At 64.5% G+C, this 57,671-nt stretch carries 42 protein-coding genes (2 of these 42 cut by a window edge); 30 read left to right on the top strand and 12 right to left on the bottom strand.

Going from position 1 to position 57,671, the window contains the following annotated elements; translation table 11 throughout:
- The 3 genes from tal to KR767_RS08940 form a co-directional block, all read right to left on the bottom strand.
- Nucleotides 1-769, bottom strand: the 5' portion of a protein-coding gene (gene tal / locus KR767_RS08930) for a transaldolase (RefSeq protein WP_250878869.1). Its footprint begins 185 nt before the window's first position; only the first 769 of its 954 coding nucleotides appear in the window; its start codon is at nucleotides 767-769; its stop codon lies off the left edge, out of view.
- Nucleotides 770-855: 86 nt separating this feature from the next.
- Nucleotides 856-3,030, bottom strand: a complete 2,175-nt coding sequence (locus KR767_RS08935) for a primosomal protein N' (protein WP_250878870.1) — start codon at nucleotides 3,028-3,030, stop codon at nucleotides 856-858.
- A 371-nt stretch (nucleotides 3,031-3,401) separates the two neighbouring features.
- On the bottom strand, nucleotides 3,402-4,589 hold the full coding sequence (locus tag KR767_RS08940) for a DUF3667 domain-containing protein (protein WP_250878871.1): 1,188 nt from the start codon (nucleotides 4,587-4,589) through the stop codon (nucleotides 3,402-3,404).
- 90 nt (nucleotides 4,590-4,679) lie between these two features.
- On the opposite strand from KR767_RS08940, the gene KR767_RS08945 reads away from it, so the two are divergent.
- Both KR767_RS08945 and sppA read left to right on the top strand, forming a co-directional pair.
- On the top strand, nucleotides 4,680-6,065 hold the full coding sequence (locus tag KR767_RS08945) for an MATE family efflux transporter (protein WP_166950694.1): 1,386 nt from the start codon (nucleotides 4,680-4,682) through the stop codon (nucleotides 6,063-6,065).
- Nucleotides 6,066-6,121: 56 nt separating this feature from the next.
- Nucleotides 6,122-8,035 (top strand): signal peptide peptidase SppA, encoded by a 1,914-nt coding sequence (gene sppA, locus KR767_RS08950; protein ID WP_166950692.1) that lies wholly within the window; start codon nucleotides 6,122-6,124, stop codon nucleotides 8,033-8,035.
- A 98-nt stretch (nucleotides 8,036-8,133) separates the two neighbouring features.
- Here sppA and KR767_RS08955 read toward each other — a convergent pair whose 3' ends face one another.
- The gene (locus KR767_RS08955; RefSeq protein WP_250878872.1) at nucleotides 8,134-8,355 is read right to left on the bottom strand and encodes a hypothetical protein; all 222 of its coding nucleotides are present in this window, start codon (nucleotides 8,353-8,355) and stop codon (nucleotides 8,134-8,136) included.
- A 50-nt stretch (nucleotides 8,356-8,405) separates the two neighbouring features.
- Complete coding sequence (locus tag KR767_RS08960) at nucleotides 8,406-9,221, bottom strand: ABC transporter ATP-binding protein (RefSeq protein WP_250878873.1); 816 nt, start codon at nucleotides 9,219-9,221, stop codon at nucleotides 8,406-8,408.
- A gap of 59 nt (nucleotides 9,222-9,280) precedes the next feature.
- Between KR767_RS08960 and KR767_RS08965 the strand changes: the two genes are divergently transcribed.
- Complete coding sequence (locus tag KR767_RS08965) at nucleotides 9,281-10,063, top strand: SDR family oxidoreductase (RefSeq protein ID WP_250878874.1); 783 nt, start codon at nucleotides 9,281-9,283, stop codon at nucleotides 10,061-10,063.
- A gap of 6 nt (nucleotides 10,064-10,069) precedes the next feature.
- On the opposite strand, the gene KR767_RS08970 is transcribed toward KR767_RS08965, so the two are convergent.
- Entirely contained in the window at nucleotides 10,070-10,711 is a 642-nt protein-coding gene (locus KR767_RS08970; RefSeq protein ID WP_250878875.1) for a DUF4124 domain-containing protein, read from the bottom strand.
- Nucleotides 10,711-11,655 (bottom strand): DegV family protein, encoded by a 945-nt coding sequence (locus KR767_RS08975; protein WP_250878876.1) that lies wholly within the window; start codon nucleotides 11,653-11,655, stop codon nucleotides 10,711-10,713. The genes KR767_RS08970 and KR767_RS08975 overlap by 1 nt, the downstream gene beginning before the upstream one ends.
- Before the next feature lie 177 nt (nucleotides 11,656-11,832).
- Between KR767_RS08975 and KR767_RS08980 the strand changes: the two genes are divergently transcribed.
- Both KR767_RS08980 and KR767_RS08985 read left to right on the top strand, forming a co-directional pair.
- Nucleotides 11,833-12,642, top strand: a complete 810-nt coding sequence (locus tag KR767_RS08980; protein WP_250878877.1) for an AMP nucleosidase — start codon at nucleotides 11,833-11,835, stop codon at nucleotides 12,640-12,642.
- 110 nt (nucleotides 12,643-12,752) lie between these two features.
- Entirely contained in the window at nucleotides 12,753-13,361 is a 609-nt protein-coding gene (locus KR767_RS08985) for a hypothetical protein (protein ID WP_166950680.1), read from the top strand.
- A gap of 382 nt (nucleotides 13,362-13,743) precedes the next feature.
- Here KR767_RS08985 and KR767_RS08990 read toward each other — a convergent pair whose 3' ends face one another.
- Both KR767_RS08990 and KR767_RS08995 read right to left on the bottom strand, forming a co-directional pair.
- Nucleotides 13,744-14,148, bottom strand: coding sequence for a hypothetical protein (locus tag KR767_RS08990; RefSeq protein WP_250878878.1), 405 nt, complete (start codon nucleotides 14,146-14,148; stop codon nucleotides 13,744-13,746).
- Between the two features lie 796 nt (nucleotides 14,149-14,944).
- Nucleotides 14,945-18,055: a TonB-dependent receptor gene (locus KR767_RS08995; RefSeq protein ID WP_250878879.1), complete on the bottom strand. Its 3,111-nt coding sequence runs from the start codon at nucleotides 18,053-18,055 to the stop codon at nucleotides 14,945-14,947.
- A gap of 277 nt (nucleotides 18,056-18,332) precedes the next feature.
- Here KR767_RS08995 and KR767_RS09000 point away from each other — a divergent pair, with 277 nt between their 5' ends.
- Nucleotides 18,333-18,602 carry a hypothetical protein gene (locus KR767_RS09000; RefSeq protein ID WP_250878880.1) on the top strand — a complete coding sequence of 90 codons (270 nt, stop codon included), beginning with the start codon at nucleotides 18,333-18,335 and terminating at the stop codon, nucleotides 18,600-18,602.
- 22 nt (nucleotides 18,603-18,624) lie between these two features.
- Here the strand turns inward: KR767_RS09000 and KR767_RS09005 are convergent, their stop codons facing one another.
- Nucleotides 18,625-18,966: a hypothetical protein gene (locus KR767_RS09005; RefSeq protein ID WP_166950674.1), complete on the bottom strand. Its 342-nt coding sequence runs from the start codon at nucleotides 18,964-18,966 to the stop codon at nucleotides 18,625-18,627.
- 347 nt (nucleotides 18,967-19,313) lie between these two features.
- Nucleotides 19,314-22,367 carry a TonB-dependent receptor gene (locus KR767_RS09010; protein WP_250878881.1) on the bottom strand — a complete coding sequence of 1,018 codons (3,054 nt, stop codon included), beginning with the start codon at nucleotides 22,365-22,367 and terminating at the stop codon, nucleotides 19,314-19,316.
- A gap of 529 nt (nucleotides 22,368-22,896) precedes the next feature.
- On the opposite strand from KR767_RS09010, the gene KR767_RS09015 reads away from it, so the two are divergent.
- The gene (locus KR767_RS09015; protein WP_250878882.1) at nucleotides 22,897-24,552 is read left to right on the top strand and encodes a Na+/H+ antiporter; all 1,656 of its coding nucleotides are present in this window, start codon (nucleotides 22,897-22,899) and stop codon (nucleotides 24,550-24,552) included.
- A 16-nt stretch (nucleotides 24,553-24,568) separates the two neighbouring features.
- Here the strand turns inward: KR767_RS09015 and KR767_RS09020 are convergent, their stop codons facing one another.
- Nucleotides 24,569-25,354, bottom strand: coding sequence for a TatD family hydrolase (locus KR767_RS09020; RefSeq protein ID WP_250878883.1), 786 nt, complete (start codon nucleotides 25,352-25,354; stop codon nucleotides 24,569-24,571).
- A 337-nt stretch (nucleotides 25,355-25,691) separates the two neighbouring features.
- Here KR767_RS09020 and KR767_RS09025 point away from each other — a divergent pair, with 337 nt between their 5' ends.
- From KR767_RS09025 to KR767_RS09135, 23 genes are all read left to right on the top strand, one after another.
- On the top strand, nucleotides 25,692-27,656 hold the full coding sequence (locus tag KR767_RS09025; RefSeq protein WP_250878884.1) for a S8 family peptidase: 1,965 nt from the start codon (nucleotides 25,692-25,694) through the stop codon (nucleotides 27,654-27,656).
- Nucleotides 27,657-27,802: 146 nt separating this feature from the next.
- Nucleotides 27,803-28,246: a post-PEP-CTERM-1 domain-containing protein gene (locus KR767_RS09030; protein ID WP_166950664.1), complete on the top strand. Its 444-nt coding sequence runs from the start codon at nucleotides 27,803-27,805 to the stop codon at nucleotides 28,244-28,246.
- Entirely contained in the window at nucleotides 28,243-30,225 is a 1,983-nt protein-coding gene (locus KR767_RS09035; RefSeq protein WP_250878885.1) for a PA domain-containing protein, read from the top strand. Before KR767_RS09030 ends, KR767_RS09035 begins: the two co-directional genes overlap by 4 nt.
- Before the next feature lie 220 nt (nucleotides 30,226-30,445).
- On the top strand, nucleotides 30,446-36,649 hold the full coding sequence (locus KR767_RS09040) for an ESPR-type extended signal peptide-containing protein (protein ID WP_250878886.1): 6,204 nt from the start codon (nucleotides 30,446-30,448) through the stop codon (nucleotides 36,647-36,649).
- A 226-nt stretch (nucleotides 36,650-36,875) separates the two neighbouring features.
- The gene (gene gspE, locus KR767_RS09045) at nucleotides 36,876-38,573 is read left to right on the top strand and encodes a type II secretion system ATPase GspE (protein ID WP_425483506.1); all 1,698 of its coding nucleotides are present in this window, start codon (nucleotides 36,876-36,878) and stop codon (nucleotides 38,571-38,573) included.
- A 1-nt stretch (nucleotide 38,574) separates the two neighbouring features.
- Nucleotides 38,575-39,792 (top strand): type II secretion system inner membrane protein GspF, encoded by a 1,218-nt coding sequence (gspF, locus tag KR767_RS09050; RefSeq protein ID WP_166950643.1) that lies wholly within the window; start codon nucleotides 38,575-38,577, stop codon nucleotides 39,790-39,792.
- 84 nt (nucleotides 39,793-39,876) lie between these two features.
- Nucleotides 39,877-40,245 carry a type II secretion system major pseudopilin GspG gene (gene gspG / locus KR767_RS09055; RefSeq protein WP_250879140.1) on the top strand — a complete coding sequence of 123 codons (369 nt, stop codon included), beginning with the start codon at nucleotides 39,877-39,879 and terminating at the stop codon, nucleotides 40,243-40,245.
- 23 nt (nucleotides 40,246-40,268) lie between these two features.
- Nucleotides 40,269-40,709, top strand: coding sequence for a GspH/FimT family pseudopilin (locus KR767_RS09060; RefSeq protein ID WP_166950639.1), 441 nt, complete (start codon nucleotides 40,269-40,271; stop codon nucleotides 40,707-40,709).
- The gene (locus tag KR767_RS09065; protein WP_250878887.1) at nucleotides 40,706-41,149 is read left to right on the top strand and encodes a prepilin-type N-terminal cleavage/methylation domain-containing protein; all 444 of its coding nucleotides are present in this window, start codon (nucleotides 40,706-40,708) and stop codon (nucleotides 41,147-41,149) included. Before KR767_RS09060 ends, KR767_RS09065 begins: the two co-directional genes overlap by 4 nt.
- Nucleotides 41,146-41,826: a prepilin-type N-terminal cleavage/methylation domain-containing protein gene (locus tag KR767_RS09070; RefSeq protein ID WP_250878888.1), complete on the top strand. Its 681-nt coding sequence runs from the start codon at nucleotides 41,146-41,148 to the stop codon at nucleotides 41,824-41,826. The genes KR767_RS09065 and KR767_RS09070 overlap by 4 nt, the downstream gene beginning before the upstream one ends.
- Nucleotides 41,823-42,677, top strand: a complete 855-nt coding sequence (locus tag KR767_RS09075; protein WP_166950633.1) for a type II secretion system minor pseudopilin — start codon at nucleotides 41,823-41,825, stop codon at nucleotides 42,675-42,677. Before KR767_RS09070 ends, KR767_RS09075 begins: the two co-directional genes overlap by 4 nt.
- Nucleotides 42,674-44,137, top strand: coding sequence for a PilN domain-containing protein (locus KR767_RS09080; protein ID WP_250878889.1), 1,464 nt, complete (start codon nucleotides 42,674-42,676; stop codon nucleotides 44,135-44,137). Before KR767_RS09075 ends, KR767_RS09080 begins: the two co-directional genes overlap by 4 nt.
- Nucleotides 44,124-44,720 carry a type II secretion system protein GspM gene (gene gspM / locus KR767_RS09085; protein ID WP_208392648.1) on the top strand — a complete coding sequence of 199 codons (597 nt, stop codon included), beginning with the start codon at nucleotides 44,124-44,126 and terminating at the stop codon, nucleotides 44,718-44,720. The genes KR767_RS09080 and gspM overlap by 14 nt, the downstream gene beginning before the upstream one ends.
- Nucleotides 44,717-45,493 carry a general secretion pathway protein GspN gene (locus tag KR767_RS09090; protein WP_250878890.1) on the top strand — a complete coding sequence of 259 codons (777 nt, stop codon included), beginning with the start codon at nucleotides 44,717-44,719 and terminating at the stop codon, nucleotides 45,491-45,493. The genes gspM and KR767_RS09090 overlap by 4 nt, the downstream gene beginning before the upstream one ends.
- Before the next feature lie 40 nt (nucleotides 45,494-45,533).
- A complete protein-coding gene (gspD, locus tag KR767_RS09095) occupies nucleotides 45,534-47,717 on the top strand; it encodes a type II secretion system secretin GspD (RefSeq protein ID WP_250878891.1) in 2,184 nt (727 codons plus the stop codon).
- A gap of 295 nt (nucleotides 47,718-48,012) precedes the next feature.
- A complete protein-coding gene (locus KR767_RS09100) occupies nucleotides 48,013-49,071 on the top strand; it encodes a hypothetical protein (protein ID WP_250878892.1) in 1,059 nt (352 codons plus the stop codon).
- Nucleotides 49,068-49,922, top strand: coding sequence for a hypothetical protein (locus KR767_RS09105; protein ID WP_250878893.1), 855 nt, complete (start codon nucleotides 49,068-49,070; stop codon nucleotides 49,920-49,922). The genes KR767_RS09100 and KR767_RS09105 overlap by 4 nt, the downstream gene beginning before the upstream one ends.
- Before the next feature lie 65 nt (nucleotides 49,923-49,987).
- Entirely contained in the window at nucleotides 49,988-52,498 is a 2,511-nt protein-coding gene (hrpB, locus tag KR767_RS09110; RefSeq protein ID WP_425602735.1) for an ATP-dependent helicase HrpB, read from the top strand.
- Nucleotides 52,499-52,673: 175 nt separating this feature from the next.
- Nucleotides 52,674-53,882, top strand: a complete 1,209-nt coding sequence (locus KR767_RS09115; RefSeq protein WP_250878894.1) for a hypothetical protein — start codon at nucleotides 52,674-52,676, stop codon at nucleotides 53,880-53,882.
- On the top strand, nucleotides 53,879-54,688 hold the full coding sequence (locus KR767_RS09120) for a hypothetical protein (protein WP_250878895.1): 810 nt from the start codon (nucleotides 53,879-53,881) through the stop codon (nucleotides 54,686-54,688). The genes KR767_RS09115 and KR767_RS09120 overlap by 4 nt, the downstream gene beginning before the upstream one ends.
- Before the next feature lie 154 nt (nucleotides 54,689-54,842).
- On the top strand, nucleotides 54,843-55,667 hold the full coding sequence (locus KR767_RS09125; RefSeq protein WP_250878896.1) for a hypothetical protein: 825 nt from the start codon (nucleotides 54,843-54,845) through the stop codon (nucleotides 55,665-55,667).
- A gap of 161 nt (nucleotides 55,668-55,828) precedes the next feature.
- Nucleotides 55,829-56,914, top strand: a complete 1,086-nt coding sequence (locus KR767_RS09130; RefSeq protein WP_250878897.1) for a hypothetical protein — start codon at nucleotides 55,829-55,831, stop codon at nucleotides 56,912-56,914.
- Between the two features lie 43 nt (nucleotides 56,915-56,957).
- Nucleotides 56,958-57,671: the 5' portion of a hypothetical protein gene (locus KR767_RS09135; protein WP_250878898.1), read on the top strand. It continues 60 nt past the right edge of the window; 714 of the gene's 774 nt are visible here — the first part of the coding sequence; it begins with the start codon at nucleotides 56,958-56,960; its stop codon lies off the right edge, out of view.

Raw genomic sequence — 57,671 nt, forward strand, 5'->3', positions numbered from 1 at the left:
CGTTGGTTTCGTCCAGTTCCTTCAGCAGTTCCGGCGCGATGGTGAGGCGGTCGCAGCCGGCGAGGGCCTGGATCTGGCCGATGTTGCGGAAGCTGGCGCCCATCACGACGGTCTTGTAGTCGTGCAGCTTGTAGTAGTCGTAGATGCGACGCACCGACTGCACGCCCGGGTCTTCGGCCGGTTCGTAGGTCTTCTTGTCGGTGTTGGCCACATACCAGTCGAAGATGCGACCCACGAACGGCGAGATGAGGAACACGCCGGCTTCGGCGCAGGCCACGGCCTGTTCGAAGCTGAAGAGCAGGGTGAGGTTGCAGTCGATGCCTTCCTTCTGCAGCTTCTCGGCGGCACGGATGCCTTCCCAGGTGGAGGCCAGCTTGATCAGCACGCGCTTGCGGTCGATGCCGATCTCTTCGTACATGCCGATCAGGCGCTTGGCCTTCTCTATGGACGCCTTCTCGTCGAACGACAGGCGGGCGTCCACTTCGGTGGACACGCGGCCCGGCACGAGCTTCAGGATTTCGCGGCCCACGAGCACGGCGAGGCGGTCGCCGGCGTCGGTCAGCTGCTGATCACGGTTGCTGCTCTGGCCCTTGGCCCATTGCACGGCTTCGTCGATGTAGCCCGAGTAGGTGGGGATACCGGCGGCCTTCAGCAGCAGCGACGGGTTGGTGGTGGCGTCCTGCGGCTTGTACTTCTCGATGGCCGAGATGTCGCCCGTGTCGGCGACGACGGTGGTGATCTTGCGGAGTTGTTCGAGTTGGGTGGTCACGTCAGGGTTCCGTTACCGGGGAGATTTCGTATTGTCGCGCTGATGCGCGACGCGGCATAGGCGTCCGATGGTATCGGGTCGATTGTTCAATATAGGTCGATGGGGTCGACATCAAGTGACCAGCGCACCTTGCGGGCCGACGGCAGGGCCGTGAGGGCCTGCTGCCAGGGGCGCAGGAAGGCATGCAGGCGCGCGCGGGTGGAGGCTTCCACCAGCAGCTGGCCACGGTGGCGTCCGGCGCGCAGGGGCATCGGCGCGGGCATGGGGCCCGCGATGCGCAGGTCGCCCGGCTCGCCGATGGCGACATGGGCCTCGGCCAGGAAGGCATCGACCTCGGGGCGGCCGTGGGCGTCGGCGCGCAGCAGCACCTGGTGCGAGACGGGAGGAAGCTCCAGCAGGCGGCGCTCTTCGAGCAGGCCGGTGGCCACTGCGCCGTAACCGCCGCGCAGCAGGGCGTGGAGCATGGGATGGTCGGGATGATGGGTCTGCAACAGCACGCTGCCCGGCTTGCTGGCACGCCCGGCACGCCCCGCCACCTGCACGACGAGCTGGGCCAGCCGTTCGCTGGCGCGGAAATCGACGCTGTGCAGGCCTTCGTCCACGCCGACGATGGCGACGAGGGTGAGGTTGGGCAGGTCGTGGCCCTTGGCCAGCATCTGCGTGCCCACCAGGATCGCCGGCTTGTCGTTGCGCAGGCTTTCGAGGATCTCGCCGAAGGCCTCGCGCCGCCGCGTGGTCTCGCGGTCGATGCGCACGACCGGAATCTCGGGGAACCGTTCGGCCAGGGCTTCTTCCAGACGCTCGGTACCCTGGCCCTGTGGGCTGAGGTTGGCCGAGCCGCAGGATGGACAGGCGGGCGGCACCGACATCACGTTCTCGCAGTGATGGCAGACCAGCCGGCGCTTGCCGGCGTGCAGCGTCATGGGCCGGTCGCACCGCGGGCAGTCGGCGTGCCAGCCGCAGTCGTGGCATAGCAGCACCGGGGCGTAGCCGCGACGGTTGCGGAACACCAGGGCCTGTTCGCCACGACCGACGCAGGCGGCCACTGCATTGACCAGGGTCGGAGACAGGCCGTGGTCGAGGCGCTGGGCGCGCATGTCCACGATCTGCACGCGGGTGGGCTGGGTTGCACCGGGGCGGGCGCGCAGCAGCAGCGAGCGGTAGCGACCCGCCTCGACGTTGGCGAGGGTTTCCAGCGAAGGCGTGGCCGTACCGAGCACCACGGGCACGCCATGGGCCTTGGCGCGCACCAGTGCGAGATCGCGGGCGTGGTAGCGGAAGCCTTCCTGCTGTTTGTAGGACGAATCGTGTTCTTCGTCCACGATGATCAGGCCGGCGGCCGGCAGCGGGGTGAATACCGCCGAACGGGTGCCGATGATTACCCGTGCCGTACCGTTGCGGGCGCGCAGCCACGCGCGCGCTCGCTCGCCTTCGGCGAGGTTGGAATGCAGCACCTCGATCGTGACACCCAGGCGTTCGCGCAGGCGCCGCACCGTCTGCGGGGCGAGGCCGATCTCGGGCACCAGTAGAAGGGTTTGTCGTCCTTCGGCGAGCGCGCGCTCGATCAGCGCGAGATAGACCTCGGTCTTGCCGCTGCCGGTGACCCCGTCGAGCAGGTAGGGCTGGAACCGGCCGAAGCCTTCGCCCACGGCCGCGACGGCGGCGACCTGTTCATCGCTGAGCGTCGGGCCCGGCGCAGGCGAAGCCGCTAGCGTGTTGTCTTCCAGTTCGAGTTTTTCGACCAGCCCCGCGTCGAGCAGCCGTCGCGCGGCAGCGCGCCAGTCGGGAAGCGACAGCCCCAGTTCGTCGGCGGCGCGCGGGCCGTCGTACAGCGCATCAAGAAGCGCGGCCGAGCCGCCCTTGCGGCTGCGCGCATCGCGGGCGCTGCGGCCTTGCGTCGTGAGCGCCCAGGCCTCACGGCCCGTGGGCGGCAACGGCCTGGGCTCACGTAGCGCCAGGGGCAGGGCATTGGCCACGGCTTCGCCAGGCGCCCCGGCCCAGTAGTCGGCGGCCCAGGCCAGGGTCGTGAGCAGTTCGGCATCGAGCAGGGGAGCGTCGTCGAGCACCTCGTGGGCGCGCTTGAGTCGCTTTGCTCCGACAGCCGCCTCGGCCGTCGGATCGATCACCACGCCCACCATCTCGCCCTTGCCGAAGGGCACGCGCACGCGGGACCCAGCCTGGGCGATGCCTGCCTCGGGCGGCAGGTAATCGAACAGGGTCAGCAGGGGGACCGGCAGGGCGACGCGCAGGACGTGAGTCATTCGGGCCCTAGTTTAATGGGATATGCCGATTGTGCTGGTCAATGATTGACCACGATCCCATGGGCTTGGACCGACATCGGAGGCGTCCCGGTAAGAATGAAAGCTAAGTGCCCGCCCTCCGGAGGGTTTCAGGGTTATCCACAGGCTCTGTGGATAAGTCTGTGGATGAGCGTCGGATGGAGGGGGTCCAAGGCGCACGGCTGAGCCTTTCGGGTTAGCTTGGGTACATTTTAACCAAGCTGAAATATTTCAATATTTCAGGCACTTAAAATTTCGACGAGAAAATGGTTCACCCGGCGTGGCCAAAACCTTGACAAAGGCGAAGCCACTTTCCTGCCTGTGTACAACCGCCTGCCGGGTAGGAAGAAATCCTAATGCGTCAACCCGATCAGCATGGCGATCACGAGGGCGAACAACAACAGCCAGAAATAGACGCTGCCTATCAACCAGTACTTGAAGATAGTCATCGGCCATCCCTGCCGGTAGACCCGTTTCTGCATCAGCAGCAGGTACACAGGCATCCAGATCGCGATGGCCCACTGGACGGTCCCTATGGCTACCGCCGCCGCTCCCACATGGGGCGCGATGGCGGTACGGGCAAAGCCCAGCAGCATCAGCACCAGCAGGGCCAGGAACAGGAACGCATGGCTGTGCAGCGCCACGATCAGGTGCTCCATGTAGAGGCGCCGGCGGAACAGGTAGAACACCTTCAGCAGCAGGGCGAACACCGGCACCATCACGAACATGGTCAGCGGCAGCACGCCGAACAGGCCTTCGACGATGCGATGGATGGCTTCGTCACGCTGGGGCCCCGGGTGCCGCGCCTCGCGGATGTTGTTCCGCAACCGCACCAGTGACGCGGTAAGACGCTGGTTCACGGCATCGGGCAGCCAGCCGATGGAGACCTTCGTGCTGTCGTCGAGCAGGACGGATTCCGAGGTCCAGCCCAGTGTCATCTTCGGCTGGCCTGGCTTGGCCTGGACGGGTACGTCGTCCTGGTCCGGGGCCAGTGGCGGTGCGCCCAGTTCGTTCAGGCGGGTGTTCGCGGTGTCGCGGACCAGACCTCGCGCGGTGGCGAGCCCTGCCTTGGCCAGCCCGGGCACGGCCGGATCGGACTCGGTGTGGCGCAGGTCGCGGATCTGGGCGTCGTACAGGTCCTGCACTTCTTCCGCCGTGTTCGCCGCGGCGAAGGCGCCCAGCGTGTCCTTGGGTGCATCCTTTTCGTGTCCGCCGAAATGCACGCCGTTGACGGCCACGTGCACGAAGAAGAACGCCATGAGGCAGAACACGAACATGAGCCGGAAGGGCGCGATATAGCGCACGCGGCGACCGGAGAAGTATTCCAGGGTGAGGAAGCCGGGTCTGGTGAACAGCGGCGGCACCGTGTGGACGATGCGCTCGTCCATGTGGAAGAAGATGTCCCCTGCGTCTTCCAGCATGTGCGACATGGGCCGCAGCACGCTGTGGATGGACTGGCCGCAGTGATGACAGAACTCGCCCTGCAACGCAGCCGAACAATTGGCGCACATGAGCACCGGCGCCGGTTCCAGCTCCTTCATTCCCCTCTCCCCAGTGGGTTCCCCGTTTTGGGTGGGGATGATGGCACGCCAGCGGCTACAATAGGCGGCCCTACAAGGTAGTTTCCAGCCATGCCCATCGACCGCTCCCGTGCGCGTCGCGAGGTCGGCGCCACCTTCCGACTGGCGTTGCCCATGATCGCGGCGCAGCTTTCCGCCATCGGAACCAATGTCGTGGACGCCGTGCTCGCCGGGCACCAGGGCGCGCACACGCAGGCGTCCGTTGTCACGGGCGCCAATATCTGGGCGCTCGCCATCGTCACCGGCATCGGCACCATGATGGCCGTTCCGCCCACGGTCGCCCAGCTCGACGGTGCGGGTCGGCGCAGCGAGATCGGCGCCACCTTCCACCAGGCGCTCTATATCGCCTGGGGCCTGGGCATCCTGCTGGGCTTCGGTGTGTGGCACGCCTCGCCGCTGATGGCCGTGTTCGGCGTGGTGGAATCCATGCGCGCCGACGTGCAGGCATTCCTGCATGCCATCGCGTTCGCCGCGCCGGCACTCACCACGTATTTCGCCTTGCGAGGGCTATCCGAAGGCTTGTCGATGCCGCGGCCTTCCATGTATTTCAGCTTCGGCGGCCTGGTGATCCTGGCGCCCCTGGGCTACGTGCTGATGTACGGCAAGCTCGGTTTCCCGGTGATGGGCGCGCGCGGCAGCGGCATCGCCACGGCCATCGTGCTGTGGCTGGAGATGATTGGTTTCGGCATCTACGTGCTGAAGCATCGCAACTATCGCGATCTAAACCTGCGCCAGCGCATGGCCCGGCCGGATCGAAAGCAGATCACCCAGTTGTTGCACGTGGGCGTGCCCATGGCGGTGACCCTGCTCATGGAAGCCGGCCTCTTCGTCGCCGTGGCACTGCTGATCGGCCGCCTGGGCGAAACGGTCACGGCCAGCCATCACGTGGCGCTCAACGTGGCCTCGGTGGCCTTCATGATCCCGCTGGGCCTGTCGATGGCGATCACGGTGCGGGTCGGCAATGCGGTGGGCCGGCGCGATGCGCTGGCGGTGCGTTATGCCGGTCTCTCCGGTATTTCTCTGGTGCTGGTGACGCAATGCCTGTCGTCGGGCGCCATGCTGCTGTTCGCCGTGCCGATCGCGAGCCTGTATACGAACGATCCGGCGGTAATTGCCATGGCCTCGCAGCTGCTGATCCTGGCCGGGTTCTTCCAGTTCTCCGACGGCATCCAGGTGGCGTCCAACGGCGCCCTGCGTGGCCTGAAGGACACCCGTGTCCCCATGGTCATCACCCTGTTCGCCTACTGGTTCGTGGGCATGCCCATCGGCTGGTGGCTGGCCTTCCAGCACAACCTCGGCGCCCGTGGCATGTGGATGGGTCTCATCGCTGGCCTGAGCATGGCGGCCATCCTGCTGTTCGCGCGTTTCTGGCGTAGCAGCGGCCGCCCTCACTGGCCCGAAAACCCCGATCCGGCGCCCATGCCATTCCACACGTGATGCGTACGCCCTGACGGGTTACGCTCGCCCCAAAGTCTTCAAAGGAAACCATCCCGATGTCGGATCATCTCGACCACGTACCGCCGCCGCTTCCGCGCCAGGCCCAGCCCGCGCCGCGTCGCCGTGGCGGTTTCGGCAGGTTCCTGCGGGGGTTCGGGCACGGGCTGAACCTGATCCGGCTCATCGTCCTCAACGTATTCTTTTTCGGCCTGATCGCCGTCTTTGCCCTGGTGCTGTTCGTCGGCAGCCGCGGCAACGTGGTGCAGGAAAAGAGCGTGCTGGTGCTGGCGCCGGAAGGCGCACTGGTGGAGCAGTACAGCGCCGATGCCTTCTCGCGTGCGGTGGCGAAGCTCTCGGGCGACGGCGTGAAGCAGGTGCAGGTGCGCGACCTGGTACGCGCCATCGACACCGCCGCGAACGATGCGAGCGTGAGCCGCATCGTACTGCGCCCCGACAAGCTGGAAGCCGGTGGCTTCGCCGCGCTGCGCGAAGTGGGTGCGGCCCTCGACCGCTTCCGTGCGTCGGGCAAGCCGGTGCTGGTGTGGGCATCCAGCCTCGAACAGGGCCAGTACTACCTCGCCGCGCATGCGGACAAGATCTACCTCGATCCGGAAGGTGGCGTGATCGCCACGGGCCTGGCCAACTACCGGCTGTTCTACAAGGACATGCTCGACCGCCTGGGCGTGCAGGTGCACCTGTTCCGCGTGGGCCAGTTCAAGAGCGCGGCCGAACCCTTCATCCTCGACCATGCCTCCCCGGAGTCGAAGGAAGCCGATGCGTTCTGGCTGGGTGGCCTGTGGTCGACCTGGATCGACGAGATCGCCACGCTGCGCCATCTTGATCCGGCGGCACTGCGTGCCGATGTCGACGGGCTGGCCGAGCGCGTGCAGAACGCGAAGGGCAATCTCGCCGACCTGGCCGTGCAGGAGAAACTGGTCGATGGCCTCGCCACCGAGCAGGACTTCGTGAAGATGCTGCGCAAGGACGGCGTGCCGGCCGGCAAGAAGGACCAGGGCTTCCGCCAGGTCGACCTGGCCGGTTACCTCACGGCCAGGGGCCTCACCAATATCGATCTGTTGCAGACGGGCCCTGCCGTCACCGTGGTGGTGGCCGAAGGCGAGATCAGCGGCGGCAAGCAGGCGCAGGGCTCCATCGGTGGTGAATCCACGGCGGCGCTCATTCGTGCCGCACGCAACGACCAGCGCACTCATGCGCTGGTGCTGCGCGTGAATTCGCCCGGTGGCGAGGTCTATGCCGCCGAGCAGATCCGTCGCGAGGTACAGCTCACCCGCGAGGCGGGCATTCCGGTGATCGTGTCCATGGGCGACGTGGCTGCCAGCGGCGGCTACTGGATCTCGATGAATGCGAATCGCATCTACGCCGAGCCAAACACCATCACCGGCTCGATCGGCATCTTCGGCATGTTCTACACCGTGCCCGACACGCTGGCGAAGATCGGCGTGAAGAGCGACGGCGTGAGCACGGGTCCGCTGGCCGGTGCGTTCGACATCACCCGTCCGCTGGAGCCGAAAGTCGGCGTGCTGATCCAGAGCATCATCGACAAGGGCTACCGCGACTTCGTAGGCAACGTGGCCAAGGCGCGCGGCAAGGACTTCGCCGCCATCGACGCCATCGCCCAGGGGCGTGTCTGGACGGGTGCGCAGGCGAAGGATCGTGGCCTGGTCGACAAGCTGGGCAACCTCGACGACGCCATTCGCGACGCCGCGCAGGAAGCCAACCTCGGCAAGGACTTCAAGGTGCGTTACGCAGAGAAGCCCATGGGTACGCTGGAGCGCTTCATGGCGAGCGTGGGTGACAGCGGCGAAGCGCGCGTGGCGATGTCGATGGGCCTGCGCCTGCCGTCATGGGTAGCGATGCTGCCGAAGCTGGCGCCGGAGTTCGCGCTGTTCCGCACGGCGGAAGCGGGCAAGCCCAACGTCTACGCCTACTGCTTCTGCTCGCCCCGCTAAACCTGTAGGAGCGCGCCTCGCGCGCGACCGGTTATCGCGACATGAATCCTATTGACGGATATCGCGATAACCGGTCGCGCGCGAGGCGCGCTCCTACATTATTGTTCCTGGGCCTCGATGGCCTTGCGCTGGTCGTCGGCTTGCTTGTCCACGACCTTCTGCACGTCCTGCGCCTTCTTCTTCTGGTCTTCCATCGACTGCCAGGGCACCGACACGGCGGCCTGGGCCTGTGGCTTCGGCGGGTCCTGCTGGGGTGGCTGCGGCTTGGAGCATGCGGCACACGCCAGCACGAGGGCGGTAAACGCGATACGACGGATCATGGCGGTGGTCCTCGACTTCGGGCACACCCGAGTCTCGCGCTGCGACCGGCTCAGCGCAATCGCGCGCCGTAAAAGCCGTCGATCCGGTCCACTTCCATGCGCCAGTCGAACAACGACGACAGCTGCTCATCGGCAAGCAGGCGGTCTTTCGGGCCTTCCTCGAATAGCCGCCCATTGCGCAGCATCACCACGTGGCCGATCTCCGGCACGATTTCCTCCACGTGATGGGTGACCAGGACCAGCGTGGTGCCCTCCTGTGCCAGCTGGCGCAGCAGGTCGAGGAAACGCCGGCGGGTGCCCGGGTCCAGCCCTGCGCAGGGTTCGTCGAGCAGCAGCGCCCGAGGCTGGTGCACCAGCGCACGGGCGATGAGCACGCGTCGTGCCTCGCCCGTGGACAGCGTGGAGATGTCACGCCGCGCGAGGTGCGTGGCACCGACACGGGCCAGGGCATCCATGGCCCGCGCACGCATGCTGTCGTCTACGATGTGGTCCAGGCCCAGCGTCATCGAGGCAAAGAAGCCGGACAGCACGGCGTTCAGTGCCGCTTCGTGGGTGGCTTCGAACTCGCGGCGCAGGTCGGAGGACACCACGCCCAGAAGGGAACGCAGGTCGGCCACGCTCCAGCGGTCGCGTCCGAACACCTGCAGTACCGGCGAGCCGTCCTCGTGGACCAGCGGATACAGGCGCCGTTCGATCAGCTTCACCAGCGTGGACTTGCCGGAACCGTTCGGGCCGAGGATGGCCGTGTGCTGTCCCTGGGCGATCGTGAGTGACAGCCCGTCGAGCAGGCGGCGCTCTTCGCGGAGCACGGTGGCACGATCGATGGCGAGCAGGGGCGAAGTCGGGTCCAGGTCCGTCGGCGTCATGGGAAAGTCCCTCGGGTGGTCCCCTCCTTGTACCATGCCGTCATGATCAGGAGTCTCCCATGCACCCACGACTGACCCATTGGCGTCTGGACGGCCGTACGGCCCTTGTCACCGGCGCAAGCAAGGGCATCGGGCAAGCTTGCGCACGCGAACTGGCCGTGCTCGGCGCCAACGTGCTGCTTGTTGCGCGCGACGAAATCGCCCTGCAACAGATCAGCGACGAACTGGCCGACGAATGCCCGGAAAGCGAAATCCTGTGGATGGCGGCCGACATGACCGACCACGAGGATCGCCTTGCCGTGTTCGACTGGGTGGCCGACCTGGGCACGAGCCTGTCGGTGCTGGTGAACAACGTCGGCGGCAATGCCGTGAAGGCCGCGCTCGACTACGAGCCTGACGAATACCGCGACATCTTCGAACTGAACGTGTATTCCGCTTTCGAGATGTGCCGGCTCGCGCATCCGCATCTCGTGCAGCACGCGAATGCCGCCATCGTGAACATCGGCTCGGTATCGGGCATCACCCATGTGCGCACCGGTGCGCCCTATGGCATGACCAAGGCCGCCTTGCATCAACTCACGCGTAACCTCGCTTGCGAATGGGCGGAAGACGGCATCCGCGTCAACGGCGTGGCACCCTGGTATATCCGCACGCAGCGCAGCGAGCCGGCCCTGGCCGATGCGGACTACCTGGAAGAAGTGCTCGACCGCACGCCGATGGGGCGTATCGGTGAGCCGGAAGAAGTGGCCGGCGCCGTGGCCTTCCTGTGCCTGCCTGCATCCAGTTACGTCACCGGCGAAATCGTCGCCGTCGACGGTGGTTTCCTGCGCTACGGCTTCTGATGCGCGTCAGCGGCACGAGGCCAGTTGCCTACGCAGCTCGGCCTCGCGTGCTTCGAACGGAGCCCGCTGGCTGCTGAAGGCGTTGCGCAGTGCCTTGTCGTTGGCGTCGGCGTCATCGCGCAATACCTGGCAGGTTTCGGCCGGGCTGAGTTCGCGGCAGCTGTCCTGCACCCAGACGTAGTTGCTGTTTACGAGCGCACCGACATTCCCCTTGCCGCGATTGAGTTCCGGTGCGGAGGCGACCGCGGCGTTGGGACTGCCATAGGCATCCGCCAACCCCGAACTTACCGCGCCCAGCACGCCGAACGGTGCCATGTAGGGTTGCGTCTGCCCGGTGGGGCTCGTATAGGGCTTGCCGTCGGTGGCACGGATGCAGCCATACATACGCGGCGGGGGACGGGGCGCAGGAGGCGGCAGCGGAGGCGGCGCGGCATCGGCCACGCGCGGTGGTGGCGCAGGCACGGGCGCCGGCGCTGTCGTCGGCCCGGGAACCTCGAGCCGGATCGTTTCCTGTTTCTGGTTCGTGGCGCAGGGTGATTGCTGGTAACTCGTCTCGCCGTGGGCCACGCACTTGTAGACCGTCTGTGCTTGCAGCGCACAAGGCAGCGCAAGGAGCACGATGCTGGCGATGTAGCGACATGCCGGCATCAGAACGTCGCGACGTGATCTTCGGATGCCAGTCCCAGCGTGATCGCGCCTTCGCCGACGTTGACCATGCCAGTGATACCCATGGGGGTTTCGAGCACCTGCACGCCCGTCTCGTTGCAGATGCGCACGAGTGCGTCATAGCCAGGGAGGTTGCGCAGGTCGTCCAGGTCGCCGCCGTAGCTGAGCGAGAGCGAAGGCACCAGCAGGCCGGCCTGCACGCGTTTCGCTGCATAGTCGAACAACAGCTGAGCCCCGTGCTCGAAACCACGGACCTTGCCGACAGGGCCGGTTTCGCCGCGATGCGCACGCAGGATCGGCTTGATGTCCAGCGCCGTACCAAGCATGGAGCTGAGGAAGCTCACGCTGCGATCGCCCTTGCTGCGTGCACGGGAGCGCAGGTAGTTGAGATCGCGCGGCAGCATGTATCCGTAGCTGTGGTCCGCGACATGCGCGGCACGTTCGCGGACTTCCGCCGGGGAGTGTCCTGCCGCGATCATCCGCACCGTCTCCGCGACGGCCGGCCCGGAGCCGGCGAAGATGTTTCGGGTATCCACCACGCGCATGAGGAACGGACCACCTAGGCCAGCCGCTTCACGCACCGGGCGGTAATTCTTCAGGATGGCGAAGCTGGCCTTGATCACGTTGTCGTGGATCGGGCTGCGCGTGGCCATGATGGTGAGGCAGACCACGCAGTCGTACTCCCGCACCATCCTGTCCAGGAACAGGTTCTGCACCTCGGTGACCGAGCTGGGCTCGGTTTCGGCGGCATGGCTTCGGCTGCCCAGCCGCTGCTGGCGGAAACGCAGGATCTCCGCCGGAGCCCGGTCGTCGTGGAAGCGCTGGTCGTCGACCCGCACGGTGATGGGCATCACCGCGATGCCATGGGCATCCAGGAACGCCTGCGGAACATCGCAGGCCGCATCGATCGCCATTCCGATCCGCATCGGTCATCCCCCGGCGACGTCCGGATCACCCGTCGCGCTCCGCCACGCGCCGCTTGCGGCGGATGCTACACTTGCACGAATCAATTGGCACCTCGCCGGCGTGGCGTCGCCGGTAACCGCGCCGTCGGCCCTGTCTGGCCCCGCCTGCCGCCGGCGCAAGCGCGAACCGGATTCCCCATGAAAACCAAGAACGAGATCGTTTCCAACTGGCTGCCCCGCTACACGGGCATCCCCCTGGAGGCTTTCGGCCAGCACATCCTGCTGACCAACTTCGGCCATTACGTCGAGCGCTTTGCGCTGGAGCACGGCGTCGAGGTACGTGGCCGCGACCGGCCCATGCCCAATGCCACGGCCGACGGCATCACCCTGATCAACTTCGGCATGGGCAGCCCGAACGCGGCCACCGTGATGGACCTGCTCAGCGTCATCGAGCCCAAGGCGGTGCTATTCCTCGGCAAGTGCGGTGGTCTCAAGAAGAAGAACGCCATCGGTGACCTGATCCTGCCGATTGCGGCCATCCGCGGCGAGGGCACCTCCAACGACTACCTGCTGCCCGAAGTACCGGCGCTGCCGGCTTTCCAGCTCCAGCGCGCCGTCTCCACGATGATCCGCGACCTGGGCCACGACTACTGGACGGGCACGGTGTACACCACCAACCGCCGGGTCTGGGAACATGACGACGGCTTCAAGGAATACCTGCGCCGCACCCGCTCCATGGCCATCGACATGGAAACGGCCACGATCTTCGCGGCAGGCTTCGCCAACCACATCCCCTGCGGCGCGCTGCTGCTGGTCTCCGACCAGCCGATGATCCCCGAGGGCGTGAAGACCGAATCCAGCGACGCGGCGGTCACGGCCAACTTCGTCGAGCGGCACATCAAGGTGGGCGTCGAGGCTCTGAAGCTAGTCCGCCGCCACGGCCGCAGCGTGAAGCACCTGCGCTTCGCGGATGATGGCGACGGTGACGACGACGGTTCGATTCTGTGATCGCGGGCCGCAATCTCCACTGATCCGACCCATTTTTCAGAATCCTTCCATATATCCCTGCGAACCGGACCGATAGCTTCCCGCGGACCGGTTCGCATGGGAGTTGGATCATGTCTGAAAGTTTCGAGCTGTCGCGCCACGTGCGCGAATACCACTACGACTACGCCACGGTGGTGGAAGACCTCATTGACGAGGAACAGTGCGGCATCCTCCGCCGCCGCATCGACTGGCTGATTGCGGAAGGCCAGGTAAGGCTGGTAGACCGCCGCTCGCCCGGCGGGGAAGGGTGCTACCACCACCTCTTCGACGGCGACGACGTCCGCCTGCACCTGCCGGAACTCGCGGCCTTGTACCAGGCCAGCCTGCCGCTGGTCACCGCCATCACCTCACAGGACGTCGTGCTCTCGCCGAGCCGCCGAGCCGCCATCAACATCCGCGCCTACCCGGCAGGCGGCGGCGCACAGGGCGTCCACTACGACGACAACGGCATCACGGCACTGCTCTTCCTCACCACGAACAGCGAAGCCGCATTGCGCATGGAAATCCCGCGCACGCAGGCATGCACGGAGCAACGCCATTACCTCCCCCGCGCCGGCGCCCTGGTAGTCATGAAAGGACGCGAAGTACTGCACGACTCGATGCCCACGCTACACCAGCGAAAGATCTCAGTAGTCTTCCGCTACGGCATAAGAGGAGAACCCTGGCTACCCCCCCTGTAGGAGCGCGCCTCGCGCGCGACCGGCTGAAACGGTGCGCTCCGTAGTAAAGCAGCCCCTGTGGTGCGTCGCTCCGTAGGAAGGGCTCGCCTGTCGGCCTCGCGCTCGGCGCGTGAGCGTGGCGGCGCACGAGGCGACGGGTGCGGCCCTTGGCGCTCCGGCCTGCGGTGTCCCTCGGGAAAGGAGGAGCCGCTGCGCGGCTCAGTGTCTTATGGCTTACGCCCCTTCGGGCCCGGGGAGCGTGCGGGGTTTCCTGACTCGGCCTCCGTGCCTCGGCAGGAAAGGCCGGCCATCCTGGCCGGCCCCGCTTCGCGGCCTTTTCCGCCCGCTCCCCTCACCTCCATCAAGTCGCGCCAAGGGCCGCCCCCGCCGCCTCTGTCGAACGTCATCGCAGCTTGTTGTAGGAGCGCGCCTGCGCGCGACCGGTTGTCGCGAAAATTTTCATCGATTGCGATACCCCGGTCGCGCGCAAGGCGCGCTCGTACACGGGAGGCGGTGCGGGCCAGGCCTCTCCTGGCGCCAACCAGCCCAACCACATCGCCGCTCCGAACAACAATGCCCCAGCGATATCCAGCGTCCACTCCGACCCGATCACCGTGCATGACTCCGACGCCAACACCGGCGCAGCCAGCGCCGCGACCATAAACAAGGCAGCTCCCAGATCCACATTCCACCGCACACCCTTCGCCAACGGATCGCCATGCTCCCGCTTCCCCAATAACGTCGCGATATGGATCCCGAGCAGAATCAACCCGCCGACGACTTTTGCCACTTCGACTCGCTGCGTCATTATTTCGACCCTCCAGCGCACACACCTCATCCCACATGCGGCGCACGGTCGCCTGCTTCGTGCATTGCAGGCCCATGCGATACACGTCGTTCCTGCGCATGCAGGAACCCAGCGCCCCGATTCGCCAGCAAACACGATCATGCTGCATCGGCTTTGGCGCCGATCGGCTCGATACCCATCCAGCGATACGCAATCCCTGTAGGAGCGCGCCTTGCGCGCGACCGGTGATATCGAAACGATGAAAATTTTCGCGACAACCGGTCGCGCGCAGGCGCGCTCCTACAACAAGCTGCGATGACGTTCGACAGAGGCGGCGGGGGCGGCCCTTGGCGCGACTTGATGGAGGTGAGGGGAGTGGGCGGATAAGGCCGCGTAGCGGGGCCGGCCAGGAAGGCCGGCCTTTTTCGCCGAGGCACGGAGGCCGAGTCGAAAAACCCCGCCCGCTCCCCGTGCCCGAAGGGGCGAAGCCATAAGACACTGAGCCGCGTAGCGGCTCCTCCTTTCCCGAGGGACACCGCAGGCCGGCGCGCCAAGGGCCGCCCCCGTCGCCTCTGCTCCGCCACGTATGAGCGCCGATGCGAGGCTGATAGGCGAGCCCTTCCTACGGAGCGACGCACCACATGGGCTGCTTTACTACGGAGCGCACCGTTTCAACTGGTCGCGCGCGAGGCGCGCTCCTACAGGGAAGGGCGAAAAAAAGCCGCCCGTGGGAGCGGGCGGCGATCTGGGGAGCGTTGCAAGATGGCGCGTTCCTTGCCGGAACGCGCACCCTGTCTCGTTGTAATGGCGGAAAGGGTTAGAGCGAGAAGTCGTATTCCGCCGAGAGCTGTACGTAGCGTGGCGTCTGGAAGCCCGTGGGGATCTTGTACGTGGTGCCGGCCAGCGATCCGCCGTTGGCGTCTTCACCCACTTCGTTGATCGTCGTGACGTGCTGCTTGTTGAACACGTTGAAGACGTTCGCGGAAAGAGTGACGCCGCGTGCCCACGTCGGCTTGTACGACGCGTTCAGGTCGATGTTCCAGGTGCTCGGCGTACGGCCGACCGAACCGCGCTGCACGATCATGCCGTCGCAGTACAGGTACGAACCGGAGCCGTATCCGCCGTTGACCTGGCCGTCGATCGGGTTCAGGCCGTAGCAGTTTTCCGGACGACCGGTCTGGAACACGCCATTGGCGCCCACCATCCACTCGTTGTTGATCTGCCATGCACCGTAGATCTTGACCGTGTGCTTGCGGTCGTTCGGCAGGTAGCCGTTGGTGCCTGCCATGATTTCCGGATAGTCGAACAGCTCGGTCGTGCCGGTGTCGGCCTGGCCGTTGCTGGAATCGACGCCGCCTTCGGAGTTACCGCGCAGGTGCGACCACACGTACGACGCCTTCAGGTACCAGGTGTTGTCGAAGTTGCGTTCCGCGGTGAGCTGGAGGGCTTCATACGCACGCTTGTACTTCGGCTCGCCGATGTCGGCACCCGACAGGTGGATCTGGTACAGCTTGCCCGTGGCGTCGACCGGCGTATTCAGCGTGACCTGGCTGCCCGGGTTGAAGATGTAGCAGCCCGGCACGTTGGTTGCGTCCGGCGTGAGGCTGGTGGTGTCGAGGTTCAGGCCGTAGGTAGCGTTGGCGTACTTGGCGATCGGGCGGAAGTCGCACGAGTCGTCGATGCCGGTGAGGATCTTCCGGTAGATGGCCTTCACGCCGAGCGTCCAGTCCGCCACCTGCTGCTGCGCACCGAGGATGAACTCACGCTGCTTGAACGGCTTGAGATCCTTGGTGGCGACGGCGCCCGGGTTCGGCACCACGCCGGCTTCGCCGTTCTGGTACGACGGTTCACCGCGTGCCGGGAACTGCGCGAGGTAGGCGGCGGGAAGCGCGCCCAGGCCCGTCGGTGCGCCGGTGAGTTGGTTGATGCCCGTGTAGCTGAAGTACTGCGAGGTATACAGCGAGGCGGACGCACCACGCAGGGCCACATTGCCGTCGAGCGGCAGCGAGTAATCGCCGGCACTACCGTAGACCTTCAGCGTGGAGTCGCCGTTGACGTCCCACGAGAAGCCCAGGCGTGGCTGCCAGCTGTGCACCTGCTTCACATAGGTCTGGCCGAGGCTGTTGGTGTTTTCGAAACCGTCATTGCGCACGCCGATGCGGGCTATGAAGTTGTCGGTGACGTGCCACTCGTCCTGCAGGTAGTACGACTTCTGCGTGATGCCCACCTTGGCGCCGGTGGCGAAGATCGTCTGCTGGACCACGCTGTCGGCCGGATCCAGGCCCGGGGCGTGACCGAGGATGGACTGCGGGATCGAGCTGTAAGTGTAGAGCGCACCGCCTTCATAGGCGGAACCGGTGTCCGTGGTGAAGTGATCGCGTGCCCAGCCGGCCTTCAGGTCGTGGTCGCCCAGGTGGTACTCGAAGTCGATGCGACCAGAGCCGCGCTTGTCTTCGCCGTCCGGTGTGTTGAGCGTTCCTGCAAACGAGCAGTGCGGATATGCAGCGGCGCCGGCCAGCACCGGGCGGCGATTGTCGGTGATGCCCGGGCAACCGGGAGAGTTGGCTGCGTCGAAGATGTTGCCGTCGTACTCTTCCACTACGCCATTGGCCGCTACTGCGCGGTTGTCGCGGAGGTTCTTGCTTTTGCCGTACTGCGCGGTGAGGGTGAAGTCATCCGTGATGTAGCTGGTGTACTTCAGGATGTTGGTCATGCCACCGAACTTGTCGTACACCTGGCCGCGATAGGCACCCTGGTGCGGCTGGCCGTTTGCATCGGTCGAGTAGGCGTAGATGTTCTGGGTTTCGGTACTGGTGTCGTTGAAACCGGTGTACTCGAGGATGTTGCTGTCGTTGATGTTCCAGTCGAGCTTGACCAGGTAACGCGGGTCCTTGATCGTCGTGTGGTTGTAGCTGCCCGAGCCGCTGGCGGTGCCATAGTGCTCATCCGATGTGCGCGTGCCGCCCACCAGGGCAAACATGAACAGCTTGTCCTTGATGAGCGGGCCGCCAAGCCATGCATTCCAGCGCTGGCCGAAGTCGGTTGCATTACCCGTGTTGTTGTTGCCCACCAGGTAGTTTTCGTTGTGGCGGGTATTGCGATACAGCACGCCGTTCTGCAGGTAGATGTTTGGCTGGTTGGACTGCAGCTGGTAAGGATTCCAGGTGTAGTCGATGCCGCCCTTCCACTCGTTGGTGCCGCGCTTGGTGTTGACCGAGATCACGCCGCCGGTGGAGTTGCCGTAGCGCGCGTCGTAGCCGCCGTCCTGGATGTCTTCCGAATCGATCGCTTCGAACGGCACCTGCGAATAGGTAAGGCTCTGGAAGAAGTTGGTGACGTTGAAGCCGTTGACGTAGTAGCTGTTCTCGGCGACCGACGCACCGCCGAACGATGCCAGGTTGCCGAAGGCGCTGTCGCCGCGGGTTGCGCCGGGCGCCAGCAGGGCCACGGCGGTCTGGTTGCGTGCCAGCGGCAGGGCCTTGATCTGCTCGGAGGTCATCACCGTGCTGGTCTGTGCCGAGGTCACGTCGATGGGCGGCAGGGCATTGGCCGTGACGGACACGGCGCCGAGGTCTTCGGCATTCGCCGACGTGCTGGCTGCTGCGGCGGCAACGCTGAGGTTGAAGTTCTGGCCGGCGACGACCTGTACTTCACGGGTTTCTTCGTGCCCCTTGCTGGTGAGCGTGATCTTGTAGTTGCCCGGCGACAGCGAGGTGATGTTGAAGCGGCCGTCGCTACCGGCCGTGGCCGAACGGCCAGCGCCGTTGCCCGTATTGGTTGCCGTGACGGTGGCACCGGCATCGGCAACGCCGTAGACGCTGCCGACGGTGCTCTGCGCGAAGCCCTGGGTGGAAACGATGCCCAGGCCTACCGCAATGGCAAGTGCAAGCGAGCGCCTGCCGGCGCTGTAAGTACGACGCGAATTCATGATGGTCTCCCCGGCCATTGGCCAAATGTCGCAAACCGCTCCACGTCCCGCTCCCGCGAGAACGCACGGCGGAGTGATGTCTATCGATCTGGCCGTCCGAGGCCCCCTTTGATGCATCGGTATCCCCTACCGACGCCCCCCGTATCGCTGTTAACGAAACTGCAACACGTGAGTGGACGCTACAGGTTCTGGATGAATTCACTCAATGGGATTTTCATGAACGGAAGAACTTGCCCCTATTGCTAAGTAATGATTCGCAAGGGTGATGCCATGCGTAATGCAATGGCTTGCCGCAGCCTTGGCTGTTTCACGCCTCATTCGCGCAGAAACTGGCGATGACGGCTGGTTTTTGCATAAAGAAAAATTTATCGTCGAAAAATATGATGGTCGATGTATTACGACCGTTCCGGCATGTTCGGGGGCCGGTATCGGGGGAAGTGGCTGCCTGGGAAGCCCTGGTCAGGGCGCACCCCAGGCTCCTGTCTTTTTTCCGGCAAAAAGCCGCTCATCGCTGAGCGGCTCCTGGACGGGTAAAAGCTGTTTATGACTTCACGGCATATTCGTTGCCGTCATCGTCCCCAGACGAATATCGGTGCAATCGATCCGGGTGGATTGCCGCACGGGTCTCCATACGTGGCGAGGATGTGACACAGCTGATCCTGCGTGAATCCCGGCGGCGGATTGGAATAGACCTCGTTTGGCTCGAGACCGGATTCACCGTTGGCCGGCGGACCGAGATAGCAGCCAAAGCTCTGCGTCAGACTGTACTGGGTGACTTCGCCGCCTTCGAAATGCTTGTTTTCGCAGGGGTATAGTGATTGCCCCACGAAATTTCCCTGGGCATCGAAGTACGAGGTTGAAATCGAGTTGCTTCTTGCCGCCATCGCAGGTGCTGCGATGCCTGCGGCCATAACCACTGATACCACGCATGCCACTATCTTAAGAGAGCGCATTACATAGCCTCCTGCCCATGTGGGCAGCCTTGTAGTTGGATGGATGATCCCTTTGCTGGCGTTCCCCAGCGATCGAACGATAGGCATGGCGCACTTAAGAATTCGCTATCGAAGCAGGTGGCGATGTCGAGGAAAATTGCGTTCCTGTAGGGATGTTCCTACGACCTTTGGTTAGGTCGGATGCGGACACGGCGCTGTGGCGCGTCGGGAGCTTCGCATGATGTTTCGATGCCAGGACGAAAAAAAGGCCGCTCCTTCTGGAGCGGCCAATATCCGGGGAAACGTGCAGCTGTTGTTGTTATGCGTCAGAGCGTGAAGTCGTACCGTGCGCCGAGGCGCACATAGCGTGGATCCTGGAAGGAGCGGGCACGCTTGTACTGCGGGTTGGGCAGGCCGGACGGGGTTTCGCCGGTTTCATACAGCTGGGTTGCCTGCTGCTTGCCGAGGAGATTGAAGATGTCCGCGGAGAAGGTCAGCTTGTGGTCGGCGAACGCCGGCTTCCAGGCGGCGCTGACGTCGAGGGTGTAGGTCCATGGAGTGCGCCCGAACGTACCGCGCTTGGCCGGATCGCCGTTGCACCAGAAGTAGTTGTTCTTGTAGTTGAACGGATCGCCGCCCACCGAGGAAGGACGCAGGCCGAGGCAGCTGACCGGCGTGCCCGAGGCGATGCGCGTCACCGTCGAGAACTGCCATTCGTCGGTCGGTGTATACGTTCCGAAGATGCGCAGCTGGTGACGCTGGTCGTTCGGCAGGTTGCCGTTGGTGTTTTCCATGATCTCCGGGAAATCCCAGCTTTCGGTCGTGGACACGTCGGCCTGCACGATGTCCGAGTCAAGCTGGCCTTCGGAGTTGCCGTAGCTGTGTGACAGCGTGTAGTCGATCTTGCCATACCACTTGTCGCTGAACTGGTGCTCCAGGTACAGGTCGAGCATCCAGTACGCACGCTTGGCCTTTGGCTCGCCGATCTGTGCCGCTGTGAGCGGGATGCTCAGGTACTGGCCAGGGGCCGGGGAAAGGGTGAAGGTGTTCGCGCGGCCCGGGTTGAACAGGTAGCAGCCGGTGCTGCGGCCGATACCGGCGTTGACCTCGTCGAGCAGGCCGTTGGCGGCACCCCAGGCCTGGAACGGACGGGGGTCGCAGGTGTCGTCGATCAGGCTGCGCAGCTTTCGGTACATGGTTTTCGCACCGAAGGTCCAGGTATCCGCCAGCTGCTTGTCGAAGCCGAGGATGTACTCGTCCTGGTAGTAGGAATGCAGGTGCTGCGCCGCGACGGTCTTCGCATCAGGCGGTACGCCGTTGGCACCGTTGTTGAAGAACAGGCCCGAGTAATTGCCCTGGACCAGTCCGGTGGGCACGCCGGTGACCGGGTCGATACCCGTGAAGCCGAAGTACTGCGACGGATAAGTGGACGGGCCGGCGCCACGCACGGCGACGGAGGTGGGCAGGCCCAGATGATAGCGGCCTGCGTTGGCGTAGACCTTCAGCGAGCTGTCGCCATAGACGTCCCACGATACGCCCAGTCGTGGATCGAGCTGGTGGCGTGAGCTGGCATATGCCTGGCCGGCACCGTTGTAGTTGGTGAACTGTTCGTTGCGCAGGCCGATATAAGCGTGCCAGCGATCGGTTACCTGCCAGTTATCCTCGACGAACTGGGAGCGCTGGTTGGTGCGTGCGGACGTGCCGGTGCCAAGCGCCGCGGATTCCACGTAGTAGCCGCCCGGGAAGTCCGCCGGGTTGTACGAGCCCGGATCGAGGCCGAGGCTGGTCAGGCGATCCCTGATGGCCTGACCGTCGCCAAGGTCGTTGTACGTATACGACGTGCCGCCGGCGGGAACGGCACCCCAGGTGGCGCGGAGCACATAGTTGTCCATGCCGGCACGCAAATCGTGATCGCCGATGCGGTATTCGATATTGAAGCTCCAGCCCTTGGTGCTGTCTTTCGAGCCCGGCAGCAGGAAGGTCGGCGCGATGTTGCAACCGGTCTGCGGGTGGCCTGCGAATGCCACGCGATCGTCGGTAATGGCCGGACACGGAAGGCCGGTGGCCGAGTTGATGGTCTGCTCGTGGCTGGACTTTGCCCGGCCATACATGGCATTGATGGTCAGGTCGTCGGTGATGTAACCCGTGTAGTGACCGATGTACGTCTGGCCGCCCGGCGTCGCATTGGTCTGTGTGCCGTTGTAGTTCTTGGTGTACTGCTTGCCGAGATAGGATCCCCGGCCGGTCTGGTAGCTGTAGTTATAGATCTGGTTGTCGGTCGTCTCGGTATCGCCGATGCCGGTGAACTCCACGATATGGTTATCGGTGATGTTCCAGTCGATCTTGCCCAGCCAGCGCTTGGTCTTGGCGGTGTCCTTCTCGTCGTCACTGACCGTGCTCGGGCCGGTGTAGTTGCCGGTCTGCTTGATCCAGTCGGCGGCAGCGAAGATGAACAGCTTGTCCTTGATCAGTGCACCACCCAGCGAACCGGAGTACTGCAGGTTGTCCTGGTCACGCAACGTGTAGGGACTGCCGCGCTGGAACCGGGTGCCGTCACGCAGATTGATGTTGCGAGGCGTCTGCTGGAGCGCACTCGGAGACCACAACACCTGGACATCGCCCTTCCACTCGTTGGAACCGCGCTTGGACACCACGTTGATCACACCGCCTGTGGTGCGGCCGTACTCGGCGCCGGAGCCGCCGATCAGTACCTGTTCCTGGTCGATGGCGTCGTAGGGTAGCTGGCGCGAGCCCACGCCCGTGAGCGGGTTCGTGATCTGGAAACCGTTGACGTAGTAAGAGTTCTCGGAGGCTGACGAGCCACCGAAGGAAAGCGCATTGCCGTAGCCGCGTGCCGCCGGCGTGGTGCCCGGGGCAAGCAGGGCAATCGAGCTGATCGACGTACGTGCGATCGGCAGCTTGGAGAGCTGGTCGGCGCTCAGTACGGTGCGCGAGTCCACCGAGCTGACGTCGATGCTCGGCATGGCATTGGCGCTCACCTGCACGGCATTCAGGTCGGTGGCCTGCTTCGATGAAGCGGCTACGTTGAAGGAGACATTGGTACCCAGCGAGATCTGGGTCGCCACATCCTTGCGCGTATCGACCGTGGTGCCGTTGCGGATCAGGCTGACGTTGTAGTTGCCGATCGGCAGCGAATTGACGCGGTACTTGCCATCCTTGTCGGCGGTGATATCGCGGGTCAGGCCTGTGCCGGTGTTCTCGATGTGCAGGACATCACCCGGCGCCGCCGTGCCGTAGATGTAACCACTGCTGTTGTTCTGTGCGAGAGCGCTACCCGCTCCGCCGATCGCCATGGCGATGGCGGCGGCCAGCGCGAGCTTTCGGCGCGGATGTGCGATGGAACGTGTTGCGTACTGCATGAGACCTACCCTCCTGAGGAATTGCATGACGAACATCGGGGTGAGGTGACCCGCATCCGCGCGGCACGCGGACGTTCCGCCCGGGAAGGGGCGGTGGGATCACCGGAACGGGAGTGCACTGCGGTGGGCGGTGGGCCTCTTGGCGGGCCTGCCGCTACCGCATCGTCAAGGCGAGCCTGGAAGCTTGCCTGTAGCAGGGGGTATGGGCGGTTGCATGTGTGCCATGTGGATTCTCCCCAAGTGAAACAAACACCGGTTCCGTGGTGATAAACCGTGGCCGCTCGTATAAATCCCCTGGAGCGGTTTCCGGCAGCGCCATATATGGCGCGTGAAAATAACGTAAGCCCGTGATAGTCCTAGGAACAATAGGAATTAGTCCTAAGCAGGAAATTACGAATAATTAATGACATATTACGATTATCAGGAATGCCGGATTCCGGCAGATGAATCGGCATGCCGCTGGTTTTGCGGCACGGCTCACAGTCCGGGATGCTTGCCTGTCGCGGACCGCCTTGGGTAGCGTGGGCCGATGAGCCTAGTCATCACCATCCTTGTTCTGTTGCTTGTGGTTGCCATTTCCGGTGCGGTTACCCGGGTGCTGCCGGTAAAACTGCCGACGCCGCTGGTCCAGATCGGACTGGGCGCCCTGCTGGCACGACCCTTCGGCATGCATGTGGACTTCGATCCGGACCTGTTCCTCATGCTGTTCATCCCGCCCTTGCTGTTCGCGGACGGATGGCGCATTCCAAAGCGCGAGCTGTTTCTTCTGCGGGGCCCCATCCTGGCGCTTGCCGTCGGCCTGGTGTTCTTCACGATCGTCGGCATCGGTTACTTCGTTCACTGGATGATTCCGACCGTGCCCCTGGCCGTGGGCTTTGCACTGGCCGCGGTGCTTTCGCCCACTGATGCGGTGGCGGTGTCGTCCATCACCGGGGGCTCGAAGATGCCATCCCGGTTGATGCACATCCTGTCCGGTGAAGCGTTGTTCAACGATGCATCCGGGCTGGTCGCCCTGCAGTTTGCCGTCGTGGCAGAACTCACCGGTCGCTTCTCGCTGAAGAGCGCCACGCTCGATTTCCTGCTCATGGCCGGAGGCGGCATCGCCGCCGGCTGGCTGGTTGGCCAGGCCTTCGGCATCGTCCGGCGTCGCCTGGTGCGCTGGAGTGGCGAGATGGATCCGCCGAGCCAAGTAGTCTTGCTGCTGCTGTTGCCGTTTGCCGCCTATCTGCTTGCCGAGCACTTCGATGTATCCGGCATCCTTGCGGCCGTGACGGCAGGCATGACGCTCAACTACACCGACATCCGCAAAGGCACGTACTCCGCCACGCGGATGCAGACCGGTGCGGTATGGGCCATGGTCGAGTTCACGTTCAATGGCCTGATTTTCATCCTGCTGGGCCTGCAGCTACCGGGCATCATCGCCGGTGCAAAGGTCGACCTTGCGCAGGCCGGTGGTGGCCACCTCTGGTACCTCGCTGCCTACGTGGTCGCGATCACGCTGGCCCTGGTGATCCTGCGCTTCATATGGGTCTGGGTATCGCTGCGCTTTGCCCTGATGCGGGCGCTGCGGCGTGGCGAGCAGCGGCCCAAGGCGGGCACGCGATTGATCTGGACGACGTCGCTGGCTGGCGTGCGCGGAGCGATCACGATGGCCGGTGTGCTGTCGATTCCCATCATGAAGGGCGACGGCCCCTTTCCGGTTCGCGACCTGATGATCTTCCTGGCTTCGGGCGTGATCCTGTGCACGCTGATCTTCGGTGCGGTGGGCCTGCCCTTGCTGGTGAAGGGCCTCAGGCTTCCCGGCGAAGATCCGCGGGTGCGTGAAGAACGCAAGGCGCGGGCGCTGGTCGCGGAAGCGGCACTCAAGGCCATTGGTGAGGAACAGAAGCGGGTAGACGATGGCGGAGACGAAAACGCCATTGCGCTGGCCTCGCACGTGGCCGCGCGCGTGGTCTCCGATTACCAGCAGCGCCTGGAGGCGGCAGGTGACGAGGGCGACGTGCCCGAGAAGGCACGCGCCGAGGCGGGTACCGAGCGCGTGATGCGCCTGGCCGCGCTGCGCGCGGAGCGTCAGGAGCTCTATGCGCTGAGGCGCAGGCACGAGATCAACGACGAGACCCTGCGCACGCTGTTGCGTGAGGTGGATCTCGCCGAGGCGGCACTCTCGGGGCTGCACGCGGGGTGATCCGCGTGCTCTGGGTTCACAGTCCGAAGAAGGCTTCCGTGGTGCGGATCGTCGATGCGGTCAGCTCGTCGATGGACTCCCTGCGATCCTTCGCCACCTCGTCGCGGATGTGCGCAAGATACATCGGTTCGTTGCGACGATCCTTGGGCATCGGGCGCAGCGTGCGTGGAAGCAGGTAGGGCGCATCCGTCTCGATCATGAGGCGGTTGGCGGGAATCAGCTTCACCAGCTCACGCAGGTGGGCACCGCGCCGCTCGTCGCAGATCCAGCCCGTGATGCCGATGTGGCAATCCAGGTCGAGATAATCACGCAGGGCATCGCCCGTGTCCGTGAAGCAGTGCACCACGGCCGCGGGCACGCGGTCGCGATAGCGGCGCAGGATCGCGAGGAAATCGTGGTGGGCATCGCGCTGGTGCAGGAAGAGCGGCTTGCCGGCCTCGACCGCGATAGCAAGCTGCCGCTCGAACACCTCACGCTGGACGTCGCGGGGCGAATAGTTGCGGTTGTAGTCCAGGCCGGTTTCGCCCACGGCACGCACCTCGGGCTGTGCCGCCAGCTGGCGCAGCCTTGCATCGGTTGCGTCGTCGTAATCGACGGCATGGTGGGGGTGGACGCCGGCCGTGGCGTAGAGCAGGCCCGGATGTGCCCGCGCCAGTTCGAGTGCGTGCTCGCTGCCGTCACGCGATGCGCCGGTGACGATCATCCGGCCCACGCCGTGAGCCTGGGCCCGGGCCAGTACATCGCCAAAATCCTGACGGAAGGAATCGTGGGTGAGGTTCGCGCCGATGTCGATCAAGTGCATGATTCTTTTCGCTTTGGGACGATGGTTCTTAAGTGGTATGCGCGCGTGGTATCGCCGCGCAAGACCATGAATTGAAACGCATGTACGCGCCGGAATCGAGTGTTTTCGCGGTTTGCATATGCTTTTTGCGAATAACGAAAAAAGTATCGTCAAAAGATTGACGTTCGTATTTTCCTGCTGCTAGGTTCCCCAGACCGGCAGCAAAACGCAGCCGGTTCGACCTGAAGTGCGAAGGATCTCAAGAACCTGATGCAGGGGTGTCCCGCGAGGGCATCGAAGGGGAGGCGGCCCGCAATCGGCCGTCCACAAGCAGTACCACGGGCAAGGGGTAGTGCAGATGGTAAACCGCATCGCTGCGAGGACGCTCGTCGTCTCGCTCATGCTGGGCATGGCGCCCGGCGTATTCGCCCAGGGGCCCGGGGAGCCCAGGGCCACGCTCGATGTCGCTGGCCTGCGTGCGCCAGCCGGCTACGACCGTTTCATCGTCACCTACCGTGACGGCACACGCGAACGTCTCGACACCACGGCCGCCACGCAGGCGGTATCCGCGGCGTTGTCGCGTACGTCGTCGTTGGCGGCGCAGCTGCGTGCCGGCACGCCGGCAGGTGGCGCGCTACAGGTGCGCTACGGGCGCAAGCTGGCCACCGGCGCCGACCTGGTCCGCACGTCGCGCCGGCTGTCGGCCGCCGATGCGCAGGCGTTCGTCAGCCAGATCGCGGCCGATCCCGCCGTGCGCCACGTCGAGGTGGACGCGGTCATGCAGAAGATCGACGACGTCCGCGCCACGGCCGACGTCACGCCGGTCGTGGTCAATGATCCGTACTACACGCGCTACCAGTGGCACCTGCGTCCGCCGTCAGGCGCCGCGGAGAAGATCGGCAACGACACTGCAACGTACGCGAACAAAGGCGGCAGCAATGTTGCCAATGCCTGGAATCTCGCCGACGGCACGGGCATCGTCGTGGCCGTGCTCGACACGGGCATCACCCAGCATCCGGATATCGACCTCTCACTGGCCGGTGCGGGCTACGACTTCGTCACCGATGCCTTCATGTCCGGCCGCGCCACGGACGGACGCGTTCCCGGCGGCTGGGACACCGGTGACTGGACCACGGAAGACAAATACCTCGTCGCCAACGGCGGCTGCATCGATCCGTCGAAGGACGACGTGCAGGAAGACTCCAGCTGGCACGGCACCCATGTGTCGGGAACCATCGCGGAGCTGACCAACAACGGTGTCGGCATGGCGGGCATCGCCTACAAGGCCAAAGTACTGCCGGTGCGCGTGCTGGGCCATTGCGGCGGTTACACCTCGGACATCGCCGATGCGATCGTCTGGGCTTCGGGCGGTCACGTCGACGGCGTGCCCGACAACGCGCATCCGGCGCAGGTCATCAACCTCAGCCTGGGTGGCGAAGGTGCCTGTTCGGCGGATGCGGTCACTGCCGATGCCATTACCTCCGCCATCTCGCGTGGCACCACGGTGGTGGTGGCGGCCGGCAACGAAAACGACGACGCCACGAAATACTCGCCGGCTAGCTGCCCGGGTGCGATCACGGTGGCTTCCAACGGTATCGTCGGCAAGCGCTCCTATTACTCGAACTACGGTGCACCGGTTGCGATCTCGGCACCGGGCGGTGGCGTGTACGCCAATGACGGCGCGAGCGGTGCCGTGGTGGATGCGGGCTTCGTATGGTCGGCGATCAACGCCGGCACGCATGAGCCGGCGGGTCCCGGTTACGGCGGCATGGCAGGTACCTCGCAGGCTACGCCGCATGTGTCCGGTAGCGTCGCCCTGATTCTCTCGGCGGTGAAGGCGGCAAACCTGCCGACGCCCACGCCGGTGCAGATCCGCGCGTTGCTTACCTCCACCGCACATGCGTTCCCGGCCACGCCGGACAAGCCGGTGGGCGCTGGCATCCTCGATGCCTATGCCGCGGTCAACAAGGCGCTTGGCAATACGCCGGGCGGTCCGGACGCCACGGCACTCACCAATGGCGTGGCGTTCTCCGGCCAGGCCGCGCCGGCCAGCGGTTCGCTGAGCTATCGCATCGATGTTCCCGAAGGCGCGCGTTCGCTGGCGCTGCGCACGTTCGGTGGCAGCGGCGACGTCACGCTGTACGTGAAGAACGGCAGCCCTGCCAGTGCTTCTGCCTACGATTACCGTTCGGCGAAACCTGCCACCAACAGCGAAACGGTGACCCTGGCGCGACCTGCGGCGGGCACCTGGTACATCACGGTGGATGCGGGCGGCAAGCCGTTTACCAACGTCACCGTGCAGGCGAGTTTCACCGCGCCTTGAGCGACACCACCGTGCGCCCTCGTGGCGCACGGTCCAGGGACCGGTGCAGGGGGCACCGTGTCCGGGAGGTCTTGCACCGGCGAGGGGGCCTTCGCCGGTGGGCGTGCAGGGAGGGGTCCCGGCGCCGTATTAGGGAGGTAAACGTAATGACTTCACGAGCAAGAGCACAGGCCTTCGGCCTCGTGCTGACGGGCGTCTTCACCCTCGCGGGGGCCGCACACGCCGCCGACCAGGCCACCACGGCCGCACCGCAGACCGTCATGGTGCAGGGCGTGCAGGTGGCCATCGACCCGGCCACCGGCCGCCTGCGCGAGCCGACGGCTGCCGAGCGTGCCGCGCTTTCCAGGGCATTCGAGGTACAGCAGAGCAAGGTCTCCGCGCTTTCCGCACAGCCGCGCACGGCAGCCGATGCCGTGTCCACCTTTCGCACGGTGAACCTCGCCAATGGCGTGCGTGCACAGGCCGTACGGGTGCCGCAGGAACTGATGAGCAGCGTCGTCGCCGAGCGCAACGCCGATGGTTCGGTCAGCATCCATCACGACGATCATGGCGTGCATGCCGCGCCGAAGGCTCCGGAGGTGACCCGATGATCCGCCGCGGCCTTCTGTATACCGCCCTTCTCACCGCCGGCCTGTTCGGCGCCGTGACGGCTGTCACGGCAGCGGAAATCAAGATCGTCAACCAGGATGCCGGCACCGGCAAGGGCCTGGACGATCCCACGCCCGCCTCACCGGTCGGCGGCAACCCGGGCACCACCGCCGGCCAGCAGGCACTGAACGTTTATCTGTTCGCAGCCGACATCTGGGGTGCAGTGCTGCAGAGCGACGTCACCATCGTCAACAACGCCACCTTCCAGAAGCTCTCCTGCGACGCCACCTCGGGCGTGCTCGGTTCTTCCGGCACCACGTACATTTTCTATTTCGACAACACCAGCACGCTGCCTCCGGGCGCCGTGCGCAACACCTGGTATCACTCCGCGCTGTTCGACGCTCTCACCAAGCAGGACGGCCAGCCGGGCGAAGCGGATATCCAGAGCCAGTTCAACGGTGCGCTGGGCACCACCGGATGCCTCGAAGGATCGAAGTGGTACTTCGGCCTCGACGGCAACACGCCGGCCGGATCGATCAACTTCCTCAACGTCGTGCTGCACGAAATGGCCCACGGCCTGGGCTTCTCGGGCTTCAACAGCCTTACCACCGGCTCGCCCTACAAGGGCAGCGATGGCGTGGCGCGTCCGGACATCTATTCCACCTTCGTCTACGACAACACGCTCAACAAGAAGTGGTACGACCTCACCGACGCACAGCGTGTGACATCCGCGCTCAACGACGGCCATCTCGTGTTCACTGGCGCCACCGTGAAGACGGAAGCACCGCTGGCGCTGACCGTGCCGAACGTTTTCCGTGTGTCCGCTCCGGCGGGTGCCGCGGGTGACTATGGTTACTCGCAGGCGTCCTTCGGCCCGGTCGCCACCGGTTCCAACTTCAGCGGTGCCGTCGTGCGTGCCGTGCCGAACGATGGCTGCACGGCCATCACCAACGGTGCGGATCTGGCCGGCAAGATCGCGCTGATCGATCGCGGTACCTGCGACTTCACCGTGAAGACGCTGGGTGCGCAGGCCGCAGGTGCCAAGGCCGTGCTCATCGCCAACAACCAGGCCGGCGCCATCACGCCGGGAGGCACGCCCGCACAGCCGGTGAACATCCCGGTGATTGCGGTGAGCCAGGTCGACGGCAATACGCTCAAGGCCAATCTCGGCGGCCTTACTGGCGCCGTGGGCCAGGGTTCGGGCCTGGCCGGTGCCGATGCACAGGGCAATGTGCAGCTGTATGCACCGACCACGCTCGCGCAGGGTTCGTCGTTCTCGCATTACGACACCCGCCTGACGCCGAACGCCATCATGGAATACGCGATCAACCAGGATCTGCGTGGCGAGATCGATGTCGACCTGACGCCTGCGCTGTTCCAGGACATCGGCTGGGGCCTGAATCGCGGTACGCAGAAGCTGCTCACCTGCGATACCGGCGTGCCGACCCTCGTGCCGGGCGGTGTGATCATCGGTGCCAACGTGATTTCCAACGCGAAGATCCTCGCGGCCGCCTCGGCGAACGTGGGTGCCTATCGCAGCGCGATCACGTCGTACGCGGCGAAGCTCGCCACCGATGGTCTCATCACGTCCGGGCAGGCATCGAGTCTCAACCTGTGCCTGTCGGATGCGGAGACGCAGAAGCAGTTCACCGCCTGGGGCAAGCCAACGGCACCTCCCGGTACGGCGCTTGGCAACAACAAGGCGCTGACCGGACAGGCGGGTGCGGCCGGTGCCACCAAGGCGTACACGCTCGATGTCCCTGCCGGTGCGAAGTCGCTCACCCTGCGCACCTTCGGTGGTTCGGGTGATGTGTCCATCACGGTCACCGACCCGTCGGGCAAAGTCACCGCGCAGCCGAATCGTCCGGGCAATAGCGAGCCGTTTACGGCGACCAGCCCGGCGCAAGGTGTGTGGACGCTCACCGTGAAGGGTGAACAGGCCTACTCGGGCGTCAGCGTCCTGGGTGCCTGGACCAACTGACGCATGAGCAGGAAGAAGCCCCGCCACGGCGGGGCTTCTTCCTACGCGGCGTTGCGGCAAAGGGGGAGGGGAGAACTCACGTCTGGACGTCCGGACGGCCGTAGGCTGCCCGGTCGCCAGGGATTACGTCCGCCGCGTCGGCGACGGACTGGCGACGGCCCGCGCTGTGCGTGGTGCGCGCATCTATCCGCCCATGGGCGGACACTGGAGGAAGTTTGTCGTGAATACCATTTACAGCAAGGTCTGGAACAAGTCGCTGGGCATGCTCGTCGTTGCCTCGGAACTCGCCCGGGCGAATGGCAAGGGTGGCGCATCGCGTCGCCTGCGCGCGGCAATGGCCGCACTGCCCCTGGCTGCCGGCATGGTGCTGGCGCTGGGCAGCTCTCCCGCGCAGGCGGGCAATGTGTGCGGTGGTTATCTGCTGGGCCTGCAGGGCAGCGGCCCCGTGGCGCGTGGCGATGATGCCTTCGCCTGCGGCACGTCGTCGAAGGCGGCCGGCGATTACGCCACGGCGGTCGGCACGCAATCGAAGGCCAGCGGCGGTTACAGCGTGGCGTACGGCCAGGATGCGCAGGCCACCGGTGGATTCTCCACGGCACTGGGTCAGTCGACCCGCGCCACGGGCGTGGACAGCGTGGCGGTAGGCCAGGATGCACTCGCCAGCGCGGCATCGAGTTCGGCACTGGGGCGTGGTGCGCGCGCTACGGCGAAGGATTCGGTAGCTATCGGCGATTCTTCTGTCGCCAACCGGGCAGGTACCGTATCCGTCGGGCGCAGCGGTGCCGAACGACAGGTGGTGAATGTCGCGGATGGCAGCCAGGCCACCGATGCGGTGAACAAGCGCCAGCTCGACAAGGTGTCGGGAAGCGTGAGTGGCGTATCGAGCCGCGTCGATCAGCTTTCGACGACGGTCACGGGCGTGTCCGGGCGCGTGGATTCGCTCGCCAGCGCGGTGAGCGATGCGAGCCATTATGTCAGCGCGAATGGTGCGGACAATGGCAGCGACGATGCGCAGGCCAACGGTAAATTCGCGACGGCCATCGGCTCGGGTGCTTATGCAGGCGCCAATGGTGCTGGTGCCTTCGGCAGCGGTGCTGTCGCCACCGGACAGCAGTCCACGGCAACCGGTTACGGTGCGGTCGCCACGGGACAGAACAGTGCCGCTTATGGTGCAGGCGCGCAGGCGAATGGTCCTGCGAGCGTCGCAGTCGGTGGCGTGGCCGTGGATGAGAGCGGCAATCCCTTGATCACCAACGGTGGCGTGCCGGTCGATACGGGCGCGACGAGTGCCGGCGTTGGCGGTACGGCCATCGGTGCCAGCTCTCAGGCCAGTGGCTTCGCTGCATCGTCACTCGGTGTGGGCGCGTATGCCTCCGGCGCACAGGCGACGGCCGTAGGTGCCGTGGCGAATGCCACGGGTGATCTTTCCACTGCCGTGGGTACACAAGCCGTGGCCGCTGGTACGCAGTCACTCGCCGCAGGTGCGGGCGCTGCGGCATACAGCACCAACGCGACGGCGCTGGGAGCCGCGACCAGTGCGTCGGGTGCCGGAAGCATCGCGCTTGGCAGTGGTGCGGAAACCGGCTTCGCCTTGTTTGGCCTTGAAAGCGCGAACGCCATCGCCGTCGGCACGGGGAGCTGGGCGCTCGGTAACAACGCAACGGCACTCGGCGCGAATGCCTGGGCACTGGCCGATAACTCGGTAGCGCTTGGCGCAGGATCGCAGGCAAGCCGCGTCAACACGGTGTCGGTAGGCGACAAGGGTAAGGAGCGACAGATCACCAACGTGGCGGCGGGCACCGAAAATACCGATGCGGTGAACAAGGGCCAGCTCGATGCAGTGGCCGGTAGCGTCAGCGATGCAAGCCATTACTTCAAGGCGAACGGCGCCGGTGACGGCAGCGATGATGCGCAGGCCAACGGCCAGTACGCCACGGCGTCCGGTTCAGGAGCCTATGCCGGTGCCAATGGCGCCAGCGCCTTTGGCAGTGGCGCCGTGGCGACAGGAGTCCAGTCGACGGCTACGGGTTACGGTGCGGTGGCATCGGGCCAGAACAGCGTTTCCTATGGTGCGGGTGCGCAGGCCAGTGGCGCCGACAGTGTGGCTACCGGTGCGAACGCGGAAGCGTCCGGAGAGCGTTCCACGGCGACCGGCGCAAGCAGTGCAGCCTTTGGTAACGACGCCACCGTGAACGGCCATGGTGCCATCGCGGACGGTACCGGCACCTCCAGCTTCGGTGCAGGCAGCTATGCCAGCGGCGACTATGCGACGGCGGTGGGCCAGGGTGCCGTCGCGCAGGGACAAGGATCTTCCGCCATCGGCAGCGGTGCCAGCACGAATGCCAGCTACGCCACGGCGGCCGGTTACGGCAGTGTCGCTTCCGCGCAGAACAGCTCGGCCTACGGCGCGGGTGCGCAGGCATCGTCCAATGGCGCAACCGCCATCGGTGGGCAGGCGCTGGACGAGAATGGCAATCCGCTCATCACGTATACGTCGACCGGTGAAGCGGTTGGCCCGGCCACCGCATCGGGACTGGACGCCACGGCGGTCGGTGCCAGTGCGCAGGCCGAAGGCAAATATGCCACGGCAGTCGGTACGGCGGCGTTTGCACAGGGTGAGCAGTCCACGGCCAGCGGCTTCCTTTCGCAGGCGTCGGGCAATGGCGCGACGGCCACGGGTGCGCAGTCGTTTGCCGACGGTGATCTCTCGGTGGCCACGGGCTACGGAGCATCGGCTTACAGCGCCGGTGCGACAGCGATCGGTGGCAATGCAAGCGCGGCTGGAGCGGGCAGTATCGCGATCGGCAACGGCGCCGAGACGGGCTTCGGTCTATTCGGCATCGAAAGCGCCAACGCGATCGCACTCGGTGCAGGCAGCTGGGCGCTGGGCGATAACGCCACCGCACTGGGTGCCAATGCATGGGCACTGGGCGACAACTCGGTGGCACTCGGTGCCGGTTCGCGCGCCGACCGCGACAACACGGTGTCGGTAGGCGACAAGGGCGCGGAGCGCCAGGTGACGAATGTCGCCGCGGGCACTGAAGCCACGGATGCGGTCAACAAGGGCCAGCTTGATGCGGTGGCCGGCAGCGTCAGCGACGCAAGCCATTATTTCAAGGCGAACGGTGCGGGTGACGGCAGCGACGATGCGCAGGCCAGCGGGAAGTATGCGACCGCCTCCGGTTCCGGTGCCTACGCGGGTGCGGACGGCGCCAGTGCATTCGGCAGTGGTGCGGTGGCGACCGGACAGCAGTCCACGGCTACCGGCTACGGCTCGGTGGCCTCGGGTCAGAACAGTGCCGCGTATGGCGCGGGTGCGCAGGCCAATGGTCCTGGCAGCGTCGCGGTGGGTGGTGTTGGCGTGGACGAAAACGGCAATCCGTTGATCACCAACGGCGGCGTGCCGGTCGATACGGGAGCCACCAGTGCGGGCGTCGGTGGTACCGCTGTCGGCGCCAGTTCGCAGGCCAGCGGCTTCGCATCATCTTCGCTGGGCGTGGGTGCCTATGCATCCGGTGCACAGGCCACGGCCGTCGGTGCGGTTGCCAATGCCATCGGCGATCTTTCCACGGCGGTGGGTACGCAGAGTGCCGCGACGGGGGCGAGCAGCGTTGCCGTGGGCGAAAGCGCACAGGCCACGGGTGCCGAGAGTGTTGCCGTGGGTGGCAGCACGTTCTTCGGGTTCATTCCCGCGCAGGCCACGGGCACGGGCGCTGCGGCCTTCGGTGCGGGCGCATGGGCCACGGCCGACTACGCCACGGCCCTGGGCTGGAACTCCTACGCCAATGCCGTGAACAGCACGGCGGTTGGCCAGTCCGCGACGGCGAAGGCCGCGAACAGCGTGGCACTTGGCGCAGGTTCGCAGGCGACGCGGGAGAACAGCGTGTCCGTGGGCGACAAGGGCAGCGAGCGCCAGGTGACCAACGTGGCGGCCGGTACCGAGAACACCGATGCGGTGAACAAGGGCCAGCTGGATGCGGTGGCCGGCAGCGTCAGCGACGCCAGCCATTACTTCAAGGCCAATGGCAACGGTGACGGTACGGACGATGCACAGGCCAGCGGGCAGTACGCTACCGCCACCGGTTCTGGCGCCTATGCCGGTGCCGAAGGCGCCACCGCGACGGGTAGCGGTGCCGTGGCGACGGGTAGCCATGCGACGGCGAGCGGTTATGGCGCGGTGGCAACGGGGCAGAACAGTGCGGCCTATGGTGCCGGTGCACAGGCAGATGGTCCGGGGAGCGTGGCCGTCGGCGGCAATGCGGTGGATGCCAAGGGCAATCCGCTGATCGTCGACGCCGATGGCAATCCGGTGACGACCGGCGCGACCAGCGCGGGTGTCGGCGGCACGGCCTTGGGTGCCAGCGCACAGGCAGGCGGCTTTGCCTCGACCTCGGTCGGCGTGGGCTCCTTTGCTTCCGGCGCGCAGTCCACGGCGCTGGGTTCGGTCGCCAGTGCTACGGGCGACTACGCCACGGCGGTGGGCACGTCTACCACGGCATCGGGCAACGGCTCGGTAGCAGTGGGCGGCCCGGCTAATCTCGGTGGCCTGCAGGTCTACACCGGCGCTACGGGCGAGAGCTCGGCGGCCTTCGGTGCGGGCGCGCAGGCCACGGCCGACTACGCCACGGCGGTAGGCGGCATCACGGGTGCGGAAGGTGTGGGCAGCACGGCCGTGGGCTACTTCGCCTACGCACCGGGCACCAACGCCACGGCGCTGGGTATCAACAGCTGGGCCTCGGGTGCGAGCAGTGTCGCCGTGGGTGACTACGCGACGGCCCGCGGCGCCAACAGCGTGGCCCTGGGCTCGAACTCCGTCGCCACACGCGACAACACGGTCTCCGTGGGCGACAAGGGCAGCGAGCGGCAGGTGACCAACGTCGCGGCCGGCACCCAGGGCACCGATGCGGCCAACGTCAACCAGCTCAATGCACTGTCGGACAGCGTGAGTGCGGCGAAGCACTACGTGGCGGCCACGGGTGCGGGCGACGGCTCCGACGATGCGAAGGCTTCCGGCGGATTCGCCACGGCCACCGGTGCAGGCAGCAGCGCGTCGGGTGACCTTTCCACCGCCATCGGTGCGCTGGCATCGGCCAGCAAGGAGTCGTCCACGGCCATCGGTGCCTCGGCGAATGCGACCGGGGCCAGTGCCACGGCCATTGGTGACAGCGCACGGGCGCTGGCCGCCAACTCCGTGGCCCTGGGTGCGGGCTCCACCGCGACCCGTGCCAATACGGTGTCGGTCGGCAGTGCGGGCAACAACCGGCAGATCACGAATGTCGCTGCCGGTACCCAGACCACGGATGCCGTGAACCTCGGCCAGCTCAACACGGCCCTGTCCGGTGCCTTTGCCGGTTCGTCCAATGCGGCCGGCAATGCGGTGGCGATGGCGCTGGGCGGTGGCGCGACGATGGGCGCGAACGGCTTCGTGGGCCCGGTCTACCGGGTGCAGGGCAGTAGCTACCAGACGGTGGGCGATGCGGTGGGTGCGCTGGATGGCGCCCTGAGTTCGCTGACCAACCGGGTGGGCAGCCTGGAGTCGAAGGGTACGGGCAGCACGAGCCAGCCGGGTACGGGTACCGGCCCGATCCGTCGCAATGCGGTAGCGGCGCCGATGGCGGCCAGTGCTTCTGTTGCCGGTATCACGCCGGCTTCTGCCGAGGTCACCCCGTTTGCCGCTTCGGCGGCCAGCCAGGCGGCACCGGCTGCCGTGGCACCGCCGGCACCGGCTGCTGCCCAGGCCATTGTCCCGGGGACGGGCAATGGCGCCGCTATCGGCACCGGCAGCTACGCCAAGGACACCACCGATCTCGCGATCGGCAACAACGCGAGCGTGGGTGCCGACAGCAGCACGGCGGTGGGCACGGGCGCCACGGTGACCGCCACGGCCACCAACAGCGTCGCGCTGGGTGCCGGTTCGGTGGCCGACCAGGCCAATACGGTTTCGGTGGGTAGTGCGAATGCCCAGCGCCGTATCACCAATGTGGCTGCCGGCACCGCGCCGAGCGACGCGGCGACGGTGAGCCAGGTAGACCAGGCCGTGGCCACGGCCCAGTCCTATGCAGACCAGGGCGATGCGCGGACCCTGCAGAGCGCCAAGGCCTATACCGACCAGAAGTTCGGCGACGTGGTCAGCGGTGGTGCCTTCGACGAGTACAAGCGGACGGTGGACCACCGTTTCAGCAACCTCAACGACCGCCTGAACAAGGTCGGTGCCATGGGCGCGGCCATGTCGCAGATGGCGTTCAGCACGCAGGGCGTCAACGGGGACAACCGCCTGGGCGTGGGCGTCGGCGGGTACAAGGGGCAGGGTGCGCTGTCGGTAGGCTACTCGCGATCCCTCTCGTCCAACGCCAGCCTCACCTTCGGCGCTGCGGTCAGCGGCGGCGAGACTTCGGGAGGCGTGGGCGTAGGCGTGGGCTGGTAATCGTGTAGGCGGCGGCCCTGTGGCCGCCGCCTTCCACGGCTTTTGTCCAGGACGGGCGCGGCTTTGACGGTTCCTGCGCCATCTTCAGGAACGTGATGGCCGCGGTCGCCCTCGACGCACGGTATGTGCTACCAATAGCGGCCCGCGTGGTCAGGAACGAAACACGCGACCCAACGCACTAACGGACCGTGAGGATGGCATGTCTGCGATGACCGAGCATAAGGACATGCTTACCGGGGAACCCGGTGAAGCCCAGGTATGCGCATACCTGGTCACACATGGGAGGTTGAAGGATACCGATCTGGCGCGGGCGCGCCGTCTGCACGACGAAACGCCCGAAGGCACGCTCACCGCGCTCATGGCGCGACTGGGCCTGGTATCCGAGCGCGACCTCGCCGACGCGTGGGCCGACCTGCTCGGCCTGCCGCTGCTTGCCGCGAAAGACGCACCGGATCTTCCGCCCGCCGACACCGAACTTTCGGTGCGCTTCCTGAAGCAATACCACGTGGTGCCCGTGCGCGACGGCGACGACCGCATCGTCCTGCTGGTGGCCGATCCGGCCGACCCTTACCCCATCCAGGCCGTGCGTCTCTCCACGGGGCGCGACGTGCAGTTGCGCGTGGGCCTGCGTTCGGAAATCGACGACCTGATCGAGCGCTACTACGGGCAGGGCCGTTCGGCCATGGGCAGCATCGTGGAAAGCCTGGACGGCAATGCCGCCGTCGAGGACGACGTGGAACACCTGCGCGATCTCGCCTCCGAGGCGCCCGTGATCCGCCTGGTCAACCTGATCCTGCAACGCGCGGTCGAGCAGCGCGCATCCGACGTGCACATCGAACCGTTCGAGAACCGTCTCAAGGTGCGCTATCGCATCGACGGCGTGCTCCACGAGGTAGAAGCGCCGCCGTCCAGCTCCACGGCGGCGGTGATTTCCCGCGTGAAGATCATGGCCCGCCTGAACATCGCCGAGCGCCGCCTGCCGCAGGACGGCCGCATCCAGCTGCGTGTGCAGGGCAAGGAGCTCGACCTTCGTGTTTCCACGGTGCCGACCAGCTTCGGTGAATCGGTGGTGATGCGTATCCTCGATCGCGAGTCGGTGGTGTTCGACTTCGAATCGCTGGGTTTCACCGACAACTTCCGCGACCGCTTCGTCGAAGTGCTGGACCGACCACACGGCATTTTGCTGGTCACCGGTCCTACCGGTTCGGGTAAAACCACCACGCTTTACACGGCCCTGTCGCAGATCAACACGCCCGACGTGAAGATCATCACCGTCGAAGATCCGGTGGAATACCAGATCGAGGGCATCAACCAGATCCAGGTCAAGCCGCAGATTGGCCTCGATTTCACCGGCGCCCTGCGCTCGATCGTCCGCCAGGATCCGGACGTCATCATGATCGGCGAAATGCGCGACCTGGAAACCTGCCGCATCGCGATCCAGTCCGCGCTCACCGGCCACCTGGTGTTGTCCACCCTGCACACGAACAGCGCGGCAGGTGGTATCACCCGCCTGCTCGACATGGGCGTGGAAGATTACCTGCTCGGTTCCACCGTCAACGGCATCCTGGCCCAGCGCCTCGTGCGCCGCCTCGATCCGGAAACGGCCATCCCCTACGAGGCCATGCCCGAGGTGATCGAACAGTTCCAGCTCGACAAGTACACCGACGAGCGGCCCATCCGGCTGTGGAAGCCGGGCACCAGCGCCATCAATCCCACGGGTTACCGCGGTCGGCGAGCCATCATGGAATTCCTGGTGATGAGTGATCCGCTGCGCAGGCTCGTCATGCAGCGTGCGGATGCCGGCGAGATCGAACGTCAGGCGCGTGCCGAGGGCATGCGCACGATGTACGAGGACGGCCTGGCCAAGGCCGTGATGGGTATCACCACCATCGAGGAAGTCCTGCGCGTCACGCAGGACTCTTGACATGAGCCAGTTCCGCTATCGAGCGATCAGCGCCGTGGGCGAGGTGCTCACCGGACGCATGGAAGCCGCCTCCGTCGAGGATGTGGTCGCACGCCTGCAAGACCAGGGGCACACGCCACTGGAGGCGGCACCGGCAGACGGTGAATCCTCCGGTGGTGGACTTGCGGCGCTGTTCCGCAAGGGGCCGTTCACCGGTGACCAGCTGGCCCAGTTCACCCATCAGCTCGCCACGCTGCTGGGGGCCGGCCAGCCGCTGGATCGTGCGCTGGGCATCCTGCTCGACCTGCCGGAAGGCGAGCGTGCCAAGAATCTCGTCGAACGCATCCGCGACCGGGTGCGTGGCGGTACCACGCTTTCGACTGCGCTGGACGAAGAGAACGGCGTCTTCCCACGTCTGTACATCAGCCTGGTGCGCGCGGGCGAGGCCGGTGGTTCGCTGGACGACACCCTGCGTCGCCTGGCCGATTACCTGGAACGCTCGCAGGCGCTGCGCGGCAGCATCATCAATGCGCTGATCTACCCGGCTTTCCTCATGGTGGGCGTGCTCGGTTCGCTCGTGCTGCTGCTTGCCTACGTCGTGCCGCAGTTCGTGCCGATCTTCGCCGACATGCAGGTGCCGATTCCGCTCATCACCAAGGTCGTGCTCGCCATGGGTACGGTCATCGGCGACTGGTGGTGGGCGCTGGCGCTGGTGATCATCGTGTTCGGCGCCCTGTTCAACCTGCGCCTGCGCGATCCGGAGCGCAAGCTGGCTTTCCACAGCCGCCTGCTGACGATGCGGGTGGCGGGTCCGCTGCTGCTCAAGGTGGAAACCGCGCGTATCGCACGCACCCTGGGTACCCTGCTGAAGAACGGCGTGCCATTGCTTTCGTCGCTGTCCATTGCCCGCCAGGTCACCGGCAACCGCGCGCTCGACCAGGCGCTGGAACAGGCAGCCGACCGGGTGAAGGGCGGTACCGGCCTGGGTAGCGCACTCGGCCAGACAGAACGCTTTCCGCGCCTCGCGCTGCAGATGATCCAGGTAGGCGAGGAAGCCGGTGCCCTCGATACCATGCTTCTCAAGGTTGCCGACACGTTCGACGTGGAAGCCAAGCGTGCCATCGACCGCCTGCTGGCGGCGCTGGTACCGACGCTCACCATCGTCATGACCGTGATGGTGGCCTTCATCATGGCGGCGATCCTTCTGCCGCTGCTCAGCCTCACCAGCAATATCAACTGATCAAACCGTTCCAAGGAGAGCTTGCCCATGCGTACGACACGTACCCTCCGACACAGCCACGCCCGCGGCTTCACGCTGCTGGAAATGCTCGCCGTGATCGTGCTGATCGGCATCATCGGCGCCATCGTGGTCACCCAGGTCGGCAAGAACGTCGACAAGGGCAAGTACGGTGCGGGCAAGGCCCAGCTCACCACGCTCAGCCAGAAGGTCGAAAACTACGCCCTCGACAACGGCACGCCGCCGCACGAGCTGGCCGACCTGGTTTCCAAGCCGGCCGATGCATCCAACTGGCAGGGTCCCTACGCCAAGGAATCCGACCTGAAGGATCCGTGGGGCCACGCGTTCGGCTACCGCTACCCGGGTGAGCACGGCAACTTCGACCTCGTCTTCTACGGACAGGACGGCAAGGCTGGCGGCGACGGCTATTCCGCCGACGTCGGCAACTGGCAGTAACCTCGGAGGCAGGACGCACGGCCATGCGTACGCGCGGTTTCACGCTGTTCGAGATGCTGGCCGTGATCCTGTTGATCGGGATCGCCGCGGCGGCTGTCTCGATCCCGATCAGCCAGGGGCTGGCGAGCGCGCGCGTGAATGCTGCCAGCGGCGAACTGGCCGCGGCCCTGCGCTGGACGCGTGCGCAGTCGATCGTGCGCGGGCAGAGCCTTGCCCTTGAAGTCGATACGTCGGCAGCAACCTATCGGCCGCCTGGCAAGAGTGATGTGCGCCTGCCCAGGGACATGCGCGTATCGATCACCAGCGCTCGCGAAGACCAGGCCAATGCCACCACCGGTCGCATCCGCTTCTTCCCTGACGGAAGCTCCACGGGTGGCCGCGTCACGCTCAAGCGCGGACAGCGCGAGTGGCACGTCAACGTGGCATGGCTCACCGGTGCGGTGAGTGTGGTGGATACCCGATGAGAGCCGGCTTCACGGCGCCGACGGGAATCCGGGGGAACGTATCGCGGCAGAAGGGCTTCAGCCTGCTGGAAGTGATCGCCGCCATCGCTGTTCTTGCCATTGCGTTTGCTGCGTTGATGCAGGTGGCCGGCAGTTCGCTGAGTCTCACGGCGCGAGCCAACGAGCGCACCCAGGCGGCATTGCGGGCACGAAGCCTGCTCGATGGCGCCTTCGTGCTCGATCCGGTGCAGGAGGGCGAAACGGAAGGCCGCTTCGACGACATGTATCGCTGGCGTCTCGATGTATCGCGCTACCAGCCGCCGGACATCAAGCCGGCAGCCGACGGCGCGGCCAGTCCCATCTATCGCCTCGACCTCGACGTGATCTGGGGCCGCGACGGTGACGAGCGCCATGCGCGTTTCTCCACGCTGCGCATGGGCTCGGCCGGAGGTGGCGGATGAAGTCCGTCGAGCGGGGCTTCAGCCTGATGGAGGTGCTGGCAGCGCTGGCGCTTCTTTCTATCGTGCTGCTCGGCGTCTATTCCGGCATCAGCACCGCGACGCGCATCGTGCGCAGCGGTGACGATGCCATCCAGCGCATGGACGAAATCCGTTCGGCGCAGACTTTCATGCGCGACGAACTGGCCCAGGCGCTGGTCATTCCGTTCGGCGAAACCGATGATGGCGATCCTCTCATTTTTACCGGTGACGCACACACCCTTCGTTTCGTGGCGCCCTTGCCCGGCTATCTCTCGCGCATGGGAGCGCAGCTCATCACGATGAAGCTGGTAGACGACGATGACGATCACAGTCAGCGCGGCCGTCAGCGCCTTGAAGTCACCCTTTCGTTGCTGCCGCCCGATGGCGACGATCCCAAGCCTCTGGGCGATCCCGAAATCCTGCTCCGGGGTATCGCAAAGGGCGGTTTCTCCTATCGTGGCCTCGACGAACAGAACCGGCCCACGGACTGGATCGATGAGTGGAAGGACAACCGCCGTACGCCGTCCATGGTCCGGGTGAAGCTCGACGTCGATGGTGGCGTGGTCTTCCCCGATTTCGTGGCACCCATCCGGATCGACCCCTCGGCATCGCGAAATGGTTTCTTCTCGTCGCGCTCGCGCGGACAGGCACTGCGATGAACTGGCGCCGGCACAAGGGCGTGGCCCTGCTCATCGTCCTGTGGGGATGCACGCTGCTGGCGATCATGCTCGGTGGCTTCGCCGCGCTGGCACGCACGGAAGGCCTGCAGGCGCGCTACCAGTTCTCGCAGGCGCGGGCGCACTACGCCGCCGAGGCGGGCCTGGTGCGTGCCGTGGCCGGGTTGCAGAGCCCCGACATCGATTCGCGCTGGATCGCCGATGGCCGCGTCTACGCTTTTGCCTTCGACGACGCGAAAGTCAGCATCACGATCACCGACGAAGACGGAAAGATCGATCTCAATGCCGCTTCCGACGACGTGCTCACCGGCCTGTTCAAGGCGGCGGGCAGCAACGACGACCAGGCCAAGCGCCTGTCGTCCGCCATCCAGGACTGGCGCCGGCCCGGCGATGCCGCGTCGCCCAACGGTGCGAAAAAAGCGCAATACGACGCGGCTGGCCTCGGGTATGGTCCGCGTAACGGTCCGTTCGCCACCGTGGAAGAGGGGCGCATGGTGCTTGGCATGGACCCGGCACTGTGGACGAAGATTGCACCCGTGCTCACGATCTGGTCGGGCCGCGAGCGGCCCAATACCGAGCATGCGCCGCCGCTGGCGCTGGCCGCCATTCCGGGCCTGGGGCCGGCCGGTGCGCAGGCGATCCTGTCGCAGCGCGCGCAGGCAAACGGGGCGGCGGTGTCCGGAGGCAACGGTGTCACGCACACGATACGTGCAGAAGCGATCCTTGAAGACGGAACGAGAAGTTCCCTTACATCAACGATCCGGTTACGTGGGATAAGATCGGGAAACCAGCCCTACGCAATACTGCGTTGGCGCGAAGGAGATGCAGAATGACCGCCCTGCAGGACGCTTCACAACTGCAGCTTGAACGCCTGCGCCGTGCGTGGCGAGGCAGCGCGTTGCCCGGCTTCTTCCGCTGGTGGGGAAGCGAACTGTCGGCACTGGTGCCCGTGCGCTGGCGTCATGCCTTTGCCGGCGGCCAGCGCTGGTACGTCATCGAACGCAAGGACGACGCCTGGTCGCTGCGTCGCGTAGGCGATTCACTGCCCCTGGCCGCGGCGGACGATATCGACGGTGCCGAACACAGGCAGGCGGTGCTATCGCGTGCGCTGGCCGAGGCCGATCCTGCGGATCGACGCATCGCCCTTGTACTTCCGGCAGGCCAGGTACTGCGGCGGCGGCTCGTGCTGCCGGTGGCCGCGCGCGACAATCTCCGTCAGGTCGTGGGCTACGATCTCGACCGGCAGACGCCCTTCCGTGCGGAAGATATCCACTTCGGCGTGCGCGAACTCGGCGAGCCGGGGCCGGAAGGTCGCTTCGTCGCAGAGCTTGCCGCCACGCCGCGCCAGTCGCTCGATGCCCAGCTCGACGAACTGGCTGCACTCGGCATCTCGCCGGATCGCGTCGACGTACCGCAAGGCCATGGTCTTACCGGCATCGACCTGCTGCCACCGGCGCGCACCCCGCGACGCGCCGACCGCCGCAAACGACTGAATACGGCGCTCATCGTCGCCATCGTCGTGCTGCTGTTCGGCGCCATGGCGACCTGGTTGCATAACCGCAACGCTGCGCTGGAATCCATGCGTTCCGACGTCGAGTCGCTGCGCACCGACGCGCAGCGCGTGAAGGGCCTGCGGCAGCGCCTGACGGAAAGCGCCGGGGCATCGGGTTTCCTCGCCCGCCGCAAGACGGAATCCCCGTCCATCCTGCCTATCCTCGCCGAACTTACCCAGCGACTCCCGGACGACACCTGGCTCGAGCGCTTCACGGTCAACGCCTCCGGCCAGATCGGCTTCCAGGGACAAAGCCCGCAGGCCGCGCGCCTCATCGACGCACTGAAGGGGGCGGCCACCATTGGTGAGCCGAGCTTCCAGGGCACCATCCAGACCGATCCCACCTCGGGCAAGGAGCGCTTCTACATGCAGGCGAAAGCCTTGATGCCGAAGCCGGGTGCACCGGCCCGTCCGGCAACGAAGGCGGCACCTGCCAAGGCAACGAGTGCGCCTGCGAAGGCGGCCAGCGCACCGGCCGGAGCGTCGACGTCGGCCAGGGTCGTACCGGCGAAAAACGACGCCGCGAAGGTGGCTCCTGCGCAGCCGGTTCCTGTGCCCGGTACTCCGCATCCGGCGCCGCCTGCCGGGCCGACGAAATCGCCGGCCTCATCCACGCAGGGGGTTCCGTCGACAGGAACTCCGCACCCGGATGCATCAGCGGCAGCCCCGGCGAAGGCTCCGGTTGCCAACGCGCCTTCCACCACGGACAAGGAGACCGCCGGTGCGCATGAAGCCCAATGAATCGCGGATTGCCGCGATCCTGCTGCTCATCGTCGTCATCGTCGTGGGCTACTTTGCGTTGGTGCACTGGTGGTTCGTCGCGCCACAGCTGGCCATCGCCGATGAAATGAACGATCTGCGCGATACCCAGCGCCGGTTCGCCGCCGCCATCGCCGAACGCCCCCAGCTTGAAAAGCGGCTTGCCTCACTGGAGCAGGGGCAATCGAGCAGCGACGCATTTCTTGCCGGCGACGACACCAATGCTGCCGCTGCGGGACTCATGCAGCGCATTGTCGATGTGGCCGCGGCGCATCACGAGAATGGTGCCTGCGATGTCGTACAGAAGATGCCCGTGCCCAGCCAGGAAAAAGCGGGTGAGCCGTATCGCAAGGTCACGGTCAACATCAGCCTGCGCTGCCAGATGCAGCCCATGACGGCCGTGCTGCACGACATCGAGGAAGCCACGCCTTACCTGTTCATCGAAGACTTCAGCATCTATCGCAATCCTGTTGCTGCACGCGCGGGTGGTGCAGCACCGATGGAAGTACAGTTCACGGTTTCGGGCTATATCCATGCCGCGCGTGCGGCGAAGGCGGCGTCATGAACGCAGCGGATCAACGACGTCTGACGCCTGTGCTCGGCGGCGTGGCCATCGCGCTTGCCGTTGTATGCGGTATTTTTGCCATGGGCGTGGGGCGTGGCGTGCACTGGGATGATCCCGCACCGCCGGAAGGCCTGCCGCCCATGCGTGCGGCGGCCCTACCGACGCCCGCACCCATCGCCCAGTTTGTCGAAGTCTGGCAACGTCCGCTGTTCATGTCCGACCGCAAGCCGGTCGCGGCCGCGGATGGTGACGACTCGTCGAGCAACATCGGCGACCTGGAACTCACCGGCATCATCATGACCGCCGGCTTGCGCATCGCCTTGCTGCACGACAAGGGCAAGGATGTGACTGTACGCGTCAAGGAAGGCTCGCCCCTGGGCGATGGCCACTGGACGCTTGCCACGCTCAAGCCACGCAGCGCGGTATTCGACAACGGCGGTGATCACCGCGAACTGAACCTGAAGGTAGCCGCTCCCGACCCGCTCGCCAATGCGCAGGGCCAGAAGGGAGCGGTGCCGCCGCCGGGTCAGCCGCCGATGCCGCCGCGCCCGTCGTCTCCGCAGCAGGGCAACGGCATCCATATCGAACAACAGCCCGCCTCGGGTATCGCCGGACCCGTGCCGCCGCAGCCGGCGGCATCGGGCACACGCTCCGCGCCGCCTCGTCAGGACGACCAGGCCTTGCAGCAGGCTCGTATCGAAGCACTCAAGCAGGCGGTCCAGCGCCGTCGTGCCGAACAACAGCAACACCAGCAGAGCCAGGACACGCAGTAACGGCGCGCAAGCGCCGTCATGGATGACAAAGGAGTAAGCCATGCAATGTCGCACCCTCGGTGTGGCCGTGCTCGCGGCCGCATTGACGGCCGCCTGCGCACCCCATTCGCCCCGTCCTTCCGACGGAAGGCTGGAGCGCGAAGCCCTTGCCGGCACGGAGCGTCCCGCTCCGGCCTCCCTGCCACTGAGGGATAGCGATGCCGGCATGACGGCGGCGAAGGACAGCGAGACGGTCGCTGCATTGAGAGGCACCGGCCGCTTCATCGCCCCCCGCGCGCTGGAGACGCCTCGCCCGGATGCCAAGGGCACCGGTGCGGTAACTCTCAATTTCGAGAATCAGCCGGTGGAAGCCGTGGTGAAGGCGATCCTTGGTGATCTGCTGGACGCCAACTATTCCATTGCACCCGGCGTCATGGGGTCGGTGTCGTTTTCAACGGCCAAGCCCGTGCGCAAGGACGAAGTGCTGCCGATCCTGGAGACGCTGCTGTCGTGGACCGGCAACGCCCTGGTCAACGAGAAAGGTCGCTATGCCATCCTGCCCGCGTCGCACGCGGTCATGGGACAAGTGGTGCCCCGCCTGAAGGCGGCCTCGCCACGTGCGGGCATGGGAGCGCGACTCTATCCGTTGCGTTACGTAGCCGCCGCGGAAATGACCAAGCTGCTGCAACCCTTCGTCACGCCCGAATCCATACTGCTTACCGACCCCGCCCGCAACGTCCTGGTGCTTGCGGGCACACCGGATCAGCTGGCCAATTACAGCGACACCATCGATACGTTCGACGTCGACTGGGTCGCCGGTATGTCCGTCGGAGTCTTCAGTCTGGACAACGCGGGCGTCGGCGAGGTGATGCCCGCGCTGGAATCGGTCTTCGGGCAGAAAAGCGGGGCCCCGGTTGCTGGCCTGGTGCGTTTCATTCCCATCGAGCGGACCAATGCCATCGTGGCCATTGCCATGCGACCCGAATTCCTCGATCAGGTGGGTGACTGGATCGCCCGCATTGATCACGGTGGCGGTAGCGAACCCAGATTGTTCGTCTACGACGTGCGCAATCTTCTGGCATCGGACCTGGCCCGCTACGTTGGGAACATCTTCGGTGCATCCGTTGCTGGTGATACAGGCGGCGGCTCCATGGTCGTACCAGGACTGGCATCGGGGAACCTGGAAGGCGGTGGCACGACGGAAGATATGGCCGCGTCGGGTGGTGACAGCGATGCGGATTTCTTCCGGCCGCCGGAAGCGGCAGACTCTGGCATCACGTCATCGCACGGCAACAGTGGCAAGGCGATGGGACTGCGTGTTACGGCGGTCGATGCAAACAACCAGTTGATGATTCATGCGCGGCCGTCGCAATGGGCGCAGATCCGCCAGGCGATCGAACGCCTGGATGCCGTGCCACTGCAAGTGCAGATCGAGACGCGCATCCTGGAAGTCACCCTGCGCGACAACTTCCGTTTCGGCGTGCAGTGGTACCTCGAAGGTCTGGCCGGCGGCAACGGAGAGGTGGCTCAGCCAGGCAACCAGCAACAATGGGCCCTGGGGCGGGCGACCAAGGATGCACTGCGGCCCGACACGTTCTTTTATTCGTTCGTGAACTCCGAGCTTCAGGTCGCCTTGCGTGCCATGGAGCAGAACACCAATACCAAGATACTTTCCGCGCCATCCCTGGTCGTGGTGAACAACCGCAAGGCGAAGATCCAGGTCGGCGACCAGATTCCGGTCACGCAGACCTACGTGAATACCGGCGCGGGCAATGGCAACCCGGTCGGACAGGTCGAATACAAAGATACCGGCGTCATCCTGGAGGTGCGGCCCAGGGTCAACCCTGGCGGCCTGGTGTATCTGGACGTGGTGCAGGAAGTCAGTCGTGCGGATCCCGATGGAGCGGGGCCGAACCTCCCTATCGTGAAGCGCAAGCTCAACACCCAGGTTGCGGTGCAGAGCGGACAGACCGTGTTGCTCGGTGGCCTCATCCGCGACATGGACACCACCCAGGAGAGCGCCGTACCGGGGCTGTCGCGCATTCCGATCCTGGGCAGGCTTTTCGGAGAGCATTCGAAGGAAGGCCTGCGTACGGAGCTTCTCGTGCTGATCACGCCGCGTGTCATCGCCAGCGGGGAAGATGCCAGGAGGGTGTCGGATGATTATCGCCGCACGTTCCGTTCACTGAAGCCTTTTGATCCGGTGCGAACGGCGGAGGCGGCCAGTGCGGTGGGCGAGGGCTGAGGCATCGACTGCGATGCCGCGAAATCCCTGCGTATGGCTTACAGAAACATGTGGCATCCGCCAGGAAGACCCATGCTGATTGCCGATAGGTAGCTCGATCGCACTGATGTCCAATGCCTCATCTCACGAACGAGGTAATGGAATGAATCGACGAGGCTTGATTCTTCGATACGGCGCGATTATGACGGGCATCGTGCTATGCGCGATGCCCGTGATCACGGATGCAACACCGGCAGGCCGGTTTCACACAAATAACCAGCAGGGTGACTTGTACGGGGCCTGGGTGCGGAACAGCATGAAACGCCTTAGTCCCACCGACCTGGGAAACTTCTGGCCGTTTCAGGATGACAGCGTCTGGGAAGGTGAATTCCTGGAAACACCCGGATCGATCTACAGCGATCTTCACCCGAGGATGTTCACCTCGAACGGTGACGACATATCGGGTGCCGAAGACGTTTTCCCTCGCGCTCGCTCCCGGACGGCAAAGGCCATGGCCTGGGATCTCGGTCTGGACAAGGCCCTGGCGGGATACCAGGCGCCCGTCACGCAGCACTCGATAGAGACTGGTGGCCACGCGCCGGTAGTGAAGGCCAACTACACCAAGGCTGGTGTCATGACCCGTTATTTCCAGAAGGCATACGACATCGGCAATAACAATCTCTACACGATCAATGCGGAACTGGCCGTGGCAGTGCAGATCCTTCACGAATGGGTGGAGGCAACTGATGCCGTGGATCGATTCGAAATGGGTGTCTACGACGATGTATTGCTTCGCTTTGAACGGGCTACGTCACTTCGCGACATGACGGACGCTGATCTTGCCTATCTTGCCGACATTCTGCGCGGTGAACTCTCCACATGGCGGGCAGGGCGTTTGAATGCCTTCGGCTATCGGGAGATACCCACGCCGCTGCGCATTGCACGCGTCGCGGCGGCTTATGCCTCGACGCAGGAAGGTTACCTTGCCTGTCAGCCGGATAGTCAGCGGGATATGAGTCACGCCGGCACCATTCCCGAACAGCTGGACAAACCGATCTGCTTCACCGATGCAAACGACCGCGCGGTGTATCGCTGGTACCGCGAAAAACGCAAGGCCCAGCTGGCCGTGCCACCCAGGGAATACATCTCGGTTTACGACATGGCGTCGGCCGGGCGCATCGTGGATGCCTTTGCCGACATCAAGCCGGCGTGGGCCGGTGCATTCGCCACGCAGGCGCTCGACTGGTCGAATCATGCCGAGGTCGTCGAAGCGCAGATGGCCGCGCAGGGCGACCCCGCGCGGGATACGGATATGGACTTCTACCGGCTTGTTGAGCGAGCCAATCTGTTGATCTGCAGGAGTGCGACGCGATGAAGATGCATCTGATGAAATGGGCACGCTCGTTGATTGCGTTGTCGCTGCTCGTAGCGGTAGGTGCGTCTTCCCACCCAGTATTGAAGCGCAAGATCGAAGAAGACCCCCGGGGAACCATCATCGCGCGGGTACTTGCCTCGTTCACCCAGCATGCCGGGCCGGCCGGGCTATGGTATGCCGCCGCCCTCGAAGGGCGACATGTGAATACCGCGGAATTCTCGGGCTTTTCGAGACAGTTCGAGACAGCAACGTTTGCCAGCTTCACCTATCAGTATCAGCTCGACGGCGAGAATTACCGCCGGGTGTACCATGCCCGTTCCGGACGCAACGATCCGTCACTGGGCCTGGGTGATATCACTCCGGTAAGGCGGTATCGGTCCTTCTTCGACTCACGCGGCCCTGATGTGATTGCCTGGGACCGGCCGGCGGCAACGGGTAGTCGAGTGACCCCGCGTCCCGTGGCTGGAAAAAAACACGCTGAAGCAGCGAAACGGGATGCCGAGCTCAAGATTGCACGAGCGATCGAGCGCGATATCCTCAATGGACGTGTACCGGCGGGGGGCTATCTGGCAGGGTACGTCAGTCAGGAGCCATGTCCCTCCTGCGAGGCGGCTTTGCAGGCCTTGTCAGATAGTCAGAACATCCGGGTGCATGTGGCCTACCTCGATCACGGTAGTGCGGCCTATACGATCTTTCACCGTCAGCGCCTGCAACACCTCAATACGATCCACGTATCGGTCAATGGGGGCCAGATCAACGTGCTGAACAGGGAGGGCGCCGTCATGGATCAGGTGCCGGAGCCGGTGGCCTGCCTGGAGCCCGAAGTGCAGGACGACCCCGACGATACGTGATGCGCATGCCGGAGGGCTTCAGGCAAGGGGCGTTCGGACGAGTGCTTGCGTACTATATGCAGGGTATGCCCGACAACTTTCCCATCACGCCCCTGCTTCCGGACATCCTCGATTCGCTGGACAGGCACCCCCGGCTTGTCCTCGAAGCCCCTCCCGGCGCCGGCAAGACCACCCAGGTGCCGCTGGCGTTGCTGGACGCACCGTGGCTGGCCGGCCTGCGCATCCTCATGCTGGAACCACGCCGTATCGCAGCCCGCGCTGCGGCGTCGTTCATGGCACGACAGTGTGGCGAAGAGGTGGGCGAAACCGTGGGCTACCGGATCCGGTTCGAATCCCGCACGGGTCCACGGACACGCATCGAAGTGGTCACCGAAGGCATCCTCGGCCGGATGATCCAGGACGACCCCTCGCTGGAAGGCGTGGGTGCGATCCTCTTCGACGAATTTCACGAGCGCCACCTCGCGGGCGATCTGGGAGCCGCATTGGCGCTCGATGTGCAGGCTGCGCTGCGCCCCGACCTGCGTATCGTCATCATGTCGGCGACGCTGGATGGCGAGCGCATTTCGCAATGGCTGGGTGCGCCGAGGCTGACCAGTGCAGGTCGGAGCTTTCCCGTGGATATCGTCCATCCTCCCGCACGTACGCAGGAGGGCATCGAGCAGCATCTTTCGCGTACGGTGATGCAGGCGCTTCGTGAGAATGAAGGTGACATCCTGGCTTTCCTGCCGGGCCGGCGTGAAATCGAACGGGTGCGAAGCGTGCTCGATCGTCTGGGCGACGATGTCGAAACGGTGGCCCTGCATGGTGAGCTCTCACTGGCCGACCAGCAGCTCGCCCTCGCTCCGGCCGATCCGGGGACCCGGCGGGTCGTGCTGGCAACGAATATCGCGGAATCCAGTGTGACGCTGCCAGGGATTCGTGTCGTAATCGACAGCGGGCTGGCGCGCGAACCACGTTTCGATCCGTCTTCCGGTTTCACGCGGCTGGAAACCGTGATGATTTCGCAGGCCTCGGCTGACCAGCGTGCGGGACGCGCAGGGCGCGTGGCGGAAGGGCGCGCCTATCGCCTGTGGCCGCAGAGCCGTCGCCTGGATGCCTCGCGTACCGCCGAAATCGAACAGGCCGAACTGTCAGGTCTTGCCCTGGAACTGGCCGGATGGGGAAGTGACGATCTTCCCTGGCTCGACGCCCCGCCAGCGGGAGCTATGGGGCAGGCGCGTGACTTGCTCCGTCGCCTGGGCGCTCTTGCCGACGACGGCGCCATCACGGCACTGGGACGCGACATGCTGGCACTGGGCGCGACACCCCGGCTCGCAGCGGCGGCCCTGCGGTCGCCAAGGGAGTCGCGGGCGCTTGTCGCCGACCTGCTCGCCCTGACCGAAGCCCGTTCACCGATGCGCGGCGATGCGGCGCGCAGCGACGACTTCCGCCAACGCCTGCATGCGCTTCATCTGTGGCGTGACGGCGGTGCTCGTGCGGCTCGCGCCGGATCGGCAGATATCGGAGCACTTGCGGCCATTGAGAAGGCGTCGGCCGGATGGCGCCGCCGCCTCGACGTACGTAGCGCCGCCAGCGGCGTACCCGATAGCCGCAGCATCGGTGACCTTCTGGTTCATGCCTATCCCGACCGCGTCGCCCGTCGTGACGATGCACAGCCGTTGCGATACCAGCTGGCCAATGGCCGTGGGGCACGCCTGCACGAGAACAGCGAGCTGCGTGGCGAACCCTGGCTGGTGATTCTCGACCTGAGGCTGGATGCCCGCGACAGCCTGGTATTTTCCGCAGCACCCATCGACCCCGACGTACTGGAACGCGATTATCCGGATCGCTTCGTGACCGAGCGCATCCTTCGCTGGGACGACGCGCGTGATATCGCCGAGGCCTTCGAAGAACGCCGCTTCGATGCGCTGGTCGTTTCACACAAAGCCGTGCCGGTAAGCGGCAACGATGCGTTGCCGGCACTGCTCACGGCCATTCGTGCGCGAGGCATCGACTGCCTTCCGTGGAGCGACCATGCCAGACGATTGCGCACGCGCATCGGGGCGCTTCGTGCATGGCGTCCCGAAATCGACTTGCCCGACGTGGGTGATGAAGCGCTGCTCAAGACACTCGAAAGCTGGTTGTCTCCCTATCTGTCGGGCAAGCGCCGGCTTGAAGCGATTCAGCCGGCAGACCTGAGCGAAGCCCTGTCGGTCATGCTCGATTACGAACAGCGACGCGCGCTGGATGCTCATGCGCCCGAGGAACTTGTAGTGCCCAGTGGCATGACGCGCCGGCTGGAATATGGGGTACGCGATGATGATCCGGCAGCGCCGCCGGTGCTTGCCGTGAAACTGCAGGAGTTGTTCGGCCTGGCGGAAACGCCCCGTGTCGGCGATGGACGCATTCCCGTGATGCTTCATCTGCTTTCGCCCGCCGGACGTCCGATCCAGGTAACGCAGGACCTGCGCGGCTTCTGGGACCGGACCTATCCCGAGGTAAAAAAAGAGCTGAAAGGGCGGTATCCCAAGCATCCATGGCCTGATGACCCCTGGACTGCAACGGCGACCCATCGCGCGAAGCCCCGGGGTACCTGACGGGCCCGCGCAAGGGGGAAGCGCCCACAGGATGAGGGCGAAGGCAGGCCTCGCACCGGGAGATTTCCGGATGCCGCCGTGAATCGGTATGCACTTCAATGGCACGTGGTTTTCAAAGGGGGCAGGTTGCCGCCTGCGATGGCCACTGCCGATTCATTCAACAAGGAGGCTTCAGATGAAGCAAGGAAGGTCACGTCGCAAGGGCGCGTGCACGCTGCTGTGCATGACGCTGGCAAGCGGCCTGGCGGCGTTCCCGGCCCTCGCCGATACCGCCGTACTCACGATGCCACCACCGGCCAGCGGGGATCTGCTGCAAGCGTGGCTCGATGCGCGCGTCAACGGTATCGAGGCGGCCGACGAACTGGGGTCGGACGGATTGTTCGTTGCCGGCATGCTCAATGATTCGAATTCGATCTACTCAGCGCTACGCCCCACCCCGGCGGCATTTCGCGGCAGCGCATGGCGAAGTGCCTTCAATGCCCTGGCGGTATCCAACACGATGATGAGTCGTGCCGTGGCGACGCGCGTGGTGGCCTGGGATCTCGGTCTCACCAAGGCGCGCATGGGTGGGCATCTGGTTGACGGCTATGCGCCGATGGTCGGTAGTCCGCGGGTGGAAGCGAATCTCATGAAGGCTGGCGTTTCGGCGGATATCTTTCGCCAGGTGCTACACCTGGTGGGCGAGCCGTCCTATGCCGTAGCAGCTAACGTAGCGGTGGCACTCCAGATCATTCGCGACAAGCTGGCATGCGTCGATCCATCGGAATGGTCCGATGCGGGGCTGCGCAAGGATGTCGTGGATCGCGTGATGGGAGCGCATGCCCTGGCGGAGATCGACGAATTCGATCTGGTATATCTCGTGCGCATGCTCGAGGGTGAGTTGTCCGACTGGGCGGGCATCAGTGCATCCATTTACGGCAAGCGTTCGCTGCCTGCTGCATTGAGAGTGGCGCGTGTCGCTGCCGCTTACCGGGATATGCTGGGATATACGGCAGCTACCGATCCCTGCACGCAGGAAGGGCAGCATCGTCCCGGTGTGGCAGCAGAATCCCCCGTCGAGAAAACGCGCTTTCTCTGCCTCGTCGACGCAACCGACCGGGCCACCTACCGGTGGTTCCTTGAGGTTCTGCATGCCCAGGTCGATCCGCTCGTCACGAACTTCGCGACCCGACCCGCAGAGAGGGTTGCCCGTCATGTGCGTCATATCCGTCCTCTGTGGATCGGTACACATAGCGGGAAAACACTGACGGAGGCGTCGTCCATTGAGGTGGTTGAATCGCTGGTGGCCTTCCGTGCAGCCAATCCCGATTCAGAGGTGTCAAGTACTCAGAAATACACCGACAGGGTCAGCCAGCTCCTCTGTGAAAAGGAAAATTCGCCATGATGAAGACATGCCTCATCTCGATAATCGCACTTTGTGTTTCCGCATCACTGAGTGCAAACGAAATCCGAAAGAAAGAGTTTGATCGCGATGATAATCGCATCGTTCTCCCGCACGTCGAAGCCAGCTTCGCCTATCACGCCACCGCAGCAGCGACCTGGTACATGGACACCCTGCACGGGGCCAGGGTGCCTTATGCCACATTCAATGAATTTGCCAGGCGCATGGTCTCCAATGCCTATGCATCATTCGAATACACGTATACCGAGGAAGGGCGCGAACGGACGAGGGTATATTACGCCTCCTCGGGGCTTGATGAGCCACACTTGGGTCTGCGCGACTGGCGCAACGCCAGGCCTTATGAGGAGTTTCTTCCGAAGAGCGGCATCGAGGTGCATGCAAAGGCCATGCATGGCGAACCCAGTGTATTTACACCGTCTCCCCGCAGTGGCGAGGACACCGCCGGCCGGAATCCCCATATGAACGATGCGGAACTCAAGGCGGTGAGGACGCTTTCAAGGGATATCGATGCGGGGCGGGTCGCTCCGATGGGGAAGCTGGTCGGGTTCATCACGATGCCGATGTGCGACTCGTGCGAAAAGATCATCAAGGATTTTTCGGATCAGTATGGAGTCGACGTGTCAGTAAATTATCTTAAAGCCCGAGGCGGAAGAGCATCCTCGCAATTCATGCGGCGGCGATGGGCTTATTTCGATACGATGAAGTACGACGTCGTCAGGCGTAACGATATCCATGACAGGCGCCCGCCGGGCGGCGCGGGAGGCTCCTGTAGCGTCACCATTCATTAGGTGATGGAAGATCCATGTGGGGGTGGATTGGCCGTCTTTTCCAGGCGTGAAATACGTGATCCGAACTTTCAAGCGCTTTGGACGGCACCGTGGCTGTGGCTATGATCGCCTCTCGAATATGGAATGAGAGCGACACATGGAACGACATTCGCACATGGATCTGGTGAAGATGGATATTTATCCTGGTTACGTTGCCAGGATGGTAGGATTTTTCCATGGGCCGGGAGGACGGCTTCTCGTTTTCCTGGCCTCCTTTTTTTTAGGTTTTCCCGTGCATGCAGTGGATTTCGTCAATATCCTCAGTGATCGCGAGGCGGTCACGGTTGGTATGCTCCGGGAATCGTACGATTATCACCTGGACGCAGCAGGGCGCATGGTGAGTACGCATACGGAGCGCATGCTGACGTCAGCCGATCTTGACCGTCTGGCCCATCGCTGGTCGACGGCAACGGTGGCGCGATTCGAATATACCTACGTGCGACATGGGAAGACCACGACCGTGGTTTACCACGCCATTTCAGGTCGTGAGGCGAACCAGATACTGGATATTCCCATTGCAGATATGTCGACGTTCTATGGCACGGGTGGTGCATCGCGACCTGCACTCATTGGTCCGGCGAAGGGAAGCCGTCTTGCAGTGCCCGAGGCCGGACATGTCATTGATGCTGAAGTGAAGGCGTTACGCACGATAGAAGAGGGTATCCTCGCGGGTGAGCTACCCCAAGGTGGGCGCCTGAGGGCGTGGGTAAGCCAGCCGGTGTGCTCTTCATGCAAGGGGGTGATTTCTTCATTCGAGGTGGCGTACGGTGTCAGGACAACCATCAATCAGTGGGGGATATCCGATGAGCTGGTGGCGGACTCTCCATTTTGGCAGCTGTCCAATCATCGGCGACGTGGATCGTCGCGCCTGCGCCAGTGGAGAAGATCTTCTGATCGCGTGCAGGATTCACGCAGGATTTTGTCAGGATGCCTGCCGTAAGCTGTCCAGGCTTGGGCGCTTTCCTACGATTCCGTAGGGACTCACCCTATATCGTATGGGCGGTCGTAGTGGTGTCATAGGACGAAGACACCAGGATGTGTCTTGCATCTTCTACCTGACAATCAACAAGGACGTTCACCATGTCGCTACGAATATATGGGATGGCGCTGGCCATTTCCGTGGTCTCGCCATGCGCTTCTTCGCGGGAGGTGCCTGCCAGGGACTTTCCCGAATATCTCATGCAAAGTGCCATCGACCAGGATGGAGACAGCCCCGGAATTCTCGATGAGGATTACGCGCGGAAGCTTCTTCTCACTACTCCTGGATCACCCTATAGCAGTATGCGATCCGTGGATGTATCCGAACTGGATGCCAGCTGGAAGGAAGCCATGGGTCGCGCTGGTTATGGCGCCGACGAAAGCCTGGATGTCTATGCCAGGCGCATGGGCCTGACGAAAGCGAGGCCTCGGCTGGATGTCGATATGCGTCCTTCATATGCGGCCTATGATCCGTTCATTGCGGCGCAGGCGATAAAGGCCGCGGTGGATGAAGATATTTTTCGCCAGTCTTTAAGTTATACGGGGTTCCATAATTCGGCGCTGGCGGCCAACTATGCCGTAGGCGCGCAGATCCTTCGTGACAAGCTTTATAGGGTGCCATTGGAGAAGCACGATGAATTCAATCTTCGTGCCGACGTTCTTGAGCGATTCATGGCGTTAGAAGCGCAGGATGTGATCGATGAATACGACGGAGACTATCTACAGCGGTTGCTGAAGGCGGAAATCACCGACTTCCGGCCAGGCGTTTCGCCATCGCTGGATGTCGATTACCTGCCGGCCCAGTTCCGCGTGGCGCGAGTGGCTGCGGCCTATCATGACCAGACGGGATATTTCGGCGGGTTTCCCTGTCTGCCATCGGGAGCTCACAACCCTGCATTTGCAGGTTCGGGCATGGAGGGGGATACGAGGGCATTATGCTTCGTCGATGCGACAGACCAGGACACCTATGCATGGTATCTGGGGCAGTTGAAGGATCAGATGGCAGGCATCAAACGTTACCCGGACAATGAGAAGGAGTCCGTTATTCTCAAGCTGCTCATGCCCGTGGCCATTATCAGTGAAGTTGCAGGGATTGCTTCGTTCATTAACTTCACCACCGGCATCCGTGCCTGGAGCAAGGGCCTCATTCGCTCGAAGCCAGTGAAGAACATGTATCACAAGGTCAACACACGGATGTGCGGGGTCTGATGCGGTCATGAATGGATTTGAACGACGTTTTTCAGGCGTTGCCATGACTGCATTGTTGGCTTCCCTGGCCATGCCAGGTATGGCCAGGGCAGAACTCACCGTAGCCGAAATAGCCACTGGAGATGGCAATGAAGTGGCCGTGGATACCCTGAGGAAAGCGGTGGATGAACATGTGGACGTGCTGCTGAATTATCGCGACATGAACAGGGAGCGACAGCTTCCGGTCGATGACAAAGCGATCAAGGAGCAAGCGGCCAAGGGCAAGTCGGCAACCTACGCGACTGCCGAATATCGGGTTACCACGAAAGATGGAAAGGTCGCGACGTATACGTACGTGGCTAAATCAGGGCCGGATCTCCCTGATGTCGTAAAGAACTTCGAGGGGGATCTTTCTGTCTATCAGACAACGCGAGATGTTCGCATGGCCCGGGTCAACTTCGATGATGTCGAGTCCTCGTTCTGGCATTCGCCCGGACACGATATCCGGGTTGCCGATGCGGAGCTCAAGTTGGCACGTACGATCGAGAGGGATCTCGTCCTGGGCAAGGTGCCAAAGGGGGGAGATCTTTCCATCTGGATCAGTCAGGAACCCTGTCTGTCCTGCTCAAGCGTGCTGACCGCATTCGATCGGAAATACTTCAGCGGACAGAAGATGAGGGTTCGTTATGCGCCGGCCAATCCGGAAAAGAGGCTGGATGCTCCTTCCGCACGCTTTCATCGCCAGAGGGTGGCCAGTCTGGAGCCGCTCAGGAAAGAG

Origin of the sequence: Luteibacter anthropi (assembly GCF_023699965.1) — a bacterium.
Lineage (GTDB): Bacteria > Pseudomonadota > Gammaproteobacteria > Xanthomonadales > Rhodanobacteraceae > Luteibacter > Luteibacter anthropi.

Excerpts from the sequence above, each read along its gene's own strand:
- KR767_RS08935 (WP_250878870.1), bottom strand. The coding sequence starts at position 3,030 with ATGACTCACGTCCTGCGCGTCGCCCTGCCGGTCCCCCTGCTGACCCTG.
- KR767_RS08940 (WP_250878871.1), bottom strand. The coding sequence starts at position 4,589 with ATGAAGGAGCTGGAACCGGCGCCGGTGCTCATGTGCGCCAATTGTTCG.
- KR767_RS08945 (WP_166950694.1), top strand. The coding sequence starts at position 4,680 with ATGCCCATCGACCGCTCCCGTGCGCGTCGCGAGGTCGGCGCCACCTTC.
- sppA (WP_166950692.1), top strand. The coding sequence starts at position 6,122 with ATGTCGGATCATCTCGACCACGTACCGCCGCCGCTTCCGCGCCAGGCC.
- KR767_RS08955 (WP_250878872.1), bottom strand. The coding sequence starts at position 8,355 with ATGATCCGTCGTATCGCGTTTACCGCCCTCGTGCTGGCGTGTGCCGCA.
- KR767_RS08960 (WP_250878873.1), bottom strand. The coding sequence starts at position 9,221 with ATGACGCCGACGGACCTGGACCCGACTTCGCCCCTGCTCGCCATCGAT.
- KR767_RS08965 (WP_250878874.1), top strand. The coding sequence starts at position 9,281 with ATGCACCCACGACTGACCCATTGGCGTCTGGACGGCCGTACGGCCCTT.
- KR767_RS08970 (WP_250878875.1), bottom strand. The coding sequence starts at position 10,711 with ATGCCGGCATGTCGCTACATCGCCAGCATCGTGCTCCTTGCGCTGCCT.
- KR767_RS08975 (WP_250878876.1), bottom strand. The coding sequence starts at position 11,655 with ATGCGGATCGGAATGGCGATCGATGCGGCCTGCGATGTTCCGCAGGCG.
- KR767_RS08980 (WP_250878877.1), top strand. The coding sequence starts at position 11,833 with ATGAAAACCAAGAACGAGATCGTTTCCAACTGGCTGCCCCGCTACACG.
- KR767_RS08985 (WP_166950680.1), top strand. The coding sequence starts at position 12,753 with ATGTCTGAAAGTTTCGAGCTGTCGCGCCACGTGCGCGAATACCACTAC.
- KR767_RS08990 (WP_250878878.1), bottom strand. The coding sequence starts at position 14,148 with ATGACGCAGCGAGTCGAAGTGGCAAAAGTCGTCGGCGGGTTGATTCTG.
- KR767_RS08995 (WP_250878879.1), bottom strand. The coding sequence starts at position 18,055 with ATGAATTCGCGTCGTACTTACAGCGCCGGCAGGCGCTCGCTTGCACTT.
- KR767_RS09000 (WP_250878880.1), top strand. The coding sequence starts at position 18,333 with ATGCAATGGCTTGCCGCAGCCTTGGCTGTTTCACGCCTCATTCGCGCA.
- KR767_RS09005 (WP_166950674.1), bottom strand. The coding sequence starts at position 18,966 with ATGGCCGCAGGCATCGCAGCACCTGCGATGGCGGCAAGAAGCAACTCG.
- KR767_RS09010 (WP_250878881.1), bottom strand. The coding sequence starts at position 22,367 with ATGCAGTACGCAACACGTTCCATCGCACATCCGCGCCGAAAGCTCGCG.
- KR767_RS09015 (WP_250878882.1), top strand. The coding sequence starts at position 22,897 with ATGAGCCTAGTCATCACCATCCTTGTTCTGTTGCTTGTGGTTGCCATT.
- KR767_RS09020 (WP_250878883.1), bottom strand. The coding sequence starts at position 25,354 with ATGCACTTGATCGACATCGGCGCGAACCTCACCCACGATTCCTTCCGT.
- KR767_RS09025 (WP_250878884.1), top strand. The coding sequence starts at position 25,692 with ATGGTAAACCGCATCGCTGCGAGGACGCTCGTCGTCTCGCTCATGCTG.
- KR767_RS09030 (WP_166950664.1), top strand. The coding sequence starts at position 27,803 with ATGACTTCACGAGCAAGAGCACAGGCCTTCGGCCTCGTGCTGACGGGC.
- KR767_RS09035 (WP_250878885.1), top strand. The coding sequence starts at position 28,243 with ATGATCCGCCGCGGCCTTCTGTATACCGCCCTTCTCACCGCCGGCCTG.
- gspE (WP_425483506.1), top strand. The coding sequence starts at position 36,876 with ATGCTTACCGGGGAACCCGGTGAAGCCCAGGTATGCGCATACCTGGTC.
- gspF (WP_166950643.1), top strand. The coding sequence starts at position 38,575 with ATGAGCCAGTTCCGCTATCGAGCGATCAGCGCCGTGGGCGAGGTGCTC.
- gspG (WP_250879140.1), top strand. The coding sequence starts at position 39,877 with ATGCTCGCCGTGATCGTGCTGATCGGCATCATCGGCGCCATCGTGGTC.
- KR767_RS09060 (WP_166950639.1), top strand. The coding sequence starts at position 40,269 with ATGCGTACGCGCGGTTTCACGCTGTTCGAGATGCTGGCCGTGATCCTG.
- KR767_RS09065 (WP_250878887.1), top strand. The coding sequence starts at position 40,706 with ATGAGAGCCGGCTTCACGGCGCCGACGGGAATCCGGGGGAACGTATCG.
- KR767_RS09070 (WP_250878888.1), top strand. The coding sequence starts at position 41,146 with ATGAAGTCCGTCGAGCGGGGCTTCAGCCTGATGGAGGTGCTGGCAGCG.
- KR767_RS09075 (WP_166950633.1), top strand. The coding sequence starts at position 41,823 with ATGAACTGGCGCCGGCACAAGGGCGTGGCCCTGCTCATCGTCCTGTGG.
- KR767_RS09080 (WP_250878889.1), top strand. The coding sequence starts at position 42,674 with ATGACCGCCCTGCAGGACGCTTCACAACTGCAGCTTGAACGCCTGCGC.
- gspM (WP_208392648.1), top strand. The coding sequence starts at position 44,124 with ATGAAGCCCAATGAATCGCGGATTGCCGCGATCCTGCTGCTCATCGTC.
- KR767_RS09090 (WP_250878890.1), top strand. The coding sequence starts at position 44,717 with ATGAACGCAGCGGATCAACGACGTCTGACGCCTGTGCTCGGCGGCGTG.
- gspD (WP_250878891.1), top strand. The coding sequence starts at position 45,534 with ATGCAATGTCGCACCCTCGGTGTGGCCGTGCTCGCGGCCGCATTGACG.
- KR767_RS09100 (WP_250878892.1), top strand. The coding sequence starts at position 48,013 with ATGAAACGCCTTAGTCCCACCGACCTGGGAAACTTCTGGCCGTTTCAG.
- KR767_RS09105 (WP_250878893.1), top strand. The coding sequence starts at position 49,068 with ATGAAGATGCATCTGATGAAATGGGCACGCTCGTTGATTGCGTTGTCG.
- hrpB (WP_425602735.1), top strand. The coding sequence starts at position 49,988 with ATGCCCGACAACTTTCCCATCACGCCCCTGCTTCCGGACATCCTCGAT.
- KR767_RS09115 (WP_250878894.1), top strand. The coding sequence starts at position 52,674 with ATGAAGCAAGGAAGGTCACGTCGCAAGGGCGCGTGCACGCTGCTGTGC.
- KR767_RS09120 (WP_250878895.1), top strand. The coding sequence starts at position 53,879 with ATGATGAAGACATGCCTCATCTCGATAATCGCACTTTGTGTTTCCGCA.
- KR767_RS09125 (WP_250878896.1), top strand. The coding sequence starts at position 54,843 with ATGGATCTGGTGAAGATGGATATTTATCCTGGTTACGTTGCCAGGATG.
- KR767_RS09130 (WP_250878897.1), top strand. The coding sequence starts at position 55,829 with ATGGCGCTGGCCATTTCCGTGGTCTCGCCATGCGCTTCTTCGCGGGAG.